The organism is Methylomonas sp. 11b, from assembly GCF_000515215.1.
Taxonomy (GTDB): Bacteria; Pseudomonadota; Gammaproteobacteria; order Methylococcales; family Methylomonadaceae; genus Methylomonas.
This window is the reverse complement of sequence record NZ_KI911557.1, coordinates 1,137,586-1,195,256: the sequence shown is the minus strand read 5'-3', so window position 1 is coordinate 1,195,256 and position 57,671 is coordinate 1,137,586. Positions and strand designations below refer to the sequence as shown.

Below are 57,671 nucleotides of genomic sequence, written 5' to 3'. Positions count from 1 at the left end.
TTGGCGCGTTTGTATCATCGCGATGGTCAACATGAGCAGGTTCTGGCGCTATACGAAGAGTCTTACAAACTGCATCCGGATTCGGTGGTTGCGGTTAATAATCTGGCCAGTTACTTGTCGGATTTTTCGTCCAGTCCGGATAGTTTGGAACGTGCCGCCAAATTGGCCGAACCTTTGTTGCAGACCAATAACCCTAACATGATGGATACGGCGGCTTGGGTTGCCTATAAACAAGGCAATTACGACAAGGCTAAAGAGATCATGTTGAAAGTGATCGAACGCGATCCGCAATCACCGATCAGCAATTATCATTTGGGTATGGTCTACTTCAAGCAAAACGATCCGGTTAAAGCCCGCGAGTATTTGCAAAAAGCGGTCGATAAAAAAGTGGAATTCGACGGCTTGAATGAAGCGAAGGATGTTTTGAGTAAACTCTGATAGGAAATGCAGTGACGTGGCTACCGCAAGTAGCCACGTCAAACCGGTCTAAACCCCGGTATAGCCGATTTTATTATCGGTGGCTTTATTGAATACTGTCCCCAGTACGTTGGTGTCTTTTAACAAAGAGGCTGCGTGCTTCAACTGCTCGGTCTTGGTATGACCTTCGTCGATCACCAATAACACGCAATCCACATATGGCGAGAAACCCAGCGTATCGTCGTGCGATAAAATCGGCGGCATATCGAAAATAATGATACGCGAGGGGTAACGGCTTTTCAGTTCGTTAACCAGTCGTACCATCTTCGGCGAGCGCAGCATTTCCGTCGAGTTAAACAAGGGTTTGCCGGCCGGCAGCACTACCAGACGTTCAATGCCGGGGTTAATCAGCATCGAGCTTAGTTCAGTGTCGTTCAACAAATAGTCGCTTAGACCCGCGCCCGGTTGAATGCCGAATAATTGGTTTATGCTGGGATTCTGGAAGTTGGCATCGACCAGCAGGGCGGTGCGGTCAAGTTCCATCGCCATGCTGATGGCTAAATTCGCGGCCGTTAAGCTATTGCCGGTGCCGTCGCTGGGGCTGGTGATAGCCATCGTCTTCCATTCCATTGCGTCCATTTGTTGCAGGCAGCGGGTGCGCAGCATTCGGTAGGATTCCAGCCATTTGCCGGGCTGCGCCGCGGAAATAATCCGGTTTTGCTTCAGTAAGTTTTGATCCGGACTGTGTACCCGGGTTTGGGTATAAGCGATACTGACTTTGTCGCCCGGTTGATTGGCTAATGAAGCGGCCGCTGGATTGTTTTTTTCCACGAGGTTTTCAATGGGGTTCATAAATTTTCCCTTAACTGATTAATTGCCCACGACACGTAGTAATTTGTACCAAAATACATCTAGCGGCATGACGATAAAATGAAAAGCAACGACAGCCAGAATGCCGGCTATTGCCATGCCTATCAACAACAGCCGTCTTTCGTTTTTATAAGCTTGATGTTCTTTTTGGCTTTCAAAATAAGGTATCGAAGCCAAAGGTTCCACGCCCAGAATCGCGGCGACTGCTTTTGGGCTATTGATGGTCGAATCCAGCATTTCGGTCAACGCGACTGCGCCAAAACCGCTGGCCAAAGCCAACACCATACCCAATACCATAATTGCAATTCGATTAGGGCTAACCGGTTGCAACGGCTCTTGCGGAGGGTCGATTAAGGTGAAGCGCTCGCCTTTTCTTTCCATCTCCAATTGTTGCGAGATTTGCGCCTCCATTTCACGGGCGCTTACTTCCCGGTAGCGCAGATTGGTATTGTCCAGATCCTGAATCAAATCCATGTATTCTTTTTCAACCAATGGCGATTGGCGTAGGCTTGAGCGCAACTCTTCCATTTTGCTCTGCACACGGCCACGAGTGAAATTCAAAGACTCTATCTCCGTATTCACCGAAGCCAGCTGAGATTTCAAGGTGATATAGGCGGGATTATCCGGTTGAATGTTGGCGTTACTGTAGTCGCTTTGTTTCGCTGTGCTCAGGCTTTGTTGCAAGGCGCTGATTTGTTTTTGCAGTTTCACGACGTCCGGATGTTTGTCCGAATACTGTTTCAACAACAAGGCCAATTCGGCTTTTCTGTCGGTTAGTTCGCCATTCATCGCGTTTAGATCGGTATTGGAGCCGATTTCTTTCTGTAATGAGTCGATTTCCCGTTTGATTTTAATCACATCAGGATGGCTGGCGGAGTGGTTAGATAATACGGATGGATATTGCGATTGCAGTTCCTTCAAACGGTCTTTCATGTCGAACACCCGATTGCCCACGGCGTTGGTGGCCATGGTGTTGGGATCGATTTGCGCCAGTTCGCCTTCAAGGTAATAACGCCTATCTTGCAGTGTTCGCTCTTGGCTATCCAATTGCAATAACTGGTTACTCAAGGAGGTCAGTTCTTGCTGGTTCATGGCGCTGATTTGCGGCAGTTGATTCAGGTTTTTTTCCTTGAACGTAGCCAGGTTTTGTTGAATTTCCTGAATTTTGGCTTTAAGGCGTTTGGATTCCTCGCTCAAAAACAATGCCGCATTTTCGGCGGATTCGGTGCGCGATTTGATGTTTTCCTTAAGGAATAAGGAAGTTAATTCGTTGGCTACTTTTTGCGCAAGCGGTGGCGATTTGTCGTCGAATGTCAGTGTGAAGGCGATGGTGGCTTGTTGGGCCGGGCCGCTTTTATTATTGGCAACGTCGGCACTGATGGTTTCCACTTTTATACTTTTACGCATTTTTTCCAGAATCACTTCTTCCGGTTTTTTTTGCCGTTCCTCGGCGTAGAGATCGTATTTCTTGATGATTTCGGTCAAATTCGGTCGGGTCATGATCCTTTGGCTGATCATCTGAATCCGTTGGTCCGCGAAGGTGGTGACGGTGGAATGCACCAGTTCGGCAGGGATTTCTTGCGCTTCGATCAAAATGGTGGAAGTAGAGCGGTACACAGCCGGTAACAGCACTGCCAAAACGATGCTGATTAGCGCGATGATTAGAAACGGAATAATCAAAAACTTTCTGCGTCGTTTGATGATTTTTAGGTAGTCCTTGATGTCGATGGCTTGATTTTCCACGCTATTTCACCTGACGATTGATTTGAGGTTGATAAGAGAATTGCAGTTGTACGCTATCGCCGGTTATGGTCTGATTGTTCGACTCGATTACTTGCTGGCGATAGCTATAAGACAGATCCAAATTGATTTCCGGCGTCCAGCGCCATTGAACATTCGGTGATAGGGTAATGAAAGTGCGGTTATTCGTTCTGGTGGTATCGTTACTAAAAGTGGATATCGATTCAGATAACAAGTAATTGGCGTTGATACCGGTAGACAAGCGTTCGGTGAGATTGTAACGACCTCGAGCTGAAAATGTGGTTGAGGTTTGCTGCTGTCCGGTGCTGGCCGGGTTGAGCTGTTGTCCGGCACTTAAGCTAAAGTCACCCCAGTCGCTTTTACGAGCCAAGCTTGCCGAAAACACATTGCCCAAGGTGTTTTTGGATAAGGAAGACCGACTATTAAGCTCCGGCGCAGGGTTTGACGAACTGGTGAATTGCGAGCTGTCAGTTGTTGTGTCGCGAATCCCTGCTGAAAATGCTAATTGGGTCTGCTCGTCAAATAGATATTGCACACCCGCTTGGTAAGTGAACGTAGTCGATTTTTGGCTGAAGCCTGTTGTTATTGGCGCGGTTTGATAAAATCGCAATGGTACAGGAAAAGGAAAAGGATTGAAAAGACCGGTTCCTGGGCTCTCGTTTGCCGATTCATACACCGAATACGCACCTGTCAGGTTAAATGACAAGCGTTCGGTATAGGCATGGCTGGCCGTTGCCGAGTATTGTTGGAAACTATAATCCGAGTAATTGAGGTTATTTATCAGGTTTTGCGCTCTGTCATATGCCACATCCTGGTAGCTATAACCCAATTGTAAGGAGTTTTTTTCGCTCAGATTGTAAGTGACAGTCGGAGAGACTGATTTGGTGTTTCGTGGCACGAGAAGTTGTACGCCACGTGCTTCGTTGATCTGTGTTGGGTCGATTACTGTAGGGTCGAGTTGGTTATTGATCGAGGATTCTTCCGCGTAGCTAGCAGCCAGATCGGTTTTGAAGCGTTCGCCTTGATATTTGTGGCTGAGGTTGACGAGTTTTTCGGAAAAATCCAGTGCCGAATCGCTGCTGTAAATCAACTCATTCCATCTGAAGCGAGTATTCAATTCGTTGTCGTCGGCAAGATACCCGAACATTACGCCAGGGGATATGGTGCTGATCAGATTGCTATGTGTTGGATTGATCTGCATGCGTACATTATTGTCATACCGCTCCCTAAAATTAAATTCAGGTTTGAACAACAAATCCAGCGCATAGCCGTCTGTGCTGAACAGAACCAACGCGGGTAGCAAAAAATCCGTTTTTATCTTCATAGATAGTGCTTCTATCTAGTTCCGTTTAGGGTACGGTGACCGTGTCTCCCGGTTCCAGCAGGATGTTTTGTTCCAGATCTTCGCCATCAATCACATCGCTATAGTCGAAAGGAAACACTTTAACTTGATCGCCGGTGCGGCGAATAATGCTGATCGAACCTTCCTTGGCAAACACGGTCAGGCCGCCTGCCAGACTTAGTGCTTGCAGAACGTCCAGGCGTCTGCCGGAAAATACTTGTCCCGGTTTATTGACTTTACCTATCACGAAGATGGAGTTGCCCTGGTTGTTGAGTAATTTAACCGAAATCGATGGGTCGGATATGTAGTCGGCCAGCCTGCTGGTCAAATTATCTTTCAGTTCGGTAATGGTTTTGCCGGCGGCGCCGACGGTACCGATCAAGGGGAAAATAATCGTGCCGTCCGGGGAAATCAGGATTTGCAATTGTTGCAAGCCTTCTTCTTTCCAGACCGTGATTTCCAATGCGTCGCCTGGAGACAGCTGATAAGCCGCATAGTTGGTCTGTTCGATAGTCACCGTCGGTGCCGGGCTGGTGGTAGCGTTTAGAGGATCTATGGGCGGCGCGGGTGGGATCTGGGTTTCCGGTTCCGCTAAGGCAGTGGTGGAGCAAAGCAGACAAAACGAGAAAAGAGTAATTATCTGTTTCAAAATGTATTCCTTTATGATGTTATTGAGGTTGCAATCCGTACGTTCCGAACCAAACGCCAAAGTAGGGCCGGATTTTAATAACGGAATATAACAATAATAAGACGATCCCAAACGCAGTCGTCGGTGAGAAACACCTAGACATTTCATGCGATTATAACCGGGAATGGCTGTGTTTTGTTCGAATTAGACTGTAATTTAACCAAATATTAATAAAGCTTTCGGAGTAAGGCGATGATGGTGAACGAATTTCTACAACGTGTTAAGTCTGGGCAAGCGGTCCAATTTCAGGAAACCATAGCGGTTATCGCCGAGCATTATCAATACCAACCTACTGAATTCAGTAACGGTTTGCAACAACCTTTGGTCAACGACCCGGGCTGTAACGAGGGCTCTTGCAAGATTTTTGCATTCGCCAAATTGCAACAACTGACTGTCGAACAAACTCTGGCGCTATTCGGCGATTATTATCGCCAAGACGTGTTGGGGAATCCGGCCGGCAACGATCATCAAAATATCAGGCACTTCATGCGCGATGGTTGGGGCGGCATTGTGTTTAAAGGCGAGGCCTTGCAAGCCAAATAATGGCTGTGCAAATCGATGTGTTGCTGGTCGGTCAGGGTTTGGCAGGTAGTTTACTGGCCTGGGAATTATTGCAACGGCAATCGCGCATAGTGGTGGTGGATGACGGAGCCGAAAGCGCCTCGCAAGTCGCAGCCGGTTTAATCAACCCGGTTACCGGCCAGCGCTTGGTCAAGCAGGTGGATGTCGAAACATTGCTACCGGCCGCGCTGCATGCTTATCGGCAACTCGGTACGCAGTTTGGCCAATCCTTTTATCTGCAAATGCCGATGCTGAAAATTCTGCGCAGCGCTAAAGAGCTTGAAATCGCCGAGCGCCGGTTACGTCAGCCGGATTATCGCGACTATTTGACGGGATTGGCACACGCTCCCGAACGAATCGACGCGCCGAACGGGGTGTTGCAACAGCGGCAAACCGGCTATTTACGGACTGAAGCATTGTTGAGTCAGCTGCGCGATTTTTTTTCGAACAAAAACTGTTATCGGCGCAATAGCCTGCATTACAGCGATATTCACCTTGAACCGACTTTGCGGTGGCAGGGTATCTATCCGCGGCACATCGTGTTCTGCGAAGGCTATCAGTCGGTTAGCAATCCATGGTTCAAGTATTTGCCTTTCCAATTGGCAAAAGGCGAAATACTCGGTTGTGAGAGCAGGCAAGATATTCAGCAACAGATTTTGAATTACGGGCATTGGCTGATTCCATTGGGGGCCGGGCGCTTTAAGACCGGCGCCACTTTCGATACCAATCAGCTAGATAATTTGCCGACCCAAGCAGCGAAAACCGCATTATTGGCGAGCTTGCGTGCGGTTTGTCCTCAACAGCGATCCCTTGATGTTTATCAGCATCGGGCCGGAATCCGGCCGGCCACGCAGGATAAACAACCATTTATCGGCACTCATCCTCGACATTCGCAACTGCATATTTTCAATGGTTTTGGCGCCAAGGGCAGTTTGGCTATCCCCTGGTATGCCGCACGGTTTGCCGATTACCTGCAACAGAACGCCGGCTTGCCGCCAGCCTGTAATATACGCCGCTATGATAAATCGCATTTCCCTGCTTGAAATTGCTCACGATATCGTCGGCTCATACCTTGAGCCGGACGACATTGCGCTGGATGCGACGCTGGGCAACGGTCACGATACGGCGTTTTTGGCGCGGAGCGTTGGAATCGGCGGGCATGTGTTTGGCTTCGATATTCAGCCGCAAGCGCTGATCAACAGTTTTCAGCGTTTACTTCAGCATGATTTGCAGCGCCGGGTGACACTGCGTCTCGCCAGCCATGCCGATATGCTGTCCCATGTTCCCGAGCAATGGCATGGCCGGGTCAGGGCGGTGATGTTCAATCTGGGTTATTTGCCCGGTGCCGACAAAACCGTGATTACTCAATTAGAGTCCACGCTGGCCGCCTTGGATGCCGCGTGCGATTTGTTGGCGCCGCGTGCCGTGATCACGGTATTAGCCTATCCCGGTCACGCCGGCGGCGATCTGGAAGCCAAGCAGTTGGCGGCATGGTGCCGGCAGTTGGATGGGGCGTGTTTCAGTTCGGAAGTTGTGCTTAGCAGTCACGACAAGCCCAGCGCGCCCCGGCTTTTTGTTATTCGCAAACAAGCCGATCTGCTATGATTGCGCTCCTTTTTTACTAGTAACAGATGTGCATCATGTCAGAATTCAATAACGTCACCATCGTCAAACAGGCCAATGTCTATTTCGACGGCAAAGTAAACAGCCGCACGATACGTTTTGCCGACGGTTCTTCAAAAACCTTGGGATTCATGCAGCCCGGCGAATATACCTTCAACACGGCTGAGCCCGAGTTGATGGAAATTCTGGCCGGGGAGTTGCAAGTGTTGCTGCCTGGTAACGATGCCTGGCAAACCGTGAAAGGCGGCGAGTCTTTCAATGTACCTGGCAACGCGGCATTCACGATGAAGGTGAGTATTGCCAGCGATTACTGTTGTTCTTTTTTGAAGTAAGCGCTGGATGGAAAAAGTAGCGATTTTTGTCGACGTCCAGAATATTTACTACACCACCCGGCAACGCTACCAGAAACATTTCAATTACAGCGCGTTTTGGCAGCAGGCAACCGCGGGTAAACAGGTTGTCGCTGCCATTGCTTATGCCACTGATCGCGGCGACAGCAAGCAGCAGGGTTTTCAGCAAATCCTGAAAAACATCGGTTTTACCGTCAAACTAAAGCCCTATATCCAGCGCCGCGACGGCACCAGCAAGGGTGATTGGGATGTGGGGATCACGTTGGATGTAATGGATTATGCTGCGCGGGCGGATCGCATTATTCTATTGTCCGGCGACGGCGATTTCGAGTTGCTGTTGCAAAAGGTGCGCAACGATTTTGGCACTGCCAGCGATGTTTACGGGATTCATAGTTTAACCGCACCGGCCTTGATTCAGGCAGCCGACAATTTTATCGCGATAGCCGGCGCACTATTGCTGTAAAGCGTTTCCAACGGATCACCTATTTTTTGTCGGGGTCTTCTTCCACCAATTCTTTGCCTTTCTCTGCGGAACTGGCGGCTTCTTTGGGCTCGGTAGCGTTTTGATTGTTTCTACGAGCAAAGGTATCGGGTTCGTCGCTGCCGAACAAGCCGCTGATTTTTTCCCACATCGAGCGTTCCAGATCGCGTTTTGGTACATCGACACTGGTTTCCGTGGATTCTTTGACGACCGGCATCGAACTGGGCCTGAAATCGCCTTGCACACCCATCAAATTGTCGCCATTGAAAAATAAGGACACCCGTTTTTGTACCCGGTCTTCGCCGCCCGGTTGTTCGGAATATAAATAGTCCCAGCGTTTTTCGTGGAAGGCATCGGATAGCATTGGCGAACCCATAATGTAGAGCACCTGGCGTTTAGTCATATTCGGCCGGAGCTGATTGATCATGCTTTGATCGATGATATTGCCTTGCTCAATATCCAGCGTGTACACGCCGGGTAAGTTGGTGAGGATGGTACTGCAAGCGCTAATCGATAAACTGGTGACGGCCGCTAGCAAAAAAGTCGATTTTTTCATGAGGAGTGAATGGAGTCTGACGACAAACGATGGGCCATTATCCCATAATTCTGTCAGCGGCTCGGCGCAAAAAACGATACAATGTTGCGGATTATCGGTTTAAAGGAGGCGGGCTTGTGGAAACTCAGGATTTGCGTAATGCGGGCTTAAAGGTGACCTTGCCCAGAATCAAAATTCTGGAGATTCTGGAAAAACAGCAGGATGACAGACATTTGTCGGCCGAAAAGGTGTACAAAATCTTGCTAGCTGAAGGCGAAGAAATCGGCTTGGCGACCGTCTATCGTGTGCTGACTCAGTTTGAAGCTGCTGGCTTGGTAAATCGTCACCATTTTGAGGGCGGCAACTCGATATTCGAACTGAATAGCGGCGGTCACCACGATCATGTAGTCTGCATGAAGTGTGGAAAAGTCGACGAATTTACCGATGACGTCATAGAAAAGCGCCAATCGGAAATTGCCCTGAGACTGGGTTACACGCTTACCGATCACAGTCTATATCTTTACGGCTACTGCGCCGCTTGTAAACCCCCAAAAGCCTGAGCATGTTTAAACCTCTCATCCTGTATATCGGGTTACGCTATACCCGCGCCAAAAAACGCACTCAATTTATCTCGTTCATCACCTTAACCTCCGTGCTTGGTATCGCCCTGGGTGTAACCGCCTTGATTACCGTGCTGTCGGTGATGAACGGTTTCGAAGCGGAATTGCGCGAACGCATTCTCGGTATGACCGCCCACAGCACCATTACGGGCCGCTACGGTCAGCTCGACGATTGGCAAGCCTTGGAGCAGCGTACGCGCAGCATGCCGCATGTAGAGGGCGCGGCACCGTTTATTCACGGTCAAGTCATGGTCAATGCCGACCGCCAAGTCAGCGGCACGTTGCTGCAAGGCGTGCTGCCCGAATACGAAGCCAAAGTATCGGAAGTCGCCAACAAAATGATGTTCGGTAGTTTGAACGATTTGGTCCCGGGCGAATTCGGCATTGTCTTGGGTGCCGAGTTGGCCAGTTACTTGGGCGTCATGATGGGCGATAAAGTCACCATCATCACCCCGCAAATTAACTCCACGCCTGCTGGTATCATGCCGCGCATGAAACGCTTCACCGTGGTGGGCGTGTTCAAAGTTGGCATGTACGAATACGACCGCAACATGGCGCTGATGCATCTCGATGATGCCGGCAAATTGTTCCGCTTGGAGCAAGCCGTATCCGGTTTGCGTTTGAAGCTTGATGATTTATTCAACGCCCCGCGCATCACGCAAGGCTTGGCTGACACGCTGGGTGATGAGTTTCGGGTTAGCGACTGGACCAAGGCTCACAGTAATTTTTTCCGCGCCGTGCAAACCGAAAAGCGGGCGATGTTCATCATCTTGTTGCTGATCGTCGCGGTGGCGGCGTTTAACATCGTTTCCACGCTGGTAATGGTGGTCACCGACAAGCGCGGTGACATCGCCATTCTGAAAACTCAGGGTTTATCCAACGGTTCGGTCATGGGCATTTTTATTGTTCTGGGCTGCATCATCGGCAGCATAGGCACCTTACTTGGTACGGTTGGCGGCGTGTTGCTGGCTTTGAATGTGGAAACCATCGTGCCGGCCATCGAAAAAGCCTTTGGCGTGCAGTTTATGGCAGCCGATGTGTATTACATCAGCGAAGTGCCGTCAAAACTGATTTGGACCGATGTGTACTGGATAGCCTGTGTGGCGTTTTTACTGTCCTTGCTGGCGACACTGTATCCAGCTTGGCAGGCGGCGCGTATCAATCCGGCCGAGGTGTTGCGTTATGAATAATGCCATCGTCTTGCAATGCCAGCAGTTAACCAAGCGTTACGCGCAGGGTGACCTTAACGTCGAAGTGTTGCGGGGCGTCGATCTGGCGATTCAAGCCGGTCAACGCGTCGCCATTATGGGCGCGTCCGGTTCCGGGAAAAGCACCTTGCTGCATCTGTTAGGCGGTCTGGAAAAACCCAGCTCCGGCTCGGTGATGCTGGATGGCGCCGATTTGCATAAGATTAGCGCCGGCAAACTCAGCCAACTACGCAATCGCTCACTGGGTTTTATCTACCAATTTCATCATCTGCTGGGCGAATTTACCATTCTGGAAAACGTCGCCATGCCGCTGTTGATCGGCAATCAATCGATCAAGCAAGCCCAGCAACAAGCCGCCGAATTGCTCAAACGCGTCGGCCTGGGACACCGCATGCTGCATAAGCCCGGCGAATTGTCCGGCGGTGAACGGCAGCGTGCAGCCGTGGCTCGGGCTTTGATCAATCAGCCCAAGTGTGTTTTGGCCGACGAGCCGACCGGTAATTTGGACAGCAAAACTGCCGAGCAGATTTATCAGCTGATGCTGGAGTTAAACCAGGAATTGCAGGTGAGCTTTTTGGTGGTGACGCATGATCCGGATTTGGCGGCAAGGATGGATCGGGTGTTGTATATGGAGGATGGGGTGATTGTGCCGGAGCGGGTGCATCATTCTTGATAATGCAGGTCGTCGGGGTTATGTGTCGCTAACGCGAAGGTTTTTTGAATGTCGGGTCTCGGCCCGACAGCCGAGTAACTTTTCTTTGTTTGGCCAAAGAAAAGTCACCAAAAGAAACGCCACCCGGATGCCGCTTTGATCCTGCGCTCCGGAGCTTTTATCGAGGGTCGGCAGAAGGGGCTTCCCAGCCCCTCTGCCGACGCACCGCATCCATGCGGTGCCCCTTCGGGCTGATCTCGATAAAAGCTCCGGTGCTCGGCGCGGCATACGGGAGCTCCCCCCCCCCCGCCAAATCCGCGGCTTATTATTTACGAAGCTTGGTAGGGCGTATAAGCGATAGCGTAATGCGCCGAATGATTAAAGGCCAACATACGGCGCAATACGGCTACGCCTATTTGACGCCCTACCAATTTCAACTTACGGCGTTGCTGATTGAGCCATAGGCTTCGCTTCTTACCTGACGGGTCACTGAGAACTATCTGTTCAAATTTGTATCTTTGTTCATCTGCTCTTCGGCTGCCGCATAAAGTTTTTGAAAAACTTTGTTTAACGCTTCTAACCGAGCTTCGTTCTGCCCGGTGTTCCGGTTCGCGTACATATATGGGCGAATTGCTTTGTACTCGCCACTATCTTGCGCAAATCCGTATAAATAGCCATTGTTGATGTCCAAAAGGGACGCCTCGTATATGGAATACGAGTCTCGGTGATGTCCCGGAGCCAGCCACATTCCGACGATGGATATATTCAATACGCTTAATGGGTTTACGTATGAATCAGTATCCGTATTATCGTTAATAAACAAGACGGCATCGGCTCCCATTCTTGCGCCGGCTAGGCGAGATTCGTTGGAGAAGCATCCGCCTTCGCTTTGATAGCCGCAATTTGATATTAAGGAATGAGGGACGATTTCAAAGCTTTTAACAAAGCCTAAAGTCTTAAATTTTTCGCCCCACGACTTTATAGCCTCTTGCTCCTCTTTTGAAATTTCCGATCTACGGCGGTTTGCTGGTACTACGGCGATTTTTAATGGGACAGTTGCCTGTGGGCGCAAACTCCTAATCTCTTCCACAGTTTTTGCGGTGGAAAACTGAGTTTTCGGAACATCTACAATCGATTGTTCCAGGCGAGGGCGCATATCGGTTGCGGAACAAGCTGTAACAAGTGCAGTTAATGTAAAAACCAAGGCCTTTTTCATAATTCCTCCATAAACAACGTTGCAGCTTGAGAGCTTGTAGATACCGATTAGCACAGCGTAATCGGGCGTATGTTCAAACTAAATCTCTCGTTCCTCCGAATACGCTTCACTATTCGGAGCTACATCAAAATTCTGAACAATCCCCCAAAATCTTTCACAGTCGGGACGGTGTTGATTCCCCTATGCGGCGCCGAGCACCGGAGCTTTTGGACGGACAAATCGGCAGGATAGCCGATTTGCATGCGCAGCACCCGAAGGGCGAGGTACATGGATGTACCGAGTGAGCAGCCCGCTAGGGGCGATGCAGGGATGCATCGCGTTGCCGAAGGGGCAGGGAGCCCCTTTCGGCGACCCCGTTCAAAAGCTTCGGAGCGCAGGAAACAAGCGGCATTCGGGTGTCTTTTCTTTTGGATACTTTTCTTTGGACAAGCACAAATTCGTACGGAACGAATTTGAACAGCCGGCAGGCTGGCCCGCAGGGCGAAAACCAAGGATGGTTTTCGTAGCGAAAGTATCTCTGCTGTCGGGCCGAGACCCGACTTAAAAACACCTGTCGCGATAGCGACACATAATCTTACCCAGCCGAATAAACCGGAAACCTAGCACACAACAAATGCACTTTCTCCCTAACCGCATCAATCACACTCTCATCCTCCAGATTATCCATCACATCGCACATCCATTCCGCCACTTGGCGAACTTCGTCTTCCTTGAAGCCGCGCGAGGTGGGGGCAGGGGTGCCAACGCGGATGCCACTGGTGACGAAAGGCGATTGCGGGTCGTTGGGAACGGCGTTTTTGTTGACGGTGATGTGCGCTCGGCCCAAGGCGGCGTCGGCGGCCTTGCCGGTGATGCCTTTGGGGATTAATGACACCAGCATCAAATGGTTGTCGGTGCCGCCGGAGACCACGTCAAAGCCGCGTTTGACAAACACTTCGGCCATGGCTCGGGCGTTTTTCACCACTTGTTGTTGGTAGGTTTTAAATTCCGGAGTCAGGGCTTCTTTAAACGCTACGGCCTTGGCGGCGATGACGTGCATCAGCGGTCCACCTTGAATGCCGGGAAAAATGTTGGAGTTGATCTTTTTTTCCAGGTCTGGATTGCTTTTGCACAAAATCAAGCCGCCGCGAGGGCCGCGCAGGGATTTGTGGGTGGTGCTGGTGACCACGTCGGCAATTGGCAGGGGGTTGGGGTACAAACCAGCGGCAACCAAGCCGGCGACATGGGCCATGTCCACCACCAGATAAGCGCCTACCTTATCGGCGATGTCGCGGAAGCGTTGCCAGTCCCAAATGCGCGAATACGCCGAGAACCCTGCGATGATGAGTTTGGGTTTGTGCTCCAAAGCCAGTGCTTCGACTTGCTCGTAATCGATTTCGCCGGTGTCTTTGTTCAAGCCGTACTGGATGGCGTTGTAGATTTTGCCGGAAAAGTTGGGTTTCGCACCGTGGGTTAAATGGCCTCCGTCGGCGAGGCTCAAGCCCAGGATGGTGTCGCCGGGTTGGATTAGCGACATGAACACCGCCATATTGGCTTGTGAACCGGAATGCGGCTGCACATTGGCAAAATCGGCACCGAACAGTTCTTTGGCGCGATCGATCGCTAATTGCTCGACGATGTCAACATATTCGCAACCGCCGTAATAGCGTTTTTCCGGATAACCTTCCGCGTATTTATTGGTCAGTACGGTGCCCTGCGCTTCCAGAACCCGGGGGCTGGCATAGTTTTCCGAGGCGATCAGTTCGATATGGTCTTCCTGGCGTTGGCGTTCTTGTTCCATCGCTTGAAATAGTTCGTCATCAAAGCCTTTGATGGTCATCGATTCGCTAAACATGGGGTCTCCTAAAGTAAGTTCGGGTTATGCGTTGGGATGCAGCAGCAGAATTTGCAAATCGGCGACATTGGTGCCGGTCGCGCCGCTCAGCAGTAAATCGTTAGCGGCTTTGAGGGCCGGATAGGCGTTATTATCGTTCAGCATGGCGTCTGGGTCGAGAGCCGCGTCACGTATGCGCTGCAAACTGTCGTTATCCACGATGCCGCCGGCGGCATCGGTGGGGCCGTCGCGCCCGTCAGTGCCGCCGCTTAAAAACGTCCACGCGTTATTCAGACCATATTTTTCCGCGGCTAGCGCAAAGGCGAGAGCCATTTCCTGATTGCGACCACCTTTGCCGGTTCCTTTCAAGGTAACGGTGGTTTCGCCGCCGGCGACAAGGGCGGTAGGTTGAGCTATGTCCGCCGAAATGGAAAGTGCGTGCTGCACCAGTTGCTCGGCAACCAAACGCGCTTCGCCGCATAGCTGCTTGCTGTAAATTTGGGTTTGGTAACCTAAGTCGGCTGCGGCATTCGCTGCGGCATCTACGCTGGTGGAATTGCTGCCCACCAAGGTGTGGCTGCTATGTTGGAAGAGCGGGTCACCGCTTTTCGGGGTTTCGATTTGTAAGCCTTGCACGCCTTCGTCTAAATGCTTTTGGACGCTAAGCGGTATTTGCTGCCAAATGCCGAAGGATTTGAGTACCGCGACGGCATCTCCGAAAGTCGTATCATCTGGCACGCTGGGGCCACTGGCAATGGCGCTTAAATCGTTATCCAATACGTCGGATAGAATCAGTGCATGCAAATCGGCGGGTGCGGCAAGTCGGGCAAGGCCGCCGCCTTTGAGCTGGGATAAATGTTTACGGACGCAATTGATTTGGTTGATGGTTGCGCCACAGGCCAGCAATAAACGGGTGGTGGCGATTTTATCCGCCAGATTGATGCCGGCGACCGGGTAGGGCAGCAATGCCGAGCCGCCGCCGGAAATCAGCACTAACACCAGTTCCCCGGATTGCGCACTGCTTAAACGATTAGCGATGGTCTTTGCGGCGTGCAAACCGGCAGCGTCCGGCAGCGGATGGCCGGCACCGAATACCTGGCAATTTTCTACGACATCAATGTTGTCGTAATTAGTCACGACAATGCCTTTAGCGGCAAGCCAAGACTCGGGAATAATCGCTTGCGCCGCATCCGCCATTGCGCAAGCGGCTTTGCCGAATGATATTAGATGAATGCATCGCCAGTCGCCGCTGCGGTAGCCGGTTTGTGGCGAGCCGATATGTAATAGTTCGCTATCGGCGTTCAGAAAGTGTTTGACGGCAATATAGGGGTTGGCCGCCGCCACACCCGCTTGAAAAATGGCGGTTGCGTGTTCGCGTAAACTTGGCTCTCTGGTGGGCATATCGATCCGGCAGGACCTTAAGCCATGGCTTTAGCGAGTGCGAAGATAATTTCCGCGTCGAACACCTGCTTGTTGCTTTCAAATAGTTTGGTGATACAGGCGCGGTGCAAGGCCAGTTTTAACGCGCCGAAGCCGATGGCGCCCCAGACGATTTTGCCGTGCCGCTGTTCGCCGCGATCCAGTACATCCGTACCGCCGATTCCGACCGGCGGCGTGGCGTTGGCGTCTGCCATCAATTGCAGATGCGGATTGTTTTGCCAATGTTCCGGCTTTAATAATTGGACGCCGGCAGCACCGGTAGCTAACACGATGTTGGCGTCTTGGATAGCGGCGGCGCGACTGTCGTAATCGGCTGCTTCTACCGGTGTTAGATCTACGCCGAAACGCTCCTTCATCGCGAAGCAGGCTTTTTCCGCGTTAAATATGTGTCGGGACGTGATACTGACTTGCGCGCCTTCCAGTGCCATCATCGCGGCCGCGCGTTGCCCGACCGGGCCGGTGCCGGCCAGAACCACGGCTTTTTTGCCGGCCAGGCTAGCGCTGCTGCCCAGTTTGGCAACGGCGGCGGCGGCTGTGGTATTGCTGCCGTTACTGTCCAGCATCACTGAGACTTGGAAGCCGGGAAAAAAATGCTTCTGCACCGCTATCAGTAAGCGCTGGCCAGCCTCGATATTGCTGCCGCCGATAAAAATCGCAGTATTTTTTTTGTCCTTGGGTGCGCGAGTAAAGATCGTGCCGTCAACCAGGCCACCGACGTTATCGGGGGTAATGTTGCCGTAACCAATGACATGGTCCGCGCCGCCGTCGTAAGCGACTACGGTATCGAAAGCCGAGGGATGGGTATCGGTGTCGAACTGGAATAACAATTTTTTCATTAAGCTACCTGATATAAAAATGGTGGCCTGGTGGGAGAAGGTTAGCCGACGGCATTATACAGAATAATATTTACCTCGCCGCAGAATCCAAACCGGTTTTGGCAAGCTGGAATTAGTGATTGTTTGCTCAAAAACTTTATGTCATATTGGAAAAGCCTGCCGTTGGGTCGGGTGTGGAAGAATCCAATCATTAAAGAGGAACGCAGATGAAAACGCCCGTTGATATTGCTGTAACAGGTGCAGCTGGTCAGATTAGTTATTCCTTGTTATTTCATTTGGCGTCCGGGGAACTGCTGGGACTTGATCAGCCTATCGTGCTGCGTCTGTTGGAAATTCCACCGGCTATGAAGCAGTTACAAGGCGTGGTGATGGAATTGAATGACTGTGCGTTTCCGTTGATCAACAAAATCATCATTACCGACGATCCGAAAGTGGCGTTCGATAACGTCGATTATGCATTTTTGGTGGGTGCAAAACCGCGCGGACCAGGGATGTTGCGTAGCGATTTGTTATTGGATAACGCGCAGATTTTTATCACCCAAGGCCGGGCGCTGAATGAGGTAGCCAGCCGGAATGTCAAGGTGTTAGTGACCGGCAATCCGGCTAATACCAATGCGCTGATTGCCATCAACAATGCACCGGATTTAGCGCCGGAGTGTTTTACGGCGATGACCATGCTCGATCATAAACGCGCGATAAGCCAGGTGGCCGAGAAATGCGGGGTGCTGAGCAGGGACGTAAAAAATGTGGCGGTTTGGGGTAACCATTCCTGCACTCAATATCCTGATTTACATCATGCCAAAGTCAAGGGCATGGATGTGTTGTCTTTGGTTGAGCAATCCTGGTTTGTTGATGAATTTATCCCCACTGTTCAGTACCGAGGTACTGAAATTATCAAGGTACGCGGCCAGTCCAGCGCGGCGTCTGCGGCGCATGCGGCGATTGAGCATATGCGGGTCTGGGCCTTCGGTACCGATCCGGGAGACTGGGTGAGTATGGCGGTGGCATCCGACGGTAGCTATGGCGTTGAGGAAGGATTGGTTTATTCCTTCCCGGTAACGGTGGTGGATGGACAAATCGGCATCGTAAAGGGTTTGGATCTTAACGAGTTCAGCTTGGCAAGATTACGTCAAAACGAAGTAGAGTTAAAAGAAGAACGACAAGCCATCAAACATTTACTCTAATTATCCAAGTGCTGGAGCTCAGCAGCGATTCAGCGCGGCTGGGCTTATCGGGTTCTCCATCTCGCGGTATAGCTAACAACTACCGCGCTATTTTTATTTCTGATTTTTTCTTGTAATTGCGTCGCTAGGTCTCCCGGTTTGCCGATTCATAAGGCGCCGCCATCCGTGGCAGCTTGTTAACGACTGGTAAAAGCACTCTATCCCTCATCCAAAGAAAGGGCATTTTTAGCGCGTTCTTAAAATCTTGAATGGGTTGGGGGCTGTAGTTGATACCCCGCAAATTGCTTGGATGGGGCAGGCAACAAAATAGTGCTTTATTTTTTAGATAAAGCAATAGATGTGCCAATAATCAATCCACATTCGGCGGGGCCTGTCGAGGGTATGAGTAATGCCTAAGTACCGGTTTTGCGGCTTATGCCGCAATGGCAGGGGATATGCCGTATTTTTTGGCGCATTCAGTTTGCGCCACATCGGTAACGGGAAAAAATTCGGCGTGTTGCTGTCTAGATGCGATTGGCTAACGAGCCTCCGGAATTGCCGTGTACGTCTATCCACAAGTACGGCAATTCCAACTGTTCCAGCCAGCTTGGGCCTTGTTCTTCCTTGAGCATGGCGATGGTTGACGCGCTGCCGGCCACTACGCAGAATTCGCCGACGACGCTGACAGATGCCAAATGCCGAACCGGCCAGCCTGTTTTGGGATTAAGAATGTGTCCGTAGCGCTGGCCGTTGACGATAATGCAACGCTCATAGTCCCCACTGCTGGCGACTGCGCCGTTATGTAGTGCCAAAGTACTTGCTAATGCCTGCCTTTGGCGGGGGTGATGGATGCCCACTTGCCAGGCCGCGCCATCCGGTCTTGGGCCTATCAGTTTGATGTCGCCGCCCAGGTTGATAAGGCCGTGGCGAGCGCCGGCATTCTGCGCAATTACCGCAGCCCTGTCTACGGCATATTCTTTGACGATACCGCCAAAATCCAGCTCCATGCCGGCCAGCGGAAACTCCAATAGCGGTGCCTGCCAGCGTAGCTTGTGCCATCCGACTTTTTTCAATAGTGTTTTAATCAGTTGTTCATCCGGCAACTGGCCGGACTCGAAACGCCAAGCCTGCCGTAAAATTCCGGAAGTGATGTCGAACAGGCCGTCGCTTTGTTGATAACAGGTTGCGGCATAATTCAGTAATCCAGCAGTTTCGGCATCGACTGTAATGTGACCGCCTTTGGCTGCCGCCTTATTAATCCTTGATAGCAGACTGTCGGGTTTATAGCGGGAATACAAGCCCTCTAAGCGTTGCACGTCGGCTATTACGATATCGGCAATACGCTTGGCCTGTTTATGCTCAGCGGAAATCAATTGGATCTCGCATTGGGTACCCATAGCCTGGAATGGGAAGCGAAATAAGGATGTTGGGCTCAAGATTAATCTTTGTCGGCTTGAAAGTTATCAACGCTGGCTAATGGGATCTTAACTCCGTATTTTTTTTATTAGAGCCCGGTAAAGCGTTAGAGGCAGTAAGCTGGGTAGAATATATTTTAAGTCGTTCGTACCAAAATACCCCATCCCCAAGGCTTTTCTAAATAAATGATGCGCGCTAGGTAAATCGTTTTTCCAATAAAACTCATAAGCTCTTTGCAATAACTGGCCTTTTGTCAAAAGATCGGTTTTAGCTTTACCCAGGGTTTGCGATATTTCTGGAAAGTCGTGCAGTAAGCCTTTTTGTACGCCCCAATGATTTAGTATTGCCCTAAGTCTGTTGCTGGAAATTTGTTCGCCTTGTTGATGATGATAATAAGCCAGTACTTCAGGAACGCGGACAATATTGGCGAACATTGCAATCCTAATCCACATATCGAAATCTTCCGCGGTTAGCCAGTGTTCGTTAAAACCTCCAACTTGATCGATGGCAAATTTGCGCGTCAACGCGGCGTGAATTGGCCAAGGGCAACTGTGCAACAAAACGGCAAACTTATCATTTTCTTCATAATCAGGCGGAATATAAGGTTGGCATTGTTCGGCATTGAGCCCAATATTTTGCCAGCCGCAGTATGCCAGCACGCAATTCGGATTCTCTTTAAGTTTATGATGAAGCTTTGCCAGAAACTCAGGGTGCCAACTGTCGTCGGAGTCCAGAAAGGCGATGAATTCTCCTGATGCGGCTCCTAATCCTCTATTGCGGGCAGGACCGGGGCCTTTATTCTGTTGGGAAATAATTTTTATATTTTTATATAGCTCTGTTATTTTCTGCAAAACCTCTAGCGAGTTATCCAAGGAGCCGTCGTCAACCACTACCAATTCAAAATTGTCGAAAGTTTGTTGATACAGATTGGCGATGGTTTTTTCAATGATATGTGCCGAGTTATAGCAAGGCATAATCACGGAAATGAGTGGTTTAGCTTGAGATATATCAGTAGTTTGTCGCATGCTGGATTCGCCTGAATCAGGCAGTTGATTGTGCGAAATTCATTTTAAATGAAATTGTGGCAATTCGAGCTTTTATTGGAATATTGCCTTTAGCTGTTGGCGCCATTCCCAGAGAATGCCTTTTATGCGTTGATTTAAGGTTTGCTGTTCAAAGCCTAGCAAACGCAGATGGGCATTATTGATTTGTCCCAATAATCCCGATAGCAGATCAAGTTCTTGATCAGAAATCGCCGCTGGGCCGTATGCCAACGCAGCGTTGGCGATGCTCAGAAATTGCTTGGCGTATTCGTGGCTGGAAAATTTGTCAGCCACAGAGATGCAGGCGTTGGCGGTGAGTTTTCGAGAGAATTTCGGGTCGTCCAGCAGGTGCAAAATGGCTGTGGCGGCGGAACTTTCATCCCCCGGTTCTACCAAAATGCCGTCGTGTCCGTTAACGATGCATTCGCGCAGTCCGGAACACGCCATCGCTACGGGTGGCGTACCCAAAGCCATTGCCTCCAGCGCGGCAATGCCCTGGCCTTCAAAAATTGCCGTGGAGAGAAATATAGAGCTTTGTGCCAGCAGGGCGGCAATGTCATCTCGCGGTCCGAGTATAAATAACTTGTTGTTTAATTGGCCACGTTCTAATTCGTCTTCCAACAAGCGGACAGCCTCCGTCTCCTGTTTTGGGCCGGCGATAACGAAATAGCACTCGGATTTAAGCGGAACGATCTTGGCGGCTACTCTGGCAAAGGCCGCAAAATCCTTTTGCGCGGAGATGCGACCCACGCCGATTACCAATTTTGCATCTGCGGAAAGTCCCAATTCCGCGCGAATATCGGTTGAAGATGCCTTGGCAGAACTACGCAATTCTTCAATGTCGATGCCGTTGTAGAGGGTATTTATTCTGTCTGGCGGCAAATGTTCCGATAGCGATTTACCAACGTCCGCGGATACGCCGATGATGCGGCTGCTCAATTGTTTTAATAGGTGAATATAGCCGCCGACGCCAACGCTGGATTCATAACGGGACAAGTCTTCCGCAAATGGAGCATGAATATGCCAAATGGCAGGAATTCTTTGACGCGCGGCGGCAATACCGGCATGTAGTAAATGACCAGTGTTAATATGAATAATGTCGGGATTTTCCTGGCGTATCAACGTAATTAAACTTTCCAACTGGGAGAAAGAATCTCCGTAAAACTTAAATTGCGCACGCTCTGTTCGGCTTACGCAGCAGGAATATGGGACCAGCCAGTAACGAATCGCTTGAGACTGCAAATATTCAGTGACATTACCAACTTTGGGCACCACCGCGATAGGTTCGACGCCCAGTTTTTTCAATGCAACCATCAATGTACAGGTGGTTTTATCAACCCCGTTTTTTAAATCACTATTATGGAAAATATGTAGAGTTTTCATTTTTTGTGCGGAGAAAAAAAACGAATGACTATGGCCTGATACACACAATAAAATAAAGCCAGCGCTGCATTTAGATAAGCCTTGTTCCGCCAAAAGGTGAGTAAATAAGTTTTCTTGTTGTGTGCGAGTAAGTATCTAAATAATGGTATTCTGATCGCTAAATTGACGCGGTTGAGGTAGAAGCTTTCCAGCGTTGATGCATTGCCTGGGTATACATGTAAATTTTTGTTGAGCCAAGCTGTTGAAAGGGTTTGAGCATAATGCTCAATTTTAGACTTTGACAAATTGTCATGGAATACAAGGTCAGGAAAGTTTGTCATGCCATAATCCAGGTACCAATCGCCAATAGTTTGTTGAAATAAAGGTAATGGGTTGCTATTTAAAGCTATTGCGGGGATGAAATAATTAACAGCTCCATCGATAATATTAAATTCGTTTTTAATGGCTAAATATCTACCCAGTAGTCTGCCGGCCGCTAATCCAATTTCATTTAAATTGCCATTGAAATTATTTAGCAAGCCGCGGTGATGAATGAAATTACTTAGGCGTACGCGATCTTTTCCCAGCAGAGTGCTACGCGTCCACACCGGGCGAAATCGATTGTCCAGGGCCGGCTGGTCATTTTCATCCAATGCGTCGGTAAAATACCGGGTATCCGCCATAAATGAAATACGGGTTTTATGCTGGATTTGGCTATCCAGAGTTTCCAGTAGTACATCCAAATTGAATCTAAAGTTATCTTCCAGATACGCGAAATACGCACCACTAGCCGTGTGTATTGCCGTATGCCAAGCAAGTCCGCCGTCATCGAAAATGCATTCATGCATCGAAAGTAACTGAGCAAAAGGTTTTAGGCTGCAATCGGGGGTGATTGAAACAACAATAATTTCAATCGGAAACTTGGCTTTAGCTTTCAATGTGAGCGCTTGGTGCAGACGCTGATTAAAATCTTCGTTTGCGCTGCTATAAGTGACAAATAGACTTACTGCAATCTGATCGTCGGGGCGGATGGCAAGTTTATCGCAATACAGGGCAGGATCTACCCTCTTGTAACCCCGATATGCGTCCACCAATGTCGCCAGCCAAGGCTTATTGTTGGCGATCAATTGTTCGCGCAAGGATTCACAACATTGATCCGGCTTTTTCAACCACAAGACCAACGCCTTGTTTAAACGATCTTCTTGGGTGTCGTCGGGGAGATTTAGCCAGGTGCGATACAACAAAGACGGTTCGCGCTCGGGCAGTAGTTGTCTGATTCTCTCGTCTTGCCATGTGCCGGTTGGAAAAGACTGAACAATCGATTTTGCTATGGTCTCAGCCCGCTGAGGATCGTTCAATAGCAGTTGTTTAAACCCTGTATCTCGAACATCGGCAACCGAGGCGGCTTGGGCGCATGCTTTGTGGTGCGTGGTGCTGGCCGGATTTAAGCGCCAGATGAACAAAATTTCCGGCAGATTGGCGAACCGGCATCCCGCCAATTGCATGCGCATAAATAAGTCGTAGTCAGGCACCAGGCAACTGCGGTCTACGGAGTATCCGCCCACTTTTTCCAATGCGTGTCGTCTAATCATCGTGGTTGGATGATGCAGCGAAAAAAAAGCGTACATCAACACCGAAATTCTCTCCGAGTCAGTCGGGTGCGTATCGATGCCGATATCTCGACCGTCGGCGTGCAACATTCGCCATTGGCTACCGACCGCGTCGATGTCCGGATGCTGATCGAGGAACTGTTTCTGTAGCTTTAGTCGATCAGGGAGGGAAATATCGTCCGAGTCCATAATGGCGATATATTCGCCCTGGCTTTCGACAATTCCTCTTTGTGTTGCAGCGCCTATGCCGGCATTGACTTGAGTGATGAGTTTGATGCGAGAATCTTGTTGGGCGAGATTTCTCAAAATCTCCGGGCTGCCGTCGGTGCTGCCATCATCGACAATTACCAATTCAAAATCCGTAAAAGATTGCGACAGAATGCTTTGAATAGCCTCGGTTAAATACCGTTCGGTATTGTAAACAGCCATAATCGCGCTGATAACAGGTGAGGGAGCTAAAGATTGTGCCATATTAGCGTTATCACCAACTACCTTTGCCATTATGATCGAGTATTTCCACCAAGAATTTTATAAATATATTTTATAGCTCGGTAGATGGTCGTAACTTGCAATCTATTAAAGAATCCTTCAAGTTCTGAAATCCTATTATTATGGTTATCAAGTTTTAGTGCTAATGAGGCATTTCTGGCAATAAGATGGAAACATAATTCCAAAGCTGGGTTGGTTTTAACTATGTCATGATGTCTTTCTTGTAATTCAGAGTACAGTTCGATAAATTGGTCGATAAATCTATCCCAAGAAAAGTCTTCTTCAACTCGCTTTCTACCAGCAGCTTTTAGATTGTTAGATAGCTCTTCATTTTCTAAAATAGCAATTGCTTTCTGTGCAATTCCTCGATAATCACCAATATCTACTAGAAACCCATTGAAGCCATCAGTAATGACATCTTCCGAGCCACCACATCGTGTGGAAACTGTGGGGCAACGTGCAGCCAATGCTTCAAGACAAATACCCGCCAATCCTTCAAAAATAGACGTGATGAGTATTACGTCCAATTGTGGCAGTAACGCAGGAATATCTTCCCGTTCACCAAGTATATGAAAATGATTGGCACAGGGGGCACTTGAAATCGTCTCCTTTAATTTGGTTGTTAATGCATGATCGTCAGGAGGTCCGATCATTACAAAATGGACGTGCGGGAATTTTTCAGAAATTATTCTGGCTGCGTATAAAAATGTTAAAGGATCTTTTTGCTCGCATATTCTGCCAACAAAACCAACCAAGCGGGAATTTTCCGAAATATTTAATATATCGCGCAAATCTGAGTCTGGGTTTTCTGCAGCTTTACAATCAAAGTCATGGACATTAAGAGCGTTCAAAATGACTCTAGCAGGGAGGTCCTTGCTTTTTTCAAAAAATTTTAAGGTACGACTGCTCACTCCGACCAATGTATCGCATAGATTGGCATAAAGAGATATTACATTCTCGTTCGATAGAGGGAAAGCTTTTAATAGCGTTGGGGTTGTGTCTATATCAAAATTACTATGTACGTGCCATATATGAGGAATATTGGCTTTATGGGCTGCAAGCGCGCCGTCAAACGGATAGACTGTATGGGTGTGAACTATGTCAATATCTTCGTCCTTGATAATCTGCAAAATTTGTTGCGATCTTTCAATGATCCCTGAAAGGTATTGATTAATGCCAAGTTCGTATTCACCCGGAAATAGAACGGCCGGCACAATTCTAGTTTCTATGCCTATGGCATTTAACCGGGTAACTAATTCTCCTTGCTCCGGCAATACAACGATTGATTGTATGCCTTTTGTTCGATAGGAGTCCGTTATCTGCAATAACAAGCGCTCGACGCCCCCCATCACGGTAGCACCATGCTGAATAAACAAAACCTTTTGCACTTGATGCTTGATAATCATTTTGGTGGCGGATTGATTTTGGAAATATACCAACGTAAAGACGATAAAACCTGATTTGGTATGAGGCTCATTAAAAGAGTAAAAATATTCTCAAATTTGAAGGGGGCTTTAACAAAAGCTTTAAACGAATAGGTGCGGGCTTCCTTGTTGTTGTTTTTTCTGATAAATTCAATAGCTATTTCTCGATAAAGCGCCGAAAGTTGATTGTTGACTCTAGTTTTTCCAATTTCTAGATAAATGTCTGGAAAATCCTGCAAAATACCTTCCAAAACCTTTGCCCGTTTTATATCTTGCAAGTGCCACTTATGGCTTTCATTTTCACCATGAAAACGATAAAGAGCGAAAGTTTTATCAAGATAATCTATAGGAAAAAAGCGCGAAAACCTAAGCCAGTAGTCGTAATCGTCAACACCTGGCACTTCCTCTCGTAAAAAACCAACCGTTTCCATGCATTTTCGTTTAAAACAAACAGTCTGAATAGCAATAGCATTCCAAACGAACAAGCGTTCAAAACAATGACCAGATGCATTGGTTTCCCAGGGATAGAGACTTTTATCAAGCGGGGTAAGCTGGTCGTCAATATATTCAATATTGCCGTGGAGGAAAACAGCTTCAGGGTTTTGCTTAAAATAAGTGATTTGGGATTCAAGCTTATCGGTTAGCCATATATCATCTTGGTCAATAAATCCGATGTATTCGCCTTTTGCCTCCCGCAAGGCTAGGTTGCGCGCTCCAGCGACTCCGCTGTTTTTTTGCTGAAAAAAACGAATTCTGTTGTCTTTTTCTGAAAGCTCTTTAATTATACTAGTACTTTCATCGGTAGAACCGTCATCTACGATTAGTAATTCTAAATTAATATGACTCTGCGTTAATATGGAGTGAACTGCGTCACGTATGAATTTTTTTCCGTTGTATACGGGTAAAATAACACTCGCTAATGGACTTTGAGTTTTCATACGAGATTATAATGTCTTGAGGTATTTTTGAAAAAATATTTATATTTTAAAGAGCTTATCTAAGTCGCCACAACACGTTCTTTTCCAACCATTTATATGTCTTCCGACGCCAGAAAAACAAAGTTTTATATAAGTTTGGATGTTGATAAATGAAAAACTCAAGCTCTTTTAATAGGGGGTATGATAAGTCCATTTTAGAGTTAGAGAATTCTTTGGCAAACCATTCCGCTTCGATCATAAGATTGTAAAATTCTTTCCTTAAATTAATTTGAGGTTTGGACTTTTTGGCTTGGTGCCTAAGTCCAGAAAAGTGTTGATTAAATAAAATTTCGTAACGTACGGCTAATCTATCTAGGTACTCCATGATAAATAATTTGTTATCATTGTTCTTTGACGTTGTGCTGTCATTATGTACGCGGAAACTAGCCAATATCTGGGGAACAATAAACAAACCCTCGTTACTAGCAACACGTATCCAGTACTCGTAATCACATAATTGTGCAAGCAATGGATTAAATTTTCCATATTTTGAAAATAAATCTCGATGGAGTAGCGTTGCCGTTGGTTCACCAAAGTAGTTTTTATCCGGATATTCCAATGATGTCTTCCTGATTGTCTCTGGATTTATATATCCGCCGTTTGGGAATATGGATTTAAGATAAGGCAGTTCATTTATAGTCTGTGCAAGGTTAGAGCTATTTTTATCGTAATCATTATATATTACGTCTCTTTGACAAACTATGAATTGATTTGACTTGTTGGCATGCGCCATCATTTTTCCGATACAATCTGGATGAAGTAAATCATCTTGGAATACAAATTTTATCCATTCTCCTTTGGCAATATCGACACATCTATTCCAGTTTCCTACCAGTCCCTGGTTTTTTTCGTTAACATACAAAAATACGCGGGAGTCGATAGCTACAAATTTGTTTACAATGTTGCAAGTACTATCATTAGAGTGATCATCGACAACGATCACTTCAAAGTCCTTATAAGTTTGGGCTAGTACGCTAGATAAAGTTTCTTTTAAATAACGTTCCCCATTGAATGTAGGGATACAAACACTTATTTTTGGCATGCTTTTTAGCGCTTCTTAAAGAAAAAACACATTCTACCTGCTGTGTTATTGGCGTTTATGTTTCTAGCCATATCCTTGAAATCTAATAGCTCCTTTGAAGTGAAAATCGTACTATTACGGTTTGACCAATATGATTTTTTATCTGTCAGAGGTATATCTCGACAGTATTGCTCGCTACCATAAAGTTCAAAGTCAAGACTATCGGATATGGTTTCATATAGCTGTAATCCTGCTTGTGCGCCTAACAATTCAACACTTTTTTTTGAATGAAGGTATAAATGACGAGGAGGATCCATCTCGACCCAGTTGGTCTTATAGTGTTGCCAAGCAAAAGATGATACTGTAGGTATTCTAATTAGAATTACGCCATTCGGAGTAAGTAAATTCGCGGCATGTTCTAACGTCTCTCGCTGATTGGGTATGTGTTCAAGCGAATGATGCATCGTAATCAAATCAAAATAACCTTGAATATCTTTAAGTTCGGTATTTAATATGGTTATTCCATTGAGGTTTATACATTTTTTTATAAAAGGATCTACACCGTAAAGATTTTTAAAGCCCGCAGTGTATAGCATTTCGAGCCATATAGACCAACTGCCACAGCCTACATCTAAGAATCTAGCGTTAAAGTTTGAAATGCCTGAAGTACGTAATATTACAGAAATTGGTAATACTTCGTCTATGCGTAAGTCTGGCATGCTCACAAATTTCGATAATATTTTATTGACTTTATAACCCTTGTCAAATATTGCATTTCTAAATCTTTGTTTTATGAGGAGTCTAATTAATCTGGATTTCTGATTTTTGGGTGAAGTAAAAAAAGAATAATATTCTTCAGGGTAGAATAGACCTAAATTGTCGGGAATGGTAGTTATTTGCAAGCATTTGCAATCTGCGCATTGGAAATATTCAAATTCTTCTCGAGTCCCGAACATCATTTCTCGTCCGATAAAAACCTCATGATTTTCAGTTGAGTTGCATATGCGACAAGAAAGCTTTTTTTTCATTATAAAGGTCTTATGTGATAGTGGATTTTTAAAGTTCCCATGCTGCATCAAGTGCAATAAATCCATCTTTAATGGTTATGGGTACTATGCCTTCTATTTGAAAATGCTTAAGGTTCTCGCCATAAAACACGGTTCTAACACCTTCTCCTGACGTTATACCGAAGCGGATCGAGTACACTCCTGGAAGTAGAGGCACATTTTTAATTTTACATCGGATAATGTGCTGACCCATTTTTAGGTAAGGAATATTTAACTGTTCTTCGCTGTTGTGGGTGGTTAAATAAATAAAGTCTGTTGTATGGAAACCAAAGCCAAAAGTGACATCATAAAGATCATGTAATACGTTAATTGTGAACAGTACGGTATGTGCCTCATTATATATTAATGAATCAGTTATTGAATTGTTGGCATCCACGAAACAAATTTCAGATAATAAAACCTCCCCGCTGCTCTCTATTTGTTTTTTATTTGTATCAATGTTTTCTTTTATTTTTTCATCATTTTTTTGATAAAAGTAGTCGCAAACTTCTTGAGGGTTTCCTTCTTTATCAATTCTGCCGTGGTCCAGCATCAATACTCTATTACACAGTCGTTGGATTTGACGGATGTTGTGTGAGACTAATAAAACTGTTTTTTTCTGACGTTTTATTAAGTCTTCCATTCGATCAAAACACTTCCGTTGAAAGGCTAAGTCACCAACCGCTAGCACCTCATCTACGATTAATATATCTGCATCCATCGTAGTGGCTATCGAAAACCCCAGCTTTACCGTCATCCCGGAGCTATAACGCTTTACCGGTGTATCTATAAACTGTTCCAATTCCGAGAAATCAATGATTTCATCCAATTTCTTTTGGATGATTTTTTTTGGAATGCCTAGGATCGCGCCGTTAAGATAAATATTTTCCCGTCCCGTCAGTTCCGGATTCACGCCTGCACCCACTTCGATCAGAGGAGCCACGCTGCCGCGCACAATGACTTCGCCTTTGGTTGGGTTACTGATATTGGCCAAGTGTTTGAGTAGGGTGCTTTTACCTGCGCCGTTATGGCCGATAATGCCAACGACTTCTCCTTCGTCGATATGAAAATTGATGTCGTCAAGTGCTTTAAAAAGCTCACGTTCTTTAACCGGTTGGAAGGTGATTCTTCTTAAGGCGTTTAAAGCTGTTTCCTTCAAACTGATGAGATGACCGAGTTGATATTCTTTGGTAAGGTGGTTGACTTCTATGATGGCCATATATGTTAATTAATAATGTAATTTTGAAGTTTTTGCCGAATATTATATGACATCGGCGAACCAACTTTCCGCGCGCTTAAAGAACCAATAGCTGAACGGCAGTATTACCAAAATCAAAATTAATCCGGGATAAATTACATTTAAATCGGGCTCGGTTGCCCTAATTAAAACACTTTGAAATCCATCTATAATGCCCACTAAAGGATTAAGTGTGTATAAAAAATACAGATCATTGGACCACGCGCCCGCTGCTTGTTCTATAACTAATTTCTTTTGCACCAAGCTCAACGGATATATGACTGGGGAACCATACATCAATAAAGATAATGCTATTGGTATTGCTTGAGCTATATCGCGGTAGTATACATTCATCGCTGCGCCAAAGAAGCTGATTGTTAAGGCGACTATCATGGTGTACAGCACGAAAACAGGTATCCAGGCCGCATGCAAAGTGGGCATCACATGATAATAAATCATCATGACAGCCAAAATCGCAAAACTGATAACTAATTCCACCAGTTTGGTAACCATCGCGGTTAACGGAAAAACTTCGCGCGGGAAATATATTTTCTTGATCAAATTGGCATTAGAAGTGACGCTATTGACTCCTTCAGAAACCGATTCCTGAAAAAATACCCAAGGTATTAGTGCCGCAAACGTAATAAGCGGATAAGGTAACCCACCGGTTTCTATGCCCACAAAACCTTTAACCAACGTAAAGACCAGCATTAGCATAATAGGCTTTAATACAGCCCATAAAATTCCGAGGTATGCTTGTTTATAGCGGATAACGATGTTTTTCCAGGTGAGTGCGGCTATCAGCTCTCTGTAGGTGTATAAATTTTTCGCGATTCGTAACATGGGTATTTATTTTAACTGAATAATCCAATCGGTAGCGGTTAAGCTTTTAATTAGAGATGGGGATTATTTGAAATTCTTCATGCGTTTAAGCAAGATTTTTGAGTTGGGGTTGTGTTCCAAACCTTTTTCTAAAATGCTTTTAGCTTCTGCTTTCATATTTTTTCTTTGATACAAACTACTCAAGGCGGCGTAAGGAAAAGAGTTGTTTTTATCAAGCGAAATACTCTTTAAGTTGGCCGCAATTGCTTCATCGATTTCTCCCATGAATTGGTAGGCTTGACCGACATCGTAAAATATTTTTGGCATTAACTTAAAAGTAGGCGAGGCGTGATCCGGTACGTATAGAAGATCTCCTACTGCCATGCGGTATTTAGACTGTTTTTCAGCTTCGTCATGGGTTCTGAACGCTAAATTCATGGTGTGTAAGCCTGCGCAATAGTGGTGGATATGAATAAAGTCGTCTCCGAGCTTTCGGTTCCAGCTTTGGTAGTCAGGCGATTTTTGATCGGATGCGCGCGCCTTGCAGTACGGTGGCAGGAATGCATAATCGGCGTCGGTTTTCGGGTAGTCGGCTGCCGCATTCCGGATACAGGCAATAAATAGCAATGTAAGTAATCTGATTTTTTTCTCGCGCATGAATTTGCTTGAATGCTGTTTTATAAATACTTTTGATAGATGGTTTGTATCGCTTCTGTGTGCTGCCGGACGTCGAAAGTTGCTAATGCTTTGGTCCGGGCATTACTGGCTAACAGATTCATCAACTCGCTGGATCGGTAAAACTTAAGGATAGAGGCTGCCAAACTCTCCGCGTCACCGCTGTTAAACAGCAGTCCGGTTTGATTGTCTTCAACCATTTCAGCGCCACCGCCATGGTTTGGTACGATTAAAGGCCGGCCTAACGCCATCGCTTCGATGACGACCGTGCCCAACGGTTCGGGGCTAGTGGATGCTGAGACCACAATATCCAGAGCTTTATAGGCTTCTATCATGTCACTGACGTGGCCGATAAAGTTGACGGTATCCGACAATGATTCCCGTCTCACACGTTCTCTAAGCTCTTGTTCGTAAGGGATGCAATCGTCTGGCGTTCCACCTACAATCAGCATTTTTAAACGGGGTATTTTGTCTTGCAGTATTTTAGCCGCATCAATAAATAGTTGCTGCCCTTTCCAAGGAATAAGTAAACCTACTAAACCTACGATAAACACATTTTCCGGTAAATCGAATCGTTGCCTAAATAACGAGCCGCTTGCTTGGTTGTTCAGCTTATCCAAAGCGATGCCATCATAGACCACGCTAATTTTCTCGTCAGGCACGGCTAATTTTTCACGCATGCTGTCGGCAACCCAATGGGAGACGGACACAAAATGATCGGGTAGGGAATAAGCCCAACGCGCCGAATGCGGTCCGTCAGGGTTACCACGGACGTGGCAAATACTGGGGATGCGCAAAATCTTGGATACCAATAGTGCTGCTCTGTTACAAAGTGGCTCGTTGTTGGCATGTATTAGGTCGGCTTTGAACCGCCATGCAGTCCAAAGCAAGTGGAGAAAAAACGGTAAAAAATTAAATAAGTCGTCGCTTCTGGCTATTAGCTGATTAACGCAAAACCTAAGTAGTGGGACTTTGTTTAACCATTGTGCCGATTCGGCTTTTGTACGCCACGCCACGATGTCTATATGACGGTCCGGGATGTGTTTCCATAAGGCTTCATCGGCAATCTCCTGATATTGCGGACCGTTGCGTCCTGTAATTACAAGAGGTAGAAAGCGGCCCCGATCAAGATTTCTGACTAAATGCCTCAAACAGATAATGGCGCCACCATAACCAATTCCGTTCTCGACATAGATAATTCTTTTTGGGAGGTTATTGGTCGGCATGGAATCAGAATTTGGCAACATCAGCGTAGAAAGCGTTAGGGAATATTCTCATATACTCAGGATTTTGCGAATTTTTGTTTAGTGACACGTAACGCATTAATTAAGCTGGCTGGCAAGATGCTGACGATCAGATAGAGTAGATTGTTAAGTGTCAAATTTTGGGAAAGGCCTCTTTTAAATGCCTCTCTGGCTTTGGCATTATTGCCGCCGCTAAAATACCAGTAGCCAAGCGTCCATTGCGCTTCCGCCACTAAACTATTTGGCGAAACGCCTTGGGCAATTAGCTGGGGTGAGGCAAAGTTCCGAATAGACTCCGTGACCTTGGTCAAGTCGACTAACATACGTTCGCTGGCTTGGGTGGCATTGTCGCCGTGCTGACGGCGCAACATCAAAATGTCGGGAAGGCAGGTTACTGGGTGAAACGTGGCAATTTTTGCCCACAATTCCAAGTCCTCGCCATAGCGAATCTCGGTATTGAACATGCCTGCTTCAAGCAAGGTTTGGCGCTTCACCAAAACGGTACCCGTCGGTATAAAGTTTTTCTTCATTAGAGCGGCAAGGGCGTTGGGAACTGGCTTTCCGGCCAGATGTTGGAAATTTTCCAGCATTTGATGTTTGGCTAACACCGATTGGGTTAGCAGTTGGTCGTCGTTGTCGATTTCCGTCATATCGCCGGCAATCAGGTGGAGTTCCGGATTACGTTGCAGTGCTTGGATTTGCTTGGTGGTTTTGTCCACTGTCCATTGATCATCGGCATCCAGGAATGCAATCCAGTCACCGCTAGCCAATTCTATGCCTTTATTGCGCGCGGCGGACGGGCCTTGATTGGCTTGTTTGTGATAAATGACGGCATTGGCAAACTCCTCAACGACTTGTTCGGTGTTGTCCGTTGAGCCATCATCCACCACGATGATTTCGTCAACTTTGCTGGTTTGCGCCTGAATGCTGTTGATGGCGGCACGAATGAATTTCGCGCTGTTATACGCTGGAATGACGGCGCTGATTTTCATTTTGGGCTAATCAAAAATTTTCGATACTTTAGAATTATTATGAACTGGTTTTGCAAATCAACCACGCCGGTACAATTAATCCGGTGCAATAACCGATCAGCGCTAATTTTCTATGTCTATAGTATAGACGGTATAGAAATGCACCGGTTTTACGGTAAGTAGCCGCTAACCTAATTGTTGGCCATTGACGCTGATTGAAACGATTAACGATATTGTCGGTTTTATTTTGCAAGAATTCGCCAAGTTCTGGGGACGCCAAGAAGCGAACGTTAGGCAAATTCGCCCTGATTTGCCCTAAAAGATGGTCTAATCCACCTATAGCCTGTTGGCATTCGTCCTCTGATCGCGTGTAATTGTAGCGATGCGTGGAAATACTCACAGGCAGGGCTTGGCGATAAGCAATTTCAGCTTCGGCAAATGCGCTAGCCGGTGTGTTTTTGCCGTCAACTGGTTCGTACATTACGTTACGAACCAGGTACAGTTGTGCCAAACGATTGGTATTGCCGACCCGAATCAGCGGAGGATCCTGAAAATAATGTCCGGTTTCATCGCGCCCGGTACAGCGGTAGCCGGCAGTTTGAATGGCGATGATATTTTGCTGTTGCCAACTTTGTTCAATCTCATCGTTCCATAAATAGCACGGGGCGACCGTGCTGAGGCTGGGATAGCCGAACATGCTGGTAAAACATTGCATGGCATTGGCGACCAGTGAATTGGCATCCTTAGCGTTAATGGCTTTGGTCGGTAAATTGCTTCCATCTACATAATGGCCTTGTAGCGGCGAATCCAGTTTTTCCCAGTCCCACCAATCCTTGCTTGCACGGGCGGTTGCGAGGCGGGGGTCTTGCTGCCGGCATAATTCGGCGAAAGCCTTGCCGTTTAGATGTTCCATTCCATGTAGTTGCGGCACTAAAGTGTCTTGCTGTATGCCTTGTTGTAGGGCTTCAAAAATGGCCGGGAAGTCTTTGTCCAGCATGCGTCTGTGGTACTGGCCCGTGGATTCGATCTTTGCTAAATCCGGAACCGCCAAGACCATATCGGCGGTAAGTATCGCAGAGCGGTTCACAGAGTCTTTGTGTTGAGCCAGCATGGAGAGAAGCTGTGTTAAACGTGCTGCGTGGAAGTCGCCACCTGGACCCCAGTCGTCGCTTTCGATTAAAACCGGCGTATCGGCAAAATAGGGCTCACGCCAGGTAGCGATAAATAGGGTTTTTTTCCACAGCCATAAGGCCGTAAGGCAGGCCAGCCAGAAACCTAAAAAAAACAGAACTGCCATAGATTTTGTTTAATAATTAAAAAGCCTGAATATTCGGTCTACTACCGCACCGAACTTTCATCGTAGCAGAGATTCGCGAACTAGCTGAAAACTACAGTACAAACTTTAAATGTGGTCGATATATCAGCTGGCTTATGATAGCAGCGATAAATAGCAATTCGCTAAACTTTGGAATGAGTCTAGGCTCTGTAGCATACAGACGACGCGGGCGTTCGTAGTTGAGTAACCATAACAAAACTCTAAATAGCAGAGGAAATAGAATGTTAAAAGCTTTAGGACTGCCTGATCACTGGCGTAAACCGCTGCTGGGCATCGTGTTGGTTACACTGGTTTCAGTAGCGGCTTTTTTTGAGACTTGGGCAGCAATTGTCGCTATTTGGTCTCGATCCGACACATTCACGCACGGTTTTTTAGTGGCTCCGGTTAGTCTTTGGTTGATTTGGTCGTGCCGGGAGCACTATCGAGATTTACGGCCGGCTTTCAGTAGATTAGGTTTGTTGTTTATCGTCGTCAGCGGATTTGGCTGGTTAATTGCCGATTTGGTGCATGTTGCGGTGATTCAGCAATGGGCAGTGGTTGGTGTTTTGGTCGGTGGTTTTTGGGCCACGCTTGGTAGTCATGTCATCTCGCAAATGTTATTTCCGATAGTATTTTTATTTTTGATGGTGCCATTCGGGGAAGCGTTTATTCCGCCTTTAATGGAATACACTGCCACCTTTGTTGTTACGCTGATAAGGCTAACGGGAATGAGTGTCTACCGGGAAGGCTTGTTTTTTACGCTAACCTCGGGTAATTGGTCGGTGGTAGAGGGATGCAGTGGTTTACGTTATTTGATTTCATCGCTAACACTTGGTTCGGTATATGCGTATCTAAATTACAGCAGTTACAAGAAGCGGACCATCTTCATTACGCTCTCCTTCTTGGTCCCGATTTTAGCTAACGGTCTGCGCGCCTATTTGATTGTGATGATTGGCCATTTCAGTGACATGAAACTGGCTGCGGGAGTGGATCACATCGTTTACGGCTGGGTGTTTTTTGGGATTGTCATGTTTGGATTGTTTTATTTTGGCTCTTTTTGGCACGATAAGGATGCAGGGGCGGCCGCCGCATCAACCCCAGATTTGGCGTTTGACTCCAATCTTGCTGATTCTGCAACGGTTTACAAACATTATTGGCCGGCCTTAACGATAACCGCTTTATGCGTTTTCATTTGGCCCTTTATGTCACAAGGCTTATCCGCACTACAGGCCGCTCACATTGATGTACCCGAGCGCTTTAGCCGGCCGACTTTGCCTGATTGGCAGCCGGTTGCAGCGCCAGATTGGGGATGGGAGCCTAGTTTTAAGGGCGTGGTGGCGGATGCCAAGGTTTATTTGAGCGATGGTCAAACGATAGTCGGTATGTATTTTGCCAATTTTGGCGATGAAACCCAAGGCGGTGAACTGGTCAATTCGCAAAATTATCTGGTCCCGCAAAAACATCCGGTATGGCGGATGCTGCATGACGACGTCATTGCGATGCAGTGGGCAGCCGATAAAAACGGCGATATTGAAGAAGCGGTGCTAAACAGTACGCATCGGAGTTTGTTGGTTGAGCGTTGGTACCGGGTTGGCGACAAAAGTACTGCCAATGCCTATCTGGCTAAATGGTGGCAATTGCTGAAACGATTGTCAGGTGACGCATCCGCTGAGTTGCTTGTCGTGTTGTATACCGAAACCCCGGATGGCGATTACGATTTGGCCCGGCAAAAATTGAAACAGCTCGCGGTAGCCTGTTGTCGTTAAAAGGCTGCGCCGAGTTTATTGTGACAATTCAATGAAAACGAAGGGGCAAATTTTCGGCTTAAATGGCCTAATCCAAGGCTTGACCCCAACAGTCATCTAAATGTTAGACTAGCCCAACCCATTTTCATTCAGCCCGTAAGGAAAACGACATTATGATCCCGGTAGTATTATCAGGTGGTTCAGGAACTCGGCTATGGCCTTTGTCTCGTGGTCAGTATCCTAAGCAATTTTTACCCTTGGTGTCCGGCAACACCATGCTTCAGGAAACCATTTTAAGGCTTGATGGCGTTGCCGGCTTACAAGCGCCAATTGCGGTTTGTAATGAAGATCATCGGTTTATGCTCGCAGAGCAAATGCGGGAAATCGGAATCAAACCTGCTGCTATTATTTTGGAGCCTGTCGGGAAAAATACCGCACCGGCCGTAGCGATGGCTGCATTGAGTGCACGCTCCGAAGACGATGTATTGTTGATTTTGCCGGCTGACCATGTGGTCGGTAATCGCGCCGCTTTTCATCGCGCGGTGGTTCAAGCCGAACTGTTGGCGAAACAGGATCTTTTGGTGACGTTTGGAATCGTCGCGACCGAGCCGGAAACCGGCTATGGCTACATCAAGCGCGGCGATACCCGCTATGGTGAAGCTTATAAAGTTGCCGCATTTGTTGAAAAGCCCGATTTGCAAACCGCGCAGCGCTATCTGGAAACTGGCGAATATTTCTGGAACAGCGGTATGTTTGCTTTTAAAGCCGGTTGTTTTTTGCGTGAGTTAGAAAAATACAATCCGGAAATGCTGGAGGTTTGCAGGGAAGCCTTGCGGGCGGCAAAACCCGATTTGGATTTTGTGCGTTTGGATAAGCAGATTTTTTCGACGTGCCCATCCGATTCCATCGACTACGCCGTGATGGAAAAAACCGATAAGGCGGTGGTGATCCCGTTGGATGCGGAATGGAACGATGTCGGTTCCTGGTCCGCACTTTGGGATGTAACCGATAAAGACGCGGCCGGCAATGCCATCAAAGGCGATGTGTTGACGGTAGATACGTGCAATTCCTATATTCACTCGGCCAACAAATTGGTAGCGGTGATCGGTGTGGATAATTTGGTGGTGGTCGAAACTGACGATGCGGTCATGATTGCCGCGAAGGATAGAGTGCAAGACGTCAAGGAAGTAGTCGATCAACTGAAAAAATTGAAACGCAGTGAAGCCAGCGTGCATCGGAAGGTTTACAGACCATGGGGGCATTACGATTTAGTCGATGCCGGTGAGCGCCATCAAACCAAGCGTATAGTCGTGAAGCCTGGTGCGAAACTATCGGTACAAAAGCATCATCACCGCGCAGAGCATTGGGTGGTCGTCAAAGGTACTGCCTGGGTGGATAAAAACGGTGAGAAAATTTTAGTCACCGAGAACGAATCGATTTATATCCCTTTGGGCGTTATTCACAGCCTGGAGAACCCGGGAGTGATTCCGTTGGAAATGGTGGAAGTCCAATCCGGCAGCTATCTCGGCGAAGACGATATCGTCCGTTACGAAGATCAATACGGCCGTATTTAACTCGGAATTGTCTGCTTATCGCGGCGCCAAGATGCGCTTTTTGACGACTGCATCTCGTGTAAAGCATCTGCCAAACGGCATTACTCGGCCATTGTGAACAGATGATTTGCATGATTCTATCGTTCGATGTGTCACCAAAATTAAGTGTTTTTGTCTAAATTTACTGAAGTTCGCCGTTCAACGAAGAGCGGCGAAGGATTTTTTGTCAGCGTTTTGGTTTAAAGTTAGCCGTTTTATACCCGCCGAATAAAAAATTTGGTGCTTGCTTTATTCCGGAGTTGCTCTTGTCGCTACAAACAATCAACGATTTGTTGAAAAAACATAAGCTTGTCGAAGGCATGCTGAACAATCAGCCTATGCCGCGCCGTAAGCTGATCACTGCTTTGGTACAAAAGCAGCACATGGTGGAACTGCGTAGTCTGTTGGCCCGGCTGACTGCTATCGAAATAGGTCAAATTCTGCACGCTCTGGACCTAGAGGATGCGAACTTGGTCTGGCAGCAGGTCGAGGAAGCCAGACAGGACGATGTGCTTTGGGAATTGTCCGATACCTTGCGCGAGGAATTGGTCGGCGACCGAGAACCGCATTGTGGCGTGGGACAAATGAGCGCATTCGAGTTGGTCGAAGGTCGCCTCGCTAAGGTCGCTATCACCTGCCGCCACGATTTGTATGCCATCAAGCCGATCTGGATCGATTTGTTGGCGCCAAGCAAGGCGCAGCGGCTGCTTATCGGGCAACATTATGGCCTGGAGTTGCCGGACCCCCTGGATTTGACCGATTTGGAAGCCAGCGCCCGGTTCTACGTCGAGGATCAGCACGAAATTCATATACATTCGGATTTTTTACTGGATCGTGAAGGCAAGTCGCGCAGTGTACCGGTCGCCTTCATATTGCGCGGAGATATGCTGTTTTCGGTACGTAGTGAAGAATTGCCCGTATTTCGTTTACAGCGTTTACGCGCACGCACGCAGCCGGGCTTTGTCTCGGATTGCAAGGATATGTTGCTGGATTTATACGGTGCCGAAGCCGAGTATTCCGCGGATGCGCTGGAGAATATTTACGAACAGTTGGAAATTGTCAGCAAAAAAGTATTAAGCCAGGATATTAGCGACGAAGAAGCCGCGGATATTTTGACCGATATTGCCGAAGAGGAGGATTTAAATGGTCGAATCCGCCGGAATATGCTGGATACTCAGCGCGCCGTGTCGTTTTTGATTCGCCGCAAACTGCTGAATACCACGCAGTTGGAAGATGCGCAGCAAATTTTGCGCGATATAGAATCACTTAATAGCCATACAGCGTTTTTGTTCGACAAGATCAACTTCCTGATGGATGCAACGGTCGGTTTTATCAATATTAATCAAAATAAAGTGATTAAAATTTTCTCGGTGGCTTCGGTGGCAATGTTGCCGCCCACCTTGATTGCCAGTATTTACGGTATGAACTTTGAGAATATGCCGGAATTGCAGTGGATACTTGGCTATCCTTTTGCACTCGGATTGATGACTGTCTCGGTATTGTTGCCGTTTATTTTCTTTAAAAGGAAGGGTTGGTTGAGATGAGCGATTGGCATACTTCTGGCCCATTTAAAGCTCAAATGCAGCCTGCGACAATATGCCACATTTGAATTTGAAATTTTCGCCACTATCATTAACCTAGCTTTTTCGTTCGGTTTGATAGTTAAAAGTTGCGTTATATTTCTTCCTATTGCTTCTAAGGCGGTTATTAAAAATAACTGCCTTTTTTTTGCCTAAAATAAATTTTGGTCAGCGTTTGGGATTGAATTTAATCAACTTGATAGCGTTTTCATCACGCTTAATTATTTCAATGATATGTCCATGCAACTTCACACTGGTACCCGGTTCCGGAATAGTTTCCATATATTCGATTACCAAGCCATTCAAGGTTTTTGGGCCTTCGGTCGGCAAATCCCAGTGGGTGATCCGATTCAGTTCGCGGATGGTTACGCCGGCATCCACCAGATAGCTGCCGTCTTTTTGCATTTTTATATCGGGTTCTTCCGAAACCAATTCACCGACGATCTCTTGCAATAAGTCGTCGAGCGTCACTAATCCCTGCACGTCTCCGTATTCATCTACCACCAGGCCAATACGTAATTTCTCGGCCTTAAAGATTTGCATCTGTTTATGAATCGAAGTGCTCGCCGGAATGAAGAAAGGCTTGGACAGGCTATTAGTGATATTGTGTTTATCAAAATCAGGGTCACTAATTTGCGCCAAAATCGTACGTAAATGTAGAAAACCTATCACTCGGTCTATATTTTTTTTGTATACCGGTAGGCGAGTATGCGGGCTATTTTGTAGCTGCTTGATAATCTCTTCTACCGATTCTTCCAGATCGATACCGACAATTTCATTGCGATGGGTCATGATGTCGGTAACGCTGGCGGATTCCAGATCTAAAATACTCAGCAGCATATTTTGATAGCGCGTCGGCAAATGATTGGCGTCCGACACGATGCTTTTTAACTCGTCTTTATTAAGCGATTCGATAGACGCATTACTCGTGCTTTTAATACCGAACGGCCACAATAACAGGCTGGATATAGAGTTAATCATCCATACTAATGGATAAAAAATCTTTAATAATGGAATGTAAATCCAGGAGGACAGTAACGCCAGTAACTCAGGTTTGAGTGCTCCCAAGGTTTTTGGGGTTACTTCTGAAAATACCAGCATGCCGAAAGTCAGCAGGCCGATAGCCGGGGCTATAGCGTTGTCTCCGCTAACACGGATGGCTATTAAGGTTGTTAATGACGATGCCAGGATATTGACAAAGTTGTTGCCCAGCAGAATAAGGCCTAGCAAACGTTCCGGCCTTTTCAGGAGTTGATGGGCTTTAATAGCGCCCTTATGATTTTTCTTCACCAAATGCTGCAACCGATAACGATTCAGAGTCATCAAGGCGGTTTCAGATCCGGAAAAAAAAGCTGAAATGATAAGTAGGGCTGCCAGTATACCGAGCAGTACACTCAAGGATATGTCGTTCAAGGCAACAGGGCTCTTGGCTGTTAAACATTAAGCTAGTTTCTATGTTGTGGAAAATTTGTCAAGCTGCAAAATTGCAGGGCTGATTAGTCAATCGATGTAAACAACATGAACTAAACTATGCAATAGCTTGAAATGGGGTCATTTTGACAATAATCGGATTCGATGCTTAACTTAAAATCAGCAACACCCTTCCGCCTTAAAACAACGTAGTTTGCAGAGAATATACGCATGGCTTTGCCAGAAATTTTGCTCATTGATGACAACACCCACCGCAGTCAGCAAGTGGAAGGGATACTCCAGTTTTTGGAATATCGGGTGGAGACGGTTGCCAGTAGCGATTTCGAAGCGGTGCTCAGAGAGCACGGTGATTTCGATGCGGTATTTGTCGGCTGCGGCGGAGACAAGCAAGCCAACTTGATCAAAACGGTCACCGAAAGTGTCGGCGATATGCCGGTGGTTTTGCTGGTGGACGCGGGTGGGCCGCAAGTGGTTAGTGCCATTCAACAAATGGTCAGCAAAATCTTGGAGTGGCCGACTGTTTACCCGCAGTTGATTCAATTGTTGGATAGCTTGCCGCAGCCCGTTCAATCCACTAAGAAGTCTCTACCGGATAAAGGCTTGGCAGGTAAAAGTAAGGCCATTCAAAAAACCCGCGCTCAAATCGATCAAGTCGCCAAATCCGACGCCACGGTGCTTATTCTCGGCGAATCCGGCACAGGTAAGGAAGTCGTGGCGCAAGCGCTACATCGTGCCTCTGCGCGGCGAGACAGGCCATTCGTGCCGGTCAATTGCGGCGCTATTCCCGGTGAACTCCTGGAAAGCGAATTGTTCGGTCACGAGAAGGGCGCATTTACCGGCGCGTTGACTTCGCGGCAAGGTCGTTTCGAAATGGCGGAAGGCGGTACGCTGTTTTTGGATGAAATCGGTGATATGCCGATGCCGATGCAGGTTAAGTTGTTAAGAGTATTGCAGGAACGCACCTTCGAGCGCGTCGGTAGTAATAAAACCATCCATTGCGATGTGCGGATTATTGCCGCGACGCATCGCCACCTGGAACAAGAAATCGCCGAAAAGCGCTTTCGCGAGGATTTATTTTACCGTCTGAATGTGTTTCCGATCGAAGTGCCTGCCTTGCGGGAAAGAGCGGAAGATATACCTTATTTAATCAACGATTTGGTTGCCCGCATGGAAGCCGCCAATAGGGGAACCGTCAGTTTATTGCCCCGCGCAATTGCCACCTTGATGCAGCATAGTTGGCCCGGTAACGTCCGAGAGCTGTCAAATTTGATCGAGCGTTTGGCTATCATTAGCCCGGATGCTAGTGTCGATGTCGGCGATTTACCGGAAAAATTTCAGGCTTATGAAGTGCCGGAAGGCGTGCAGATATCAATGCCCGAGCAAGACATTCACATCGTGCGGCCGGCCGAGCGGGAAGCGCTGGCGATGCCGACCCCTGGCGCTGTCACGGCAGTACATTTACCGGAGCAAGGTATCGATCTTAAGGAGTACCTGACCGATCTTGAGAACGAATTGATCCGTCAAGCGTTGGAGGAATGTAATGGCGTTGTCGCCCATGCCGCCAAACTGCTGAACATGCGCAGAACTACGCTCGTGGAAAAGCTGCGCAAAACCGATGCGGCTTAGACCGGTTTTTACTTCCCAATGAATACACTCCATGCTGAATCGTTGCCAGCTGTTCTGATACCGGAAATTGCAGCCAATATTGCCGGTATCCGCGAATTGCGCCGCGATATACACGCCCACCCGGAGTTGTGCTTCGAGGAAGTGCGTACCGCCGAGCTGGTCGCGGCAAAGTTGATTGAATGGGGGATTCCTATTCATCGCGGCTTGGGTAAAACCGGTGTAGTCGGGATCATCAAAGCAGGGAGTTCCGACAAGGCTATCGGCTTGCGTGCCGATATGGACGCCTTGCCGATGCATGAACAAAACAGCTTTGCGCATGCCTCGCGGCACCCAGGCAAAATGCACGGCTGCGGGCATGACGGCCATACCGCTATGCTGTTGGCTGCGGCGCAATATTTGGCAACCCAGCGTGATTTTGACGGGACTGTCTATCTGATATTCCAACCTGCGGAAGAGGGCGGTGGCGGCGCCGATGAGATGATCAAGGACGGCCTGTTCGAATTGTTTCCGATGCAGGCGGTTTACGGCATGCATAATTGGCCTGAATTGCCGGCCGGACAATTTGCCGTCAGTCCCGGACCGGTGATGGCATCCTTGAATACCTTTCGCATCGTCATCCGCGGCAAGGGCTGTCACGCGGCATTGCCGCACTTGGGATTGGACCCGGTGCCGGTGGCGGCGCAAATGATTATGGCGTTTCAAACCATCCTGACTCGAAGTGCCAATCCCTTGGATAACGGTTTGATTTCAGTAACCATGGTGCATGCGGGCGAGGCGACCAACATCATCGCCGATGCCTGCGAATTGGCCGGTACGGTGCGCACATTCTCCAATCAACTACTGGATTTGATTGAAACCCGTATGCGGGAAGTAGCAAAGCATATTTGTTTGGCACACGGGATGGAATGTGATTTTGAATTTAAGCGTAGCTATCCGCCGACTGTTAATCACCGTGAGGCAGTCGAAACGTCCCGTAGCGTAATGACCTCTATTGTTGGCGACCGGCATGTTTTGGAGCAAAAAGCCACGATGGGCGCAGAAGATTTTGCGTTTATGCTGCAAAAGTTACCCGGTAGCTACTGCTTCATCGGCAACGGCTCCGGCGATCATCGTAGTATTGGCCATGGCGCCGGTCCTTGTACCCTGCATAACACCAGTTACGATTTTAACGATGATATTTTGCCCTTGGGAGCGACTTATTGGGTGAGATTGGTGGAAGCCTGTCTGCCAGCCGAATAATAGCTGCCAAACGACCTGAAAATGCCAGTTCTGTGACAACTCTGGCAGTTTTTGCGACAAAATTGCCATGTCAGCACACAGTTTCCAACACACTGCTATCTGGCAAAAGTTGTTCCCATTAAAGCGTTAACCCAGGAAAAGAAAAGTCTGGCTTTTTTTCGTCGCTGGGACAGCGGGATTTTGGAGGTTCTTGGACGGTTTCCCGTTCGTGTTCGGAATATTCAAGCGTAATCGGTGAATGAGTTGGCTTGGATCATGCTGCTTAATAGTTGGGTTTAACCAGCAAATTAGGTGGATGTCATGAAAACCTCAAGCAACGAAATCACACAACTCAGCAACACACGCACTTTGTTCGTTGAAACGCTGAGTCAGCAATTTATCGCGCTAACGGGCTGCGGCGTTTATGTGTATCTCAACCCAGTCGATATCAACGGTTTATTCAACCAATACTTAAGCGATACGCTGTCGATTAATACTTTCGCCAGACAGTGTGTGAAAAACGTATTGGAATAACCCGGCAATTCAACTAAGAAAATCGGCGAGGAGGCAGGGTATCTTATCGATTCCCTGTTTCCTGAAGCTCAGTTTCGGGCAAAGGCGACTTGATAACCGCTGAGAAAATCGCAGCGTTCCAGGCTTTCAGCAATCGCAGGAATCGATATTTTATGATTACCGGTTGCAATAAAAACCAGATGCCACTCTTCGTGTTTATTGTTGCTGATAACGGTAATCGAGCCTTCGGCCAATCTATACCCCAAGACATTCGCCAAATCATTGATCTCGGTCTGATTGGGGCGATAACCGGTTTGAAAACGCAAAATGACAGACACTGCATGCCGGGAAGGCAAGGCTGCCTCGATGCGCCCACCCCATATCATCGTCGCCGACGCAATTAAAGCCAATACAATGGCCGCAAAATAAAACCCGGCGCCGCATAAAATACCGATAGCCGAAGACGCCCAGATCGAGGCGGCAGTCGTCAATCCGCTGATGTTCAGACCTTCCTTCATGATCACGCCGGCACCCAAGAAACCGATACCCGTCACGATGCCCTGAATAACCCGAGTAGGGTCGGCGGTAGTGGTGAGCGGCAATAAGCCGCCAAACCAGAACTGCGGGTAACCGACGATAACCGTTACCGCCGCGGAAGCCATGCACACCAGTCCATAGGTGCGCATGCCGGCGGCCCGGCCGTGATAGGAGCGTTCGTAGCCCACTACCATGCCCAAAAACAGAGCGCCGACGATATTCATCAGAATGACCACGCTGGCTTCCAATTGGGCAATCGACCAAAACGAAATCAGCCTGTCCGGCGAGATTGGATTCATGTTTTACCGTCCGGTTTTTGGCAGATAAGAGCTAAAGGCTTGGGCCTATTGCACCGCTTCCACGTCAACATTGATTTCGATAGGCTTTTGATAATAGATGCCCGATAGTTTTCGCTTAAATTCGTCGGTAATATCCCGAGCATCTTGGCGGCTTTTCATCACGCGTGGGGTGAGCAGTACTACTAATTCGGTTTTGTCCTTGTTACGCGTCGTACCGCCGAAAAGCGGCCCGATTAATGGTATCTCGTGCAGCAGCGGCACGCCGTCACGCAAATAATCGTTGTTTTCCTTAATCAAACCGCCCAGGACGATGGTTTCGCCGCTTTGTACCGCAACACTGCTTTCTATCTCTCTTTTTTGAATGGTGGGCGAGTCGATGGTTTCGCTGGTCGTGGTTTTGATCGCCTGATTAACGCTTTGCAATATGTCCATCAGAACCAGTCCACCGGCATTAACCCTGGGTCTAACCGATAAATTCACACCGGTATCCACCATTTGAATGGAACTAGTTTGGATAGGGTTGTTGTTAACGCCGCTAGATGTAACGGGGGTGGAAACCGAGGAGCGAATTGGCACTGAATCACCGACTTTGATCGTGGCTTCCTGGTTGTTCAATACCATCAAGGACGGTGAAGAGATGACATTTACGTTATTGTTTTTGGCACTGGCGTTCAACACGGCTTGAATATCCTTGGAACCGCTGGAAAACGCATAGGAAAAACCGCCAGTTGAAAGCGCTTTTGCCGCATCTTTTGTCAAATCAACCAAGTTTAAACCTTGTACGGAGCCGCCGTTTATCTGGTTGGTGCCGCCATTATTGTGGCTGAAATACCATTGCAGACCGTATTTCAAGTCATCGTTTAACGTCACTTCCACAATCGTCGCATCGATCATTACTTGTAGTGGCAGTACATCCAATTGTTTTAGCACGCGGTCGATCACCGCGTATTCTTGAGCTGTCGCGACAATAATCAGGGCGTTATTGCCTTCATCGGCGATGATTTTTACATTGGGCATGTCGTTGTTATTGCTGCCGCCCGAACTGCTGCTTAAGCTGCCGCCGAGTGCGCCGCTACCGCTGCTGTTTTTGTCTTTGGTTCGGTCGCCAAGCGTTCTATCGCTCATCGAATCCTGCTGCCGATTAGCGCCGCCCGTACTACTACTCGATGAGCTGTCGGACTTTTTATTGGTGGCCGATAATGATTTACGGCCGGAAGCGATGGAAGCCTTGCTGGATTTACCGGAACCGCCGCTACCGAAAATATTGCTTAAGGTCTCGGCCAAATCCGTAGCGCTGACATGTTGCGCCCGGTAGACATTCACGCCGCCGGCTGCCGCCGTGTTGATCCGATCCAGCCGAAATACCCAGTTTTCAATGTCCTTCAGATAACCGGCTTGATGGGTGACGGCTAATACCGCGTTAAGCCTTTCTATCTCTATAAACCGGAAAAAGCTGGCTTCGTCGTCTTTGGACTTTTTAGTGTTGAAGATTTGTTCCAGCTCTTCAATGATTTTGCCGGCGCTGACGTTAGCCGGGGTAAACAAAGCAAAGGAGCGGCCTTTTAAAATATCGACATCAAAGGTATTGACCACATCCAGTGCCCTAGAAATTTCCGCGCCGGAGCCTGCGACCAAAATCAGATTTCGGTTCGGATCGACATGCAGCAAGGATTTTTCCGGCAATAACGGTTTCAATATGTCCGCCAGTTCCGAGGCTGCGACATTTTTTACCGGAATTACCCGTACCTGATAACCATTGGGCATCTTGGCGCCGGACAGAGAGCTGATTGAGCTGCTGTACAAGGCTTCGTTGGACGGTTTAATTAAATACATGCCGCCTTGTTCGGTCAGGGCGGCATTATTCAAGCTCAGCAGCATATCCAGGGTTGGGATCAGCTCGTCCTTGCTTAACGGTTTGGAGGTTTGCAAGGTAACTTTACCGACCACTTGCGGACTGATGGTGTAATTCCGGCCCAGAATGTCGCTGAGTATTACTTTAGCCACTTCGCCCAGATCGGCGTCATCGAAATTCAAACTGTATTCGCCCTTACCGCTGGTTTTGCCGCCGCCGTGGTGGCTGGCTTGGGGGACGATGCTCGCTTCGCCGCTAGGGTACATTTCGACTTTGGTGATTCTATTTTCGGCGTTTTTATTGGCGTCGTTAGCCAGTTCCGGAATCAACAAGGTGTCTTCTTGAGCCGGTTTGCTATCGGCAATAGCCAGTTTTTCATGCAATTGCGGGCCGATAAATTCACAGCCGGTCATGGAAAGCGCCAACGCCAACATTGGAGAAATGTTGATTTTTTTAGTTGTCATTGATGTTCTCGGGATTTTCATTGGGTACTGGTTCTATAGGTTTGGCAACGGCGTTGGGGTGCGGCGGTCTGGGCGGTACGGCTGGCTTACCCGGTACGGGAGGCTTGACTTGCGCACGCGGTTTTCTCAATACGACCGATTTTTCCTGGCCACCTTGCTGAAGCAGCACATGGTCGGCTTGTATTTGCTTCAGCAGCCAACCGGATATGCTTTGTTCTTCGGTTATTTTTAAAAACTTTTTGGCTTCGTTGCGCTTTCTAAACAAGGCGGTCGGCTTGTTATTTTTATCGTAAACGCCGATTAACTCCCAGTCGTCGATTTGCCCTGAATCTTGAGTTTGCAAATTATCGGTCGGATTGGTTTCGGCGACAGGCTTTCGGCCTTCGACAAACAAAGGTCTATCGACTATATCGCTGTAAGTTTCCGCAGAGCCGCTATTATCGGCGATATTGGGCAGTTGCTCGGCCGGGGATTCGGTTTGCGGGCGCGGCTCCAGCAGTGTTTGCAATTGCTTTAACGTAAATCGACTATAAGTCCATTCCGCTGCCAACAGCAGGCTCAGCGCGCCGCAACCCAGTAATTGCAATCTGATCAGCTTTTGGTTCATGAGGTCTTGGCTCGCATAAAGCTGATGACTTCAAAACTGACATTCAACTGAGAACTGGGGTCCATTTTGTTGGTAGTGCGGTTACGCGCGCCGCGTACCGGGGAAATGTCCAATTGATCGACCAGTAACAAGGGCATATTGGTATCCAGACTATGCAACACCGCGCGCAATGCTTCGATGCTGCCGCTCATCCGCACTTTCACGGCGACGCGGACAAAATCCTCTTCGGCCTTGCCCGGCAAACCTTGCGTGCTGGTCAGTTGGCCGCCGGCTTCCGTTACCGCGGTTTTGACGATGTTTTGCAACTCGGCCGAGGCCAGCGCTTCGGTGTCGCTGTCGCTCAGATACCCTTGCTGCTGGTATTGCTGATTCAATGATTCCAGGTTTTGGGCAACGCTGTCGCGGCGGGCAACAATAGCTTGCTGACGTTGCAAACGAAACAGCAGGTCGTTTTTTTGCTCGCGATAATCCAGCCAACTGCTGAATAAAGGCAGCAAAACCAGAAATATTACGCTAAATAACACCAATCCCAATAGTGATAGCGCCAGCCAGCGTTGATAACGCGCGTCATTCATTGCTTGGACTCTCCGTTTGCCTCAGATTCAGCAGGGTCGGGATCGCTGGTGGTTGTCGCCTCGGCATCCTGAGCAGGCGCGACGGGTGGCGGGCTAACATCCATACTGATTTGAAAGCGCTCTCGCCCGGTGGCTTTGTCCTGGGTCAACGGCGATACGAAACTGACATTGCTGAAATATGCGGAACTTTCCAACAAACCGATCAAGGAAGACGCGGCCGGCGATTGACCCTGGATTTGCAGGCGTTTGTCTGCAAATTGAAAATGCGTCAACCAGCTGTCATCTTTTAATAAGGTGCTGAGTTCATTCAATACCGCAACCAGAGCGGGAGACTGGGTTTTAATGTCTATCAAACGTTGGGTTTGCTGGCGTAGGGCATCGATTTCATGCTGTTGTTCTTCTATCACGCGAGTTTCTTTTTCCAGCGTTTTAATATGATTTTTCAATACATCGACGGCTTGGCCTTCCTGCCACACCGGCCAGATCAATACAGCCAGAAACAATAATAACAGTAAGCTGTTCAGCAGCCAGTGAGTGGCTTGAGCCAAGGCGTTGCCGCGCGGCCGGTAGCGTTCCGGGAGTAAATTGTAGTCAGGCGCATCGGCAGGGCTGACGGTGCTGGCGTGGCAAAAATCCACCCGCACCGGCTGTATCCCCAAAGCTTGTAGTTTGCCCAGTTGCTCGTCCAGTACGGTTTTAGGCGTAAATACCAGTAATACTTCAATTTGACCATGCTCGGTTTTGCCGAGCGGGATGGCGGCAAAATAGACTTGCTCGGCCTTGAACGGTGTATAGCGGTCTAATTCAAAGCCGACGACTTGTTGCAGATTTTCTTGCGCGGCAGCGGGTAAATAGACGACCTTTTTTAGTGCCTGTGTATGGTCCAGGCGTAAGATCGATTCGGCTTTTTCAAAGTCCGGATGTTGGGCCTTCAAGGTTTGATAACTGTCCGCAATGTTGATGTCCAGCAGCCACGCCATTGGGGTTTGCTGTTGGGCCTCGAGGTAAAAATTGATTTGAAAATCAGCGTCGGCGGTGCTGAATACAAGTGCGCCACTGCGGTCTGTCAGCAAGGATCTGAGACGATTCGGTACCAAAAACGCCAATTCTCGCCCCCACCACTGGAAGAAACGTTTCAGATCGAAATCAATGCTGGTTTGTAAATTCATCTTGAACGGTAATTAGCTGGGATTCCTTGGCCGAGTCGAATAAGGCCAATATTTGCTGACCTTGTTTCCAATCCAGGATTTGGTAGGGCGCTTGGCTGGGGTCTTGGTTCTGGATTCTTACCACTGCTTCGATAGCGGCCGTCGCCTGATCTTCCAGCAGGGTTTGCACCATAATAGTATACGTTTGCTCTTCATCCGCCAATGCCGGATCGGTTTGCTCGGCCGTGTTATCGTCCGCCGCAGCCGATTCAGCCAAACGCTTGTCCAAGTATACATCATGGATATTCTGTTCCTTGAGGCTATCACCAACCATTTGCAGTAACTCCGGAGGTGCCAGCCGCAAGTTTAATTCCGCTTGTCCGGAGTAGATAGTGATCCACGGTTGAAGTTTCTCGAAAATATCAGCGTTAAAGCCCAGCACCAATTGCAACTCCTCCGGGGATTGAAAAGGTTGATTGCTGGGCTGATAAGCCAGTCCGGCCTGCCGATACTGTTTTTTTTCGGCGCCGTGCGGACGCGGTTCATCGTCGGCATCCCGCCAATCCAGCAGGGCGTCCAATAAATTCTGCTGGAGTTTTTCGTCGTCGCTTACCGAACTAATCAAGGCCTTTAATAAGGGTTCCTCGGCGGCGTTGATATCGACTTTGCCGGATTCGGCGAGAATTCTGATACGAATTTCGCTATCGTTGCCCGGTATCCGATAGATGCTGCCATCCGCGTGCCAACGCTGGTCGGGATCGGCCTGTTGCAGCATGAATTGGGCAATACTTAAACCGGTTTCTGCACGTGCTTGTGCTTGGGCATTGTTTTTCAATGCGCCCGCGACGCTGCTTTCCCTGCGCATACTCAATGCAAAACTGCCGGCCATCAGGCTCAGCAGCGTCAAAATCCAAATGACGATCACTAGCGCCAGGCCGCTTTGCCGATGGGCTGCCTGTGCACGAAGCATGCTATTCATTCGCAATGCCGGGCTGTTGGTTTTGTTCGCCGAGCAACGCTTCCGCATTCGGCTGGCCGTTGATTTTTAACGCAAATATCATGTCCGGCCAAAAACTGTCGTCATTTAGCGAGATGCTGATTTTTACCAGTTTGGGTAACTGGCCGGTGGCTTGTCCTTGCCATTCGTCTAGCCAAGCGCCATTACCGTCAATGCTGTCAGCCGATGCGCCAAAGTAGCTGATTTTGAAATGCCGTAAATTTTCCAACAATACGACCGGTTCGGCATCGGTAGGTATCGATTCGGTTTGCCGGTAAGGGGTTAAAGCTACCTTAAGGGTCGACGGCTGCTGTGGGTCCAGGCCGACATGAAACACTTGCAAGCCCTTGCGTGCCGAGGCGGCCGGCAACGCAGAGACAAAGCTGATGCTTTGCGGCAAGCCTTCGAAAGCCAGTTTTGGCAGTTCTTGCGATCCCAGTTGTTGATCGTTTTGTTGTTGGTTTTCCTGGATGACTGGGAAGGGTTTGGTATTACTCAAATGTCGTTTGAAGAATTGGTAAACCACGGCTTTTTTATTCACTTCGCTGATTTTGGCTTCGCCGCTGTTCCAGCTTTCCGCCGCTATCCGCAAACTGGCGAACAGCAAGACCACCATGATGCCCAGCAGGCTAATGGCTATCAGCATTTCGATCAGCGTAAATCCTTTTACGGATGAGCGGTTCAGCACTAGCCCGGACCTGGTTGTTGTAGCTTTAAGGTATGCAATTCCACGGAACGTGGTTGTTCTGCCTCGCCCCAGGCAACCACTACCCGCACCGACATCAGCTCCGGCGCCGGCTTTTGCTGATCGGTATCCATATCTCTCAGACTGGCACGGGATTGCGCTGGCGTCGCTGGACTGACAGTAATTTGCCAGTCGTATTTGTCGCCTTCCGTACCCTGACTTTCGCCGGCTGTCAGCTCGGTTTCCACGCCAGTGCGGGCCATCAGCGATTCGGCGATTTGCACCGCGATAGTGTATTCCTCGGAAATAACCGCATTGTTTACGCCGGTGCCGAAGATGCGCAGCAGCACGGTCAGCGCAATCGCCATAATGGAAAAGGCGACCAGAATTTCCAGCAGGGAAAAGCCTTTATGCCGCCGCATCGGAAATACTGACTTCGCCGGTAATCCAGTTCACGTCGATGCGGCGCAATTGATTACCCCATTCCAGCGTGATTCTGCCGCCGGTGGACGAGCCGTCGCCAAAGAACCGAATATGGCCTTGTTCGCCGTCGCTAAACTCTTCCTCCGCAACTACCAGAGACACGTCGATGTCTTCGGCAAACGGGTAAGTTTTATCGCGGTTGCTGATGCTGTAGCTATTGTCTTGCAAATCGATTGCGACGCTGACCGGCTTTTGCGTCATCAGGGCTTGGCCGTGGGCGTAACGCAGGGCCGAGGCCATATCCCTGGCGACGGCTTGCAACTTGGTACTGCGGTTGCCGGAGCCGATATTGCTGCCGACCACCGCGAAAGCCAGCACGCTAATCAGCAGTACGATGATCAATTCGATCAGCGTAAAGCCTTGCATGTGTTGGCGGGCGGGCAGGGCGGTCATTTATTCCCAGCTGTTGATGTCCTGATCTTCGCCTTCGCCGCCTTCTTTTTCATCGGCACCATAGCTGAACAAATCGAACTTACCGTGCTGGCCGGGGAAGACGTAGTGATAATCCTGATTCCAAGGGTCTTGCGGGATTTTGTCCTTGCGCAAGTAAGGGCCGTTCCAACGCTTGGCGTCGGCGGGTCTTTCCACTAACGCCGCCAAACCTTGCTGCGCTGTGGGATAACGGCCTTCGTCGAGTTTGTACATGTCCAGCGACGCCGCCAGATCCTCGATTTGTACTCTGGCGGCTTTGGTTTTGGAGGCGCCCATATGTTTCATCACCTGCGGTCCGACAATCCCGGCCAGCATGGCGATAATGCCCAACACCACCAACAGTTCCAGCAAGGTAAAACCGCCGTGGCGGCGTAACGTGTATTTCATTTGCAAAACTCCTTCTATTAAATGGATGGTACGGGCGAGCTTATTCGTCCGTAGGCCTAAACAGCCAAATCGTTAACGCTCAAAATAGCCAATAAAATGGAAACGATGATGCCGCCTATCATCAAGCCTAACGAAATAATCAAAGCCGGTTCCAGCAGCGCCAGCATCCGCTGGATTGTGGTCTTTAGCTGCTTGTCGTAAATGGTGGCTACCCGCATCAGCATTTCCTCCAACTTGCCCGTTTCCTCGCCCATTTTAATCATTTGCACCGCCAGTTTGGGAAACAGGTTTTGCTGGGCCAACGCGTCCGACATCGTCCGGCCTTGTTTGAGCTGTGCTTCGGCATTTTCTAATAGATCCGCCAACACCATGTTACCGACGGTTTCCCGGACTATGCCCAGTGATTTTAAAATCGACACGCCATTGCCTAATAAAGTGCCGAAGGTGCGGCTGAAATTTGCTATTTCCATGGTCAGGATGATCTCGCCGAACAGCGGAAATTTCAAAAGCCGGCCGTCCCAGGCTTTTTTGCCGGCCGGATCGGCCAACTGCGATTTTATAGTTTGCACGCTGCCAAGAATAACAATCAGCAGCACCCACCAATAACTTTGCAGAAACTCGGCCAGGCCGATGACGATCTGAGTTGGCACCGGCAAGGCCTGGCCAGCGCTGTCGAACATTTCCTTAAATTGCGGTACCACGAAGGTCAGCATCACGAACAAGGATGCCAGGGACATCACCAACAAAATCGCCGGATAAATCAGCGCGGTGCTGACCGTATCTTTCAGTTCTTGCGAGCGCTCCATATACTCGGATAAACGCATTAACACACCGCCAAGATTGCCGCCCATTTCGCCGGCGCGGATCATGTTCAGATAAAACTTGGAAAACACCCCGCTCTGGCTCTCCAGCGCGTCGGCCAGCGCCTTGCCGGCCTTGACCTTTTCCAGAACCTCGCCGACCAGTTTATTCAATTTCGGGTTTTCTTCGGTCAACTGCATCAGAATCGTCAACGAGCGGTCCAGCGGCAAACCCGATTCCAGCAAAGTCGCCAGCTCTCCAGTTAGCATGCCGATTTCTTTCTGGGAAAGCTTGACCCCGGCAGACTTTAATTTGAACCCCAGAAAGGTCTTATCCTTCGCCAACTCAATGCGGATGGGAATTAAGCCCTGGTTTTGCAATTCCAGCAGCAAGGCCTGCTCGTCTGCGGCATTACGCACACCGTCTTCGGCGACACCCTGACTGTTGACGGCTTTGTAGGAGAATAAAGGCATGTATTTGCTTAGTTTGCTTTTTGGCTGGGTTTGCGGTTCGGTAGTTGGCAATGTTTTTGTAATGCCAAGACATAGACACTCGGTTACTGTCGCGTAGCGTGTATACGTCTATCACATTTCATGTTATCAACCCGGCCCTATTTATCACTGGTATTCCGTTCGGGCTGAGCTGGTCGAAGCCCAGGCGGGTGTGCCCTTCGACAAGCTTAGTACCCTCAAGGGCATAGAGGTGAACGGCTTTTAAGGGCCGAGTTAATAATCACGCAGATTCGGCTTGGCTTAATTCCGCCGGCAAAACATGGTCGCCACTATAAAGTAGTTGCGGGCGTATCTCAAAACTCCATGCGTATCCCGACATTAAAGGCGTGGCGGGATACGTATTCCTGGCCGAAGGTGGTGTCGTATTGAATGAACGCCGAGCCGCCAAACGGCAGTTGGGCCGATAAACCGGCGCGCAGATTAATGTAATCCTTATCGACACTAAAACTGTTGGTGGTAAAGGCATTGTTAGGCGAATCGACGAAGCGGGTGGTAATGAGGGAGTTTTTATTGAACCACTGATGCTCCCATTCGACATTCACTTGCGAAACCAGAACCCCCATCGGCGTGCTCAGCGCATGCGTGACCATGGCGCCGATACTGCTGCTCAACGACTCGTTGTCCAAGTCGCCGACGATCATATTCATGCCTAAACCGGCACCTTGTTCCTTGCGGCCGTTGACAAAATTGTAACCGTATTCCGTGCGGCCTCTAAGGCCAAACGTCCATTCTTTTACGGCTATGTCGTAACCGCTGCTGAGGCTGGTGCGATTTTGCCAGCCATCGGTTTGGCTGGATGCCGTTTCATTGACCGCTGTGCCGTTGGCATCGTTATACAGCGTGACGCGTTTGGAATCGTATTGGTTATAAGTCAGGTTGTTGACCAGATCAACATACCAGTTATCGGTCAGGTTTAGCGAGCCGAAGGCTGATACGGTGTATCCATCTATGCTTTGGCTGCCGCCTTGTTGGGAAATCAGTGCGGTGCTGCTGCCGTAGCCGGCAGACAACCCCATGAGTAGCCGTTTGCTCAAGCGATAGTCGGCGCCGGCAGTGACGGCGGACATCGTGGACGCATAACCGCGTTGAACTACCGTCGCGGTTCTATCCGCCCATTCGAACTGGCCGTTAATGAATAAGCCAAAATTGCTGAAGCCGGAGATAAGATCGGTGCCGTCGGCGTCGTTACCCGTGTTCAAGGAAATACTGACCGAGGAGGGTGCATTGGATGAGGATTGACCATCTTTTTCCGGCGTTGAAGCCTGAATGCTGATGCCGTTAGAACTGGGCGTACTGGGCGTGTTTATGTTGCTTGATGCATTCGGCGCGCTGACACTGTTTGTTGAGCTGGGCCCGCTGATATTGCCTGGAGCGCTGCCGATAGCCATTGAACTGCTTACTGGTGTGTTGAGCTTGGCGGACGCATTGAAACTGGAAGGAGATCCGGCGCCGACGCTTCCGGCTCTTAGAGAGACCAGCCGCTGAGTGACGTTGCCGGATTGCAGTTTGGCTATTTGGTTGGACACGGTTTGTTCCGCCGCGATTTGGCCAGGGCTGATTTGCCGCAACGCGCTGATGAATTGATCTACTTTGCTGGCATCGGCGGTACCGTTTGCTAAAAAGGGTTTCAAGCCGTTCAATAGATTCTGCAGATTAGTCGGGGTCGAGGCGCTGCAGTCTATTTGTTGTAAGGCTCTTGCCAGGGATTGCACGTCGGCGGGAACCAGATTGGGCAATCTGGGCACCATGGTCAGCAAAAACTGCTTTTCCTGTTTGGAAAATATAAACATATCGCTGGAGCCTTCCGGGCAAGTAATGCTCTGGTTAAAATTTCCGGTGATACTGCCGCTGGTGGTTTGCAACAGCACAGACTGCGAAAACGCCTGTTGCGGCGAGAAATTAGGCTGGCTGAGCAAGCGTTGTAAATTAAGCTTTGCGCCCTGAATATCGATGCTGCGCGCGGTAATCGAATCGGTCACCAATTGCCCGTTTACCCCGCCCAATTCCAAATTCAAGCTGCTGGACTCGCGAAATATCAAATCGGCCGATGTGGCATCGATGGCCGCTATACCCTGACCATTGGCACCTGGTCCCGGCGAGAAGCTATTGTTTATGTCCACAATGCCGGCGTAAGAACCGCTGCCGGATACCGGGCCGTTCAAAGTCAGATGCGAACCGGCGATGCCGACCGTGCCATCGTTGATGAGGGGACCGCTGATGCTGCCGTTGCCGCCGAAGCTTCCCGCTTGAATCTCGGTCAAAGCCTGGCTCCAAACGCCGTCCACCCGGGTAGTGCCGGCGGTTTGCCGGTAAGTGCCTGAGCCGGTAAAAGTTGCGTTGCTGGTCACCCGCACATTGCCAGAATTGATGACGGTCGATTGATTGTTGAGGATGAAATTGCCGTTCAGCAATAAATCGCTGGCAGAGCCTCCCGAGCCGCTGATAATCAAACTGCCGGGGCCAAGCATCCCACCACCGGAAAGCACGGCCGATTGCACTCTTAATTCGCCCGGGCCCGACAATATGCCGCCAGTCTGCACGTAACGGCTGACCTCCGTGCTGGTGTGCTGCAAATTGACGGTGCCGTTGTTTATAGTAAAGGTGCTGCCCAGGTTAAGTAGCTTGGTTGCCGCGGACGAAAAATTGACGGTGCCTCCGGATACCGTGGTGGAATTGCTTACCGAATAATCGCCGGCGATAGTAGTTGTCCCGCCGCTGAACACCGCATCGGTGGCGGTAAGTGCAACGCCGGCGTTGACTAGATTGGTTCCGCCGCTAAAGGTGATATTAGCCGTGCCGAGATTGGTGCCCGCATTGAATTGGTGGTTGCCCGCGCCGAATTGCAAGGTACCGTTACCGGTGAAATTGCCGGAGTGGGTATCGCTGCCGGTAAAATTCAATACGCCGGCATCTACAAATGTGTTGCCGGTGTAACTGTTAGTACCGTTTAAGATCACCGTACCCGACGTGGTTTTATTCAAGCCGACGTTGCCGGCCAGATTGGCGTTGACCGTGCCGGCTTGAAGATCAAAAGCGCTGTTCGACGTTAAAGTGCCGGCGCCCATAATCGAGCCGGACAGTAATTGCACACCTGCCACAGTATCGTTATTGTTACCCAAATCGAAACTACCGCCGTTGACGATCAAGCTGGAGGCGTTGGCGATCACATTGCTGGCGCCGAGGGTCAGGGTGCCGGCGCTGACCTGAGTGCTGCCGGTGTAGGTATTGGCGCCGCTCAGCGTTACGGTGCCGGCGGTGGTTTTGTTCAATCCGACACTGCCGCCTAACACAGCGCTGACCGTGCCGGCTTGCATATCAAACGTGCTGTTCGAGGTTAACGTGCCAGTGCCGGTGATCGACCCCGACAACAATTGCACGCCGGCGACGGTGTCGCTGTTGGCACCCAAATCGAAACTACCGCCGTTGACGATCAAGCTGGAGGTATTGGCGAGCACATCGCTGGCGCCCAAAGCCAACGTGCCGGCGCCGACTTGCGTGTTGCCGGTGTACGTGTTGGTGCCGCTGAGCGTCACGGTGCCGGCAGTGGTTTTGTTCAAGCCCACACTGCCGCCTAACACAGCGCTGACCGTGCCGGCTTGCATATCAAACGTGCTGTTCGACGTTAACGTGCCCGTGCCGGTGATCGACCCCGACAACAATTGCACGCCGGCGACGGTGTCGCTGTTTGCGCCCAAGTCGAAGGTACCCCCGTTGACCACCAGACTGGAGGCGTCGGCAATCACGTTGCTGTTGCCCAAAGCCAACGTGCCGGCGCTGACTTGCGTGTTGCCGGTGTACGTGTTGGTGCCGCTTAGCGTCACGGTGCCGGCAGTGGTTTTGTTCAATCCGACGCTGCCGCCTAACACAGCGCTGACCGTGCCGGCTTGCATATCAAACGTGCTGTTCGACGTTAACGTGCCAGTGCCGGTGATCGACCCCGACAACAATTGCACGCCGGC

At 48.7% G+C, this 57,671-nt stretch carries 52 protein-coding genes (1 of these 52 running past the window's edge); 16 read left to right on the top strand and 36 right to left on the bottom strand.

The window, feature by feature from the left end:
* Window positions 1-438 carry the 3' end of a tetratricopeptide repeat protein gene (locus tag METH11B_RS0105580; protein ID WP_026601179.1) on the top strand. It extends 1,950 nt beyond the left edge of the window, so the window shows 438 of its 2,388 coding nt (coding positions 1,951-2,388); the start codon falls outside the window, past its left edge; it ends in the stop codon at window positions 436-438.
* Window positions 439-486: 48 nt separating this feature from the next.
* Here METH11B_RS0105580 and METH11B_RS0105575 read toward each other — a convergent pair whose 3' ends face one another.
* Genes METH11B_RS0105575 through METH11B_RS26245 form a run of 4 tightly spaced genes read right to left on the bottom strand, consistent with a single transcriptional unit; the run spans window position 487 to window position 5,039 of the window.
* Window positions 487-1,269 carry a CpsD/CapB family tyrosine-protein kinase gene (locus tag METH11B_RS0105575; RefSeq protein ID WP_026601178.1) on the bottom strand — a complete coding sequence of 261 codons (783 nt, stop codon included), beginning with the start codon at window positions 1,267-1,269 and terminating at the stop codon, window positions 487-489.
* An 18-nt stretch (window positions 1,270-1,287) separates the two neighbouring features.
* A complete protein-coding gene (locus METH11B_RS0105570; protein ID WP_026601177.1) occupies window positions 1,288-3,030 on the bottom strand; it encodes an LPS biosynthesis protein in 1,743 nt (580 codons plus the stop codon).
* A gap of 1 nt (window position 3,031) precedes the next feature.
* On the bottom strand, window positions 3,032-4,372 hold the full coding sequence (locus METH11B_RS0105565; protein WP_026601176.1) for a TonB-dependent receptor: 1,341 nt from the start codon (window positions 4,370-4,372) through the stop codon (window positions 3,032-3,034).
* Between the two features lie 25 nt (window positions 4,373-4,397).
* On the bottom strand, window positions 4,398-5,039 hold the full coding sequence (locus tag METH11B_RS26245; RefSeq protein WP_231499587.1) for a polysaccharide biosynthesis/export family protein: 642 nt from the start codon (window positions 5,037-5,039) through the stop codon (window positions 4,398-4,400).
* Between the two features lie 231 nt (window positions 5,040-5,270).
* Here METH11B_RS26245 and METH11B_RS0105555 point away from each other — a divergent pair, with 231 nt between their 5' ends.
* The 5 genes from METH11B_RS0105555 to METH11B_RS0105535 are packed head-to-tail and all read left to right on the top strand — an operon-like array spanning window position 5,271 to window position 8,075.
* Window positions 5,271-5,621 (top strand): HopJ type III effector protein, encoded by a 351-nt coding sequence (locus tag METH11B_RS0105555; RefSeq protein ID WP_026601174.1) that lies wholly within the window; start codon window positions 5,271-5,273, stop codon window positions 5,619-5,621.
* Window positions 5,621-6,682, top strand: coding sequence for an NAD(P)/FAD-dependent oxidoreductase (locus tag METH11B_RS0105550; protein ID WP_026601173.1), 1,062 nt, complete (start codon window positions 5,621-5,623; stop codon window positions 6,680-6,682). Before METH11B_RS0105555 ends, METH11B_RS0105550 begins: the two co-directional genes overlap by 1 nt.
* Window positions 6,657-7,244, top strand: coding sequence for a tRNA (mnm(5)s(2)U34)-methyltransferase (locus METH11B_RS0105545; protein ID WP_026601172.1), 588 nt, complete (start codon window positions 6,657-6,659; stop codon window positions 7,242-7,244). Before METH11B_RS0105550 ends, METH11B_RS0105545 begins: the two co-directional genes overlap by 26 nt.
* A gap of 35 nt (window positions 7,245-7,279) precedes the next feature.
* Window positions 7,280-7,594, top strand: coding sequence for a pyrimidine/purine nucleoside phosphorylase (gene ppnP, locus METH11B_RS0105540; RefSeq protein WP_026601171.1), 315 nt, complete (start codon window positions 7,280-7,282; stop codon window positions 7,592-7,594).
* A gap of 7 nt (window positions 7,595-7,601) precedes the next feature.
* Complete coding sequence (locus METH11B_RS0105535) at window positions 7,602-8,075, top strand: LabA-like NYN domain-containing protein (RefSeq protein ID WP_026601170.1); 474 nt, start codon at window positions 7,602-7,604, stop codon at window positions 8,073-8,075.
* Between the two features lie 19 nt (window positions 8,076-8,094).
* Here METH11B_RS0105535 and METH11B_RS0105530 read toward each other — a convergent pair whose 3' ends face one another.
* Complete coding sequence (locus tag METH11B_RS0105530) at window positions 8,095-8,649, bottom strand: outer membrane protein assembly factor BamE (RefSeq protein ID WP_026601169.1); 555 nt, start codon at window positions 8,647-8,649, stop codon at window positions 8,095-8,097.
* A 116-nt stretch (window positions 8,650-8,765) separates the two neighbouring features.
* Between METH11B_RS0105530 and fur the strand changes: the two genes are divergently transcribed.
* From fur to lolD, 3 genes are read left to right on the top strand one after another with little or no spacing between them, the layout of a single operon-like run.
* Window positions 8,766-9,188 (top strand): ferric iron uptake transcriptional regulator, encoded by a 423-nt coding sequence (gene fur / locus METH11B_RS0105525; protein ID WP_036276943.1) that lies wholly within the window; start codon window positions 8,766-8,768, stop codon window positions 9,186-9,188.
* Window positions 9,189-9,190: 2 nt separating this feature from the next.
* Window positions 9,191-10,438 (top strand): lipoprotein-releasing ABC transporter permease subunit, encoded by a 1,248-nt coding sequence (locus METH11B_RS0105520; RefSeq protein WP_026601167.1) that lies wholly within the window; start codon window positions 9,191-9,193, stop codon window positions 10,436-10,438.
* Window positions 10,431-11,129 carry a lipoprotein-releasing ABC transporter ATP-binding protein LolD gene (gene lolD / locus METH11B_RS0105515; protein WP_026601166.1) on the top strand — a complete coding sequence of 233 codons (699 nt, stop codon included), beginning with the start codon at window positions 10,431-10,433 and terminating at the stop codon, window positions 11,127-11,129. Before METH11B_RS0105520 ends, lolD begins: the two co-directional genes overlap by 8 nt.
* Window positions 11,130-11,604: 475 nt before the next feature.
* Here the strand turns inward: lolD and METH11B_RS0105505 are convergent, their stop codons facing one another.
* The 4 genes from METH11B_RS0105505 to METH11B_RS0105485 all read right to left on the bottom strand — a co-directional run bounded on the left by METH11B_RS0105505 (window position 11,605) and on the right by METH11B_RS0105485 (window position 16,413).
* Window positions 11,605-12,324, bottom strand: a complete 720-nt coding sequence (locus METH11B_RS0105505) for a hypothetical protein (RefSeq protein ID WP_026601165.1) — start codon at window positions 12,322-12,324, stop codon at window positions 11,605-11,607.
* A gap of 574 nt (window positions 12,325-12,898) precedes the next feature.
* Window positions 12,899-14,158: a serine hydroxymethyltransferase gene (glyA, locus tag METH11B_RS0105495; RefSeq protein ID WP_026601163.1), complete on the bottom strand. Its 1,260-nt coding sequence runs from the start codon at window positions 14,156-14,158 to the stop codon at window positions 12,899-12,901.
* A 24-nt stretch (window positions 14,159-14,182) separates the two neighbouring features.
* The gene (locus METH11B_RS0105490; RefSeq protein WP_026601162.1) at window positions 14,183-15,538 is read right to left on the bottom strand and encodes a glycerate kinase type-2 family protein; all 1,356 of its coding nucleotides are present in this window, start codon (window positions 15,536-15,538) and stop codon (window positions 14,183-14,185) included.
* 17 nt (window positions 15,539-15,555) lie between these two features.
* Window positions 15,556-16,413: an NADP-dependent methylenetetrahydromethanopterin/methylenetetrahydrofolate dehydrogenase gene (locus METH11B_RS0105485; protein WP_026601161.1), complete on the bottom strand. Its 858-nt coding sequence runs from the start codon at window positions 16,411-16,413 to the stop codon at window positions 15,556-15,558.
* A 206-nt stretch (window positions 16,414-16,619) separates the two neighbouring features.
* On the opposite strand from METH11B_RS0105485, the gene METH11B_RS0105480 reads away from it, so the two are divergent.
* The gene (locus tag METH11B_RS0105480) at window positions 16,620-17,597 is read left to right on the top strand and encodes a malate dehydrogenase (protein ID WP_020482279.1); all 978 of its coding nucleotides are present in this window, start codon (window positions 16,620-16,622) and stop codon (window positions 17,595-17,597) included.
* Between the two features lie 503 nt (window positions 17,598-18,100).
* Here METH11B_RS0105480 and METH11B_RS0105475 read toward each other — a convergent pair.
* The 14 genes from METH11B_RS0105475 to METH11B_RS0105410 all read right to left on the bottom strand — a co-directional run bounded on the left by METH11B_RS0105475 (window position 18,101) and on the right by METH11B_RS0105410 (window position 34,210).
* On the bottom strand, window positions 18,101-18,973 hold the full coding sequence (locus tag METH11B_RS0105475) for an FAD:protein FMN transferase (RefSeq protein WP_026601160.1): 873 nt from the start codon (window positions 18,971-18,973) through the stop codon (window positions 18,101-18,103).
* An 87-nt stretch (window positions 18,974-19,060) separates the two neighbouring features.
* Window positions 19,061-20,017 carry a glycosyltransferase family 2 protein gene (locus METH11B_RS0105470; RefSeq protein WP_026601159.1) on the bottom strand — a complete coding sequence of 319 codons (957 nt, stop codon included), beginning with the start codon at window positions 20,015-20,017 and terminating at the stop codon, window positions 19,061-19,063.
* Window positions 20,018-20,089: 72 nt separating this feature from the next.
* Window positions 20,090-21,418 carry a glycosyltransferase family 4 protein gene (locus tag METH11B_RS0105465; RefSeq protein WP_026601158.1) on the bottom strand — a complete coding sequence of 443 codons (1,329 nt, stop codon included), beginning with the start codon at window positions 21,416-21,418 and terminating at the stop codon, window positions 20,090-20,092.
* Window positions 21,415-23,508: a glycosyltransferase family 2 protein gene (locus tag METH11B_RS27645; protein WP_081733756.1), complete on the bottom strand. Its 2,094-nt coding sequence runs from the start codon at window positions 23,506-23,508 to the stop codon at window positions 21,415-21,417. Before METH11B_RS27645 ends, METH11B_RS0105465 begins: the two co-directional genes overlap by 4 nt.
* Window positions 23,508-24,902: a glycosyltransferase family 4 protein gene (locus tag METH11B_RS0105455; protein ID WP_026601156.1), complete on the bottom strand. Its 1,395-nt coding sequence runs from the start codon at window positions 24,900-24,902 to the stop codon at window positions 23,508-23,510. The genes METH11B_RS27645 and METH11B_RS0105455 overlap by 1 nt, the downstream gene beginning before the upstream one ends.
* Window positions 24,899-25,858: a glycosyltransferase gene (locus METH11B_RS0105450; RefSeq protein ID WP_026601155.1), complete on the bottom strand. Its 960-nt coding sequence runs from the start codon at window positions 25,856-25,858 to the stop codon at window positions 24,899-24,901. Before METH11B_RS0105450 ends, METH11B_RS0105455 begins: the two co-directional genes overlap by 4 nt.
* Before the next feature lie 55 nt (window positions 25,859-25,913).
* A complete protein-coding gene (locus METH11B_RS0105445) occupies window positions 25,914-26,939 on the bottom strand; it encodes a glycosyltransferase family 2 protein (RefSeq protein ID WP_026601154.1) in 1,026 nt (341 codons plus the stop codon).
* Window positions 26,940-26,944: 5 nt separating this feature from the next.
* A complete protein-coding gene (locus tag METH11B_RS0105440) occupies window positions 26,945-27,946 on the bottom strand; it encodes a class I SAM-dependent methyltransferase (protein ID WP_036275630.1) in 1,002 nt (333 codons plus the stop codon).
* Window positions 27,947-27,974: 28 nt separating this feature from the next.
* Window positions 27,975-29,183 (bottom strand): ABC transporter ATP-binding protein, encoded by a 1,209-nt coding sequence (locus METH11B_RS0105435; protein ID WP_026601152.1) that lies wholly within the window; start codon window positions 29,181-29,183, stop codon window positions 27,975-27,977.
* A gap of 42 nt (window positions 29,184-29,225) precedes the next feature.
* Complete coding sequence (locus METH11B_RS0105430) at window positions 29,226-30,044, bottom strand: ABC transporter permease (RefSeq protein WP_026601151.1); 819 nt, start codon at window positions 30,042-30,044, stop codon at window positions 29,226-29,228.
* 63 nt (window positions 30,045-30,107) lie between these two features.
* Window positions 30,108-30,680, bottom strand: coding sequence for a tetratricopeptide repeat protein (locus METH11B_RS0105425; protein WP_026601150.1), 573 nt, complete (start codon window positions 30,678-30,680; stop codon window positions 30,108-30,110).
* A 20-nt stretch (window positions 30,681-30,700) separates the two neighbouring features.
* Window positions 30,701-31,924: a glycosyltransferase family 4 protein gene (locus METH11B_RS26235; RefSeq protein WP_036275621.1), complete on the bottom strand. Its 1,224-nt coding sequence runs from the start codon at window positions 31,922-31,924 to the stop codon at window positions 30,701-30,703.
* Window positions 31,925-31,980: 56 nt separating this feature from the next.
* Entirely contained in the window at window positions 31,981-32,934 is a 954-nt protein-coding gene (locus METH11B_RS0105415; protein ID WP_026601148.1) for a glycosyltransferase family 2 protein, read from the bottom strand.
* 37 nt (window positions 32,935-32,971) lie between these two features.
* Window positions 32,972-34,210 (bottom strand): hypothetical protein, encoded by a 1,239-nt coding sequence (locus METH11B_RS0105410; RefSeq protein ID WP_026601147.1) that lies wholly within the window; start codon window positions 34,208-34,210, stop codon window positions 32,972-32,974.
* 260 nt (window positions 34,211-34,470) lie between these two features.
* Here METH11B_RS0105410 and xrtA point away from each other — a divergent pair, with 260 nt between their 5' ends.
* The 3 genes from xrtA to corA all read left to right on the top strand — a co-directional run bounded on the left by xrtA (window position 34,471) and on the right by corA (window position 39,109).
* Entirely contained in the window at window positions 34,471-35,994 is a 1,524-nt protein-coding gene (gene xrtA, locus METH11B_RS0105405; protein ID WP_026601146.1) for an exosortase A, read from the top strand.
* 152 nt (window positions 35,995-36,146) lie between these two features.
* Window positions 36,147-37,547: a mannose-1-phosphate guanylyltransferase/mannose-6-phosphate isomerase gene (locus tag METH11B_RS0105400; protein WP_197026931.1), complete on the top strand. Its 1,401-nt coding sequence runs from the start codon at window positions 36,147-36,149 to the stop codon at window positions 37,545-37,547.
* A gap of 284 nt (window positions 37,548-37,831) precedes the next feature.
* Window positions 37,832-39,109, top strand: coding sequence for a magnesium/cobalt transporter CorA (gene corA, locus METH11B_RS0105395; RefSeq protein WP_026601144.1), 1,278 nt, complete (start codon window positions 37,832-37,834; stop codon window positions 39,107-39,109).
* A 204-nt stretch (window positions 39,110-39,313) separates the two neighbouring features.
* Here corA and METH11B_RS0105390 read toward each other — a convergent pair whose 3' ends face one another.
* The gene (locus METH11B_RS0105390; RefSeq protein ID WP_026601143.1) at window positions 39,314-40,558 is read right to left on the bottom strand and encodes an HlyC/CorC family transporter; all 1,245 of its coding nucleotides are present in this window, start codon (window positions 40,556-40,558) and stop codon (window positions 39,314-39,316) included.
* A 228-nt stretch (window positions 40,559-40,786) separates the two neighbouring features.
* On the opposite strand from METH11B_RS0105390, the gene METH11B_RS0105385 reads away from it, so the two are divergent.
* From METH11B_RS0105385 to METH11B_RS0105375, 3 genes are all read left to right on the top strand, one after another.
* Window positions 40,787-42,202 (top strand): sigma-54 dependent transcriptional regulator, encoded by a 1,416-nt coding sequence (locus METH11B_RS0105385; protein ID WP_026601142.1) that lies wholly within the window; start codon window positions 40,787-40,789, stop codon window positions 42,200-42,202.
* Window positions 42,203-42,220: 18 nt separating this feature from the next.
* Complete coding sequence (locus METH11B_RS0105380; RefSeq protein WP_026601141.1) at window positions 42,221-43,441, top strand: M20 aminoacylase family protein; 1,221 nt, start codon at window positions 42,221-42,223, stop codon at window positions 43,439-43,441.
* 300 nt (window positions 43,442-43,741) lie between these two features.
* On the top strand, window positions 43,742-43,954 hold the full coding sequence (locus tag METH11B_RS0105375) for a hypothetical protein (protein ID WP_026601140.1): 213 nt from the start codon (window positions 43,742-43,744) through the stop codon (window positions 43,952-43,954).
* Window positions 43,955-44,022: 68 nt separating this feature from the next.
* Here the strand turns inward: METH11B_RS0105375 and METH11B_RS0105370 are convergent, their stop codons facing one another.
* The 12 genes from METH11B_RS0105370 to METH11B_RS0105315 form a co-directional block, all read right to left on the bottom strand.
* Entirely contained in the window at window positions 44,023-44,769 is a 747-nt protein-coding gene (locus METH11B_RS0105370) for an MgtC/SapB family protein (RefSeq protein ID WP_020482255.1), read from the bottom strand.
* Window positions 44,770-44,814: 45 nt separating this feature from the next.
* A complete protein-coding gene (gene gspD / locus METH11B_RS0105365) occupies window positions 44,815-47,085 on the bottom strand; it encodes a type II secretion system secretin GspD (RefSeq protein ID WP_026601139.1) in 2,271 nt (756 codons plus the stop codon).
* Complete coding sequence (locus METH11B_RS0105360; RefSeq protein WP_026601138.1) at window positions 47,075-47,692, bottom strand: hypothetical protein; 618 nt, start codon at window positions 47,690-47,692, stop codon at window positions 47,075-47,077. Before METH11B_RS0105360 ends, gspD begins: the two co-directional genes overlap by 11 nt.
* Window positions 47,689-48,267, bottom strand: a complete 579-nt coding sequence (gene gspM, locus METH11B_RS0105355; protein WP_020482252.1) for a type II secretion system protein GspM — start codon at window positions 48,265-48,267, stop codon at window positions 47,689-47,691. The genes METH11B_RS0105360 and gspM overlap by 4 nt, the downstream gene beginning before the upstream one ends.
* On the bottom strand, window positions 48,264-49,436 hold the full coding sequence (locus METH11B_RS0105350; protein WP_026601137.1) for a PilN domain-containing protein: 1,173 nt from the start codon (window positions 49,434-49,436) through the stop codon (window positions 48,264-48,266). Before METH11B_RS0105350 ends, gspM begins: the two co-directional genes overlap by 4 nt.
* On the bottom strand, window positions 49,414-50,394 hold the full coding sequence (locus METH11B_RS0105345) for a general secretion pathway protein GspK (RefSeq protein ID WP_026601136.1): 981 nt from the start codon (window positions 50,392-50,394) through the stop codon (window positions 49,414-49,416). The genes METH11B_RS0105350 and METH11B_RS0105345 overlap by 23 nt, the downstream gene beginning before the upstream one ends.
* Window positions 50,387-51,100 carry a prepilin-type N-terminal cleavage/methylation domain-containing protein gene (locus METH11B_RS0105340; RefSeq protein WP_026601135.1) on the bottom strand — a complete coding sequence of 238 codons (714 nt, stop codon included), beginning with the start codon at window positions 51,098-51,100 and terminating at the stop codon, window positions 50,387-50,389. The genes METH11B_RS0105345 and METH11B_RS0105340 overlap by 8 nt, the downstream gene beginning before the upstream one ends.
* Window positions 51,100-51,519 carry a type IV pilus modification PilV family protein gene (locus METH11B_RS0105335; protein WP_026601134.1) on the bottom strand — a complete coding sequence of 140 codons (420 nt, stop codon included), beginning with the start codon at window positions 51,517-51,519 and terminating at the stop codon, window positions 51,100-51,102. Before METH11B_RS0105335 ends, METH11B_RS0105340 begins: the two co-directional genes overlap by 1 nt.
* Window positions 51,506-51,973 (bottom strand): GspH/FimT family pseudopilin, encoded by a 468-nt coding sequence (locus METH11B_RS0105330; RefSeq protein ID WP_026601133.1) that lies wholly within the window; start codon window positions 51,971-51,973, stop codon window positions 51,506-51,508. The genes METH11B_RS0105335 and METH11B_RS0105330 overlap by 14 nt, the downstream gene beginning before the upstream one ends.
* Window positions 51,974-52,399, bottom strand: a complete 426-nt coding sequence (gene gspG / locus METH11B_RS0105325; RefSeq protein WP_026601132.1) for a type II secretion system major pseudopilin GspG — start codon at window positions 52,397-52,399, stop codon at window positions 51,974-51,976. It lies immediately after the preceding gene.
* Between the two features lie 56 nt (window positions 52,400-52,455).
* Window positions 52,456-53,673 (bottom strand): type II secretion system F family protein, encoded by a 1,218-nt coding sequence (locus METH11B_RS0105320; protein WP_026146875.1) that lies wholly within the window; start codon window positions 53,671-53,673, stop codon window positions 52,456-52,458.
* A gap of 332 nt (window positions 53,674-54,005) precedes the next feature.
* The coding region (locus METH11B_RS0105315) for an autotransporter domain-containing protein (protein WP_026601131.1) at window positions 54,006-57,671 on the bottom strand (3,666 nt) is incomplete at its 5' end.

Coding starts and splice junctions, on each gene's coding strand:
- METH11B_RS0105575 (WP_026601178.1), bottom strand. CDS start 1,269: ATGAACCCCATTGAAAACCTCGTGGAAAAAAACAATCCAGCGGCCGCT.
- METH11B_RS0105565 (WP_026601176.1), bottom strand. CDS start 4,372: ATGAAGATAAAAACGGATTTTTTGCTACCCGCGTTGGTTCTGTTCAGC.
- METH11B_RS0105555 (WP_026601174.1), top strand. CDS start 5,271: ATGATGGTGAACGAATTTCTACAACGTGTTAAGTCTGGGCAAGCGGTC.
- METH11B_RS0105550 (WP_026601173.1), top strand. CDS start 5,621: ATGGCTGTGCAAATCGATGTGTTGCTGGTCGGTCAGGGTTTGGCAGGT.
- METH11B_RS0105545 (WP_026601172.1), top strand. CDS start 6,657: ATGATAAATCGCATTTCCCTGCTTGAAATTGCTCACGATATCGTCGGC.
- ppnP (WP_026601171.1), top strand. CDS start 7,280: ATGTCAGAATTCAATAACGTCACCATCGTCAAACAGGCCAATGTCTAT.
- METH11B_RS0105535 (WP_026601170.1), top strand. CDS start 7,602: ATGGAAAAAGTAGCGATTTTTGTCGACGTCCAGAATATTTACTACACC.
- METH11B_RS0105530 (WP_026601169.1), bottom strand. CDS start 8,649: ATGAAAAAATCGACTTTTTTGCTAGCGGCCGTCACCAGTTTATCGATT.
- METH11B_RS0105520 (WP_026601167.1), top strand. CDS start 9,191: ATGTTTAAACCTCTCATCCTGTATATCGGGTTACGCTATACCCGCGCC.
- lolD (WP_026601166.1), top strand. CDS start 10,431: ATGAATAATGCCATCGTCTTGCAATGCCAGCAGTTAACCAAGCGTTAC.
- METH11B_RS0105505 (WP_026601165.1), bottom strand. CDS start 12,324: ATGAAAAAGGCCTTGGTTTTTACATTAACTGCACTTGTTACAGCTTGT.
- glyA (WP_026601163.1), bottom strand. CDS start 14,158: ATGTTTAGCGAATCGATGACCATCAAAGGCTTTGATGACGAACTATTT.
- METH11B_RS0105490 (WP_026601162.1), bottom strand. CDS start 15,538: ATGCCCACCAGAGAGCCAAGTTTACGCGAACACGCAACCGCCATTTTT.
- METH11B_RS0105485 (WP_026601161.1), bottom strand. CDS start 16,413: ATGAAAAAATTGTTATTCCAGTTCGACACCGATACCCATCCCTCGGCT.
- METH11B_RS0105480 (WP_020482279.1), top strand. CDS start 16,620: ATGAAAACGCCCGTTGATATTGCTGTAACAGGTGCAGCTGGTCAGATT.
- METH11B_RS0105475 (WP_026601160.1), bottom strand. CDS start 18,973: ATGGGTACCCAATGCGAGATCCAATTGATTTCCGCTGAGCATAAACAG.
- METH11B_RS0105470 (WP_026601159.1), bottom strand. CDS start 20,017: ATGCGACAAACTACTGATATATCTCAAGCTAAACCACTCATTTCCGTG.
- METH11B_RS0105465 (WP_026601158.1), bottom strand. CDS start 21,418: ATGAAAACTCTACATATTTTCCATAATAGTGATTTAAAAAACGGGGTT.
- METH11B_RS27645 (WP_081733756.1), bottom strand. CDS start 23,508: ATGGCAAAGGTAGTTGGTGATAACGCTAATATGGCACAATCTTTAGCT.
- METH11B_RS0105455 (WP_026601156.1), bottom strand. CDS start 24,902: ATGATTATCAAGCATCAAGTGCAAAAGGTTTTGTTTATTCAGCATGGT.
- METH11B_RS0105450 (WP_026601155.1), bottom strand. CDS start 25,858: ATGAAAACTCAAAGTCCATTAGCGAGTGTTATTTTACCCGTATACAAC.
- METH11B_RS0105445 (WP_026601154.1), bottom strand. CDS start 26,939: ATGCCAAAAATAAGTGTTTGTATCCCTACATTCAATGGGGAACGTTAT.
- METH11B_RS0105440 (WP_036275630.1), bottom strand. CDS start 27,946: ATGAAAAAAAAGCTTTCTTGTCGCATATGCAACTCAACTGAAAATCAT.
- METH11B_RS0105435 (WP_026601152.1), bottom strand. CDS start 29,183: ATGGCCATCATAGAAGTCAACCACCTTACCAAAGAATATCAACTCGGT.
- METH11B_RS0105430 (WP_026601151.1), bottom strand. CDS start 30,044: ATGTTACGAATCGCGAAAAATTTATACACCTACAGAGAGCTGATAGCC.
- METH11B_RS0105425 (WP_026601150.1), bottom strand. CDS start 30,680: ATGCGCGAGAAAAAAATCAGATTACTTACATTGCTATTTATTGCCTGT.
- METH11B_RS26235 (WP_036275621.1), bottom strand. CDS start 31,924: ATGCCGACCAATAACCTCCCAAAAAGAATTATCTATGTCGAGAACGGA.
- METH11B_RS0105415 (WP_026601148.1), bottom strand. CDS start 32,934: ATGAAAATCAGCGCCGTCATTCCAGCGTATAACAGCGCGAAATTCATT.
- METH11B_RS0105410 (WP_026601147.1), bottom strand. CDS start 34,210: ATGGCAGTTCTGTTTTTTTTAGGTTTCTGGCTGGCCTGCCTTACGGCC.
- xrtA (WP_026601146.1), top strand. CDS start 34,471: ATGTTAAAAGCTTTAGGACTGCCTGATCACTGGCGTAAACCGCTGCTG.
- METH11B_RS0105400 (WP_197026931.1), top strand. CDS start 36,147: ATGATCCCGGTAGTATTATCAGGTGGTTCAGGAACTCGGCTATGGCCT.
- METH11B_RS0105385 (WP_026601142.1), top strand. CDS start 40,787: ATGGCTTTGCCAGAAATTTTGCTCATTGATGACAACACCCACCGCAGT.
- METH11B_RS0105380 (WP_026601141.1), top strand. CDS start 42,221: ATGAATACACTCCATGCTGAATCGTTGCCAGCTGTTCTGATACCGGAA.
- METH11B_RS0105375 (WP_026601140.1), top strand. CDS start 43,742: ATGAAAACCTCAAGCAACGAAATCACACAACTCAGCAACACACGCACT.
- METH11B_RS0105370 (WP_020482255.1), bottom strand. CDS start 44,769: ATGAATCCAATCTCGCCGGACAGGCTGATTTCGTTTTGGTCGATTGCC.
- gspD (WP_026601139.1), bottom strand. CDS start 47,085: ATGACAACTAAAAAAATCAACATTTCTCCAATGTTGGCGTTGGCGCTT.
- METH11B_RS0105360 (WP_026601138.1), bottom strand. CDS start 47,692: ATGAACCAAAAGCTGATCAGATTGCAATTACTGGGTTGCGGCGCGCTG.
- gspM (WP_020482252.1), bottom strand. CDS start 48,267: ATGAATGACGCGCGTTATCAACGCTGGCTGGCGCTATCACTATTGGGA.
- METH11B_RS0105350 (WP_026601137.1), bottom strand. CDS start 49,436: ATGAATTTACAAACCAGCATTGATTTCGATCTGAAACGTTTCTTCCAG.
- METH11B_RS0105345 (WP_026601136.1), bottom strand. CDS start 50,394: ATGAATAGCATGCTTCGTGCACAGGCAGCCCATCGGCAAAGCGGCCTG.
- METH11B_RS0105335 (WP_026601134.1), bottom strand. CDS start 51,519: ATGCGGCGGCATAAAGGCTTTTCCCTGCTGGAAATTCTGGTCGCCTTT.
- METH11B_RS0105330 (WP_026601133.1), bottom strand. CDS start 51,973: ATGACCGCCCTGCCCGCCCGCCAACACATGCAAGGCTTTACGCTGATC.
- gspG (WP_026601132.1), bottom strand. CDS start 52,399: ATGAAATACACGTTACGCCGCCACGGCGGTTTTACCTTGCTGGAACTG.
- METH11B_RS0105320 (WP_026146875.1), bottom strand. CDS start 53,673: ATGCCTTTATTCTCCTACAAAGCCGTCAACAGTCAGGGTGTCGCCGAA.